Source organism: Stenotrophomonas sp. IS26, from assembly GCF_054188265.1.
Genome location: NZ_JBSZJV010000009.1, coordinates 1 through 57671, shown reverse-complemented (window position 1 = coordinate 57671; position 57671 = coordinate 1). Strand labels below are relative to the sequence as shown.

The following is a 57671-nucleotide window of genomic DNA, read 5'->3' as shown; positions in this document are numbered from 1 at the left end:
GCTGGCCAGCACCACTGTCAGCAGCAGGGGCTGGCCATCCTCGGCCTCGTCACCGGCTTGCAGGCTGGCCTGTTCGAGCTCGCCTATCAGCGCGTTGATGCGCGCCAACTGGGCAGCGTCGGCACGGAACGACAGATGGCGCACGGCACAGTTGCGCTGGCTGCCGTCGAAGCGCGCCGCCGCCTGCGTGGCGGCGGCCGAGAACGCGCGCAAACTGGCACCCACCGCACTGCTGGCCACTTTGATCAGGTTCCTGCGCCCGCCCGGCGTGCGCAGTGCGGCGGCCGAGGACAGCTGCCGCGATACCACGGCATAGACCGCTTCGGGCCGGCGACCGGTGCTGCGCCGTTCCACCACCTGCACCAGGCCCGCCTCTTCCAGCCGCTCGAGGTGGTGGTAGAGCGCGGTAACCGGGCGCCCCAGACGCTCGCCCAGCTCGCGCACGGTGGCGCGGCCGTCGATATCCAGCCGCTGCAGGATCGCCAGCCGCGGTGAGGACGCCATGGCGCCCAGCTGGTCGGGGGTCAGTTCCAGGGCTCGCGGTGCATGAGGGCTTGCTAGGGGTTGGCTCATAATTCAAACTATAGATCAAAATTGAATAATGGGTGATTCGTACATGCGTACTCGATACCTGCGGATCGTTGCCGGCGGCCTGGTCGCTGCCATTGCCATCTGCGGCGGCGCGTCGGCCTCATCCACGCTGCCGGCCCTGCAGAGCGGCGGCGGTGGCGGCAATGCCGCCGACCTCGACCCCGCTGTGACGCGGCGCATCGATGCCGATGTGCAGCAGGTCATGCAACGCTTCCAGGTGCCCGGCGCAGCCATCGCGGTGATCGTTGATGGCAAGCCTCTCTATTCCCGTGCTTACGGCCTGCGAGACCGTGAGCGCGCGCTGCCGGTGCGCACCGATACGCCGTTCGAGATCGGTTCGATCACCAAGCAATTCACCGCCGCCGCCATCGTGCAGCTGCAGGAAGCGGGCAAGGTGCAACTGGACGACCCATTGGCGCGCTACCTTCCGCATGCGCCTCACGCCAGCGAGGTGACCCTGCGCCACCTGCTGACCCATACCAGCGGCCTGCACGAGTACTTCGATGGGCCCGAAGCGGAGGTCGATGACCTGGTGACACGCCCCATCGATTTCGATGACCTGATCGCGCGCATTGCCGGCCAGCCGCTGGATTTCCCGCCAGGCACGCGCTGGTCGTATTCCAACACCGGCTACGCGCTGCTCGGCAAGGTGATCGAAACCGTCTCCGGCGAGCACTACCGCGACTACCTGCAGCAGCACATGCTGGCGCCGCTGGGCATGACCCACACCTTTACCCTGGCTGATAGCGACCGCTTGGCCGGCATGGCCGTTGGTTACCGGCATGAGCAGGGCGCGTTGCAGCGCTCGCCGTACTTCCACCCCGACTGGAGCGGTGCGGCCGGTTTCCTGGTCAGCACACTAGATGATCTGGCTCGGTGGGACGCCGCTCTGAGCGGTGGCAAGGTGGTATCCGCAGCCGGCTATGCGCAGATGAAGACCTCCTTCGCTACGGCCGATGGCAAGCCCGTGGGCTACGGCCTCGGCCTGTTCGTGGATGCCGTGTACGGGCAGGCGCGCGTCGGTCACACCGGCGGCGCGCAGGGCTTCACCACCGCCGATGAGTACTACCCTGATCATGGCCTGCGCATCCTGGCCTTTACCAACCTGGGCGACAAGAAGCCCGAGGCCGGCGTCACCATGACCAATCTGGTGTTCGCCGCCCTGCACCCGGACATCGTCGCGGCGTGGGAACGTCCGGTTGCCGGCGAGGTTGCCGCCGTCCGCGACAGCGCAAAGGCATCGTTCCGCCAGTTGCAGAACGGCACCGACTACAGCGCCTTCAGCGACGACCTGCGTGGCAAGCTGGCCGCTGGCATCGGTGCCGGCCTGATGAGTTCCGTGGGGCCTTACGGCGAACCGACCGACATGGTGTTCAAGGGCACGAGCCAAGGCGAAAAGGGCACGCTTTACAGCTATGTGGCCGAGTTTGGTCCGGGTGCGTTCGTCGGCTACACGGTCCGGCTTGACGAGACAGGCCATGTTGCCGGGTTCGCGATTGAATGACGGGAGGCCTGTGCACGCCTCAGGCACCAAGGCACGGCTGCGCGGCGCGCCCTTCGCCCTGCCCGCCCCCTCCCCTACAATGGCCGACCAGGCGGCCTTCCGGGCTGCCCCCGACTGTGATGGACCCCGCGTGACAGAGAAGCAGCCCGAACACACCCCGCTGATGAAGCACCATTGGCGTAGGAACATTATCGACCCTTAAACCCTTGCTCTGCAAGGGTTTTTTTATGCCTTACGGTGGACGCAACCCGTATGGACACAGCATGGACACAGGCTGTTACTCGTAGCGTCTCAGCCTGTCTCAGCGTGCGGGTGCGGCAAAGGGCAAGCAATGCAAGGGTCCGTGTCCACGGGACCAGGACGCCCTCGTCTGGACTTGACCAACCATCCGGAAAGAACAAATGCATTGGCGATCAATCAATGTATCGCAAGGCATAAGCTTGCCAAATGCGAAATCAACCGTAATGTAAAATCAATCGAGTTGATATGCAGGGGGAGCAATGCGTGAAAAAGGATTTAACTTATTTGAATTGACTTTGTGTATTGCCCTGATTGTGGGTCTCGGAGCAATGACTTACAAACTTTTCACGCCATCAGCTTCAATGGCTGCAATTCGTGTTGAACAAGAGCGCGCAGCTAAAATCGTCCAATCCGTCACAGACCTTTACGTCCTGCATCCATCTTACGATGGACTAAACACCGATACACTGCGCAACACGTTCAACTCCAACTTTGTCGTACAAAACGGCGCATTGCACCCGCCTTCCTCCGTTGCTGAAATGACAGTTGTTCAGCCGGGAAGCGCATTTGGCAACAACGACTCAATTGATCTTGTGTATTTGTCCGTGCCAAGCAAGACATGCGTAAAGCTTGCCAGCGCCATTGGCAAGTCAGCGGATTTCGTCCATGTCAATGGGTTTCAGCTGCAACGGCCATACAGCCGTATGCGTGAGGATCTTCTGGCAACCCAATGCTCAACCCGAAACAACAACGAAATTCTATTTCGGTACACGAACAAGCATACAGTGACAGCCGCAGAAGATATCAGCGCGTGCGAGTGCTCACCAACCATAGAAACACAGACACTTGCTTGCCCTGGAAATACGAGCGGATCAATTACGCAACGCCGCAATGGCACATGTCCATCGTCCACATGTCCCAAACTGCAATGGTCATCGTGGGCAACCATGTACAACACGTGTGCAGCGAACCCAACTCCAATTGTGCCAATAACACCGATACCGCCAAGTAGTCAGTGCATTGAGACAACCGAAACACAAATCGGCAACTGCCCGGCAACCCAAATTGGCTACGTGGTGAACACCCGAACAAAAGAATGTCCAAGCGGACAATGGGGCGCATGGACAACGACATTGCGCGCATGTAACAACCCGTTGCCCATTTCGCCATCCTGCGCATTTGATCCAATTACAGACAAGGAAACATCATCTATCGCGTGCCCGTCCGGACAAGGCGGAAGTATATCGCGAGAAAGATACCGCAACTGCAATGGCAGCGGCATAAAGGAATGGGGGGAATGGAAAACAGTTAACAACTCATGTGCTGCGACGTGCGTCACATTGGGCACATGCTGTACGCCACGACGTTTGGAACGACCTGCAAATGCGCCATGCCCAATCAATTCGTATGGCACTCGCACTGGTGTTGAACAACAATACTCTCGCTGTGCGAACGCAACTGAAACACCGGTTTGGAGTGGCATATGGGACATGAAAGGTAGTTCCATCGTTGGCGTATGTCACACTTGTCCCGCGAACTCATCAAGCACAATGGAACGCACGGAACCGAGAACGGGAGCGTGCCCTGCGGGAACGTTTGGCAATCAAACGTGGGAGGCAACCTTTAAACAGACTGTCAACATTTCCTATGCGTGCAATTCTTCTGCGAACCAAACAGACCCAGGACGCAGCGAGACGTATGGCAACTGGGTCGAAAGCGGAAGCCGCAATCACAATCAAAATTGCAGCACATGCCCCACACCGTATAATGAGACGGACGAACAATGGGTTCGCGTGGATTACGGATGCCCGGTTGGCTACTCGGGGCAAAACGGGTTTGATAAACAGCAACACCGTCAGCGCACGATAAGTTTTAGCTGCCCCAGTGGACAGACAACTCCTCCGTCGCCCAACGTCGGGGCATGGGGCGGATGGTACGACACGGGCGCGCAACGCAATCACGTGAACTCTTGTGCCGCCAGTTGCACGGTCGATAACCGTTCGTACCGCTTTGCGTGGCAGAACTCCTCCCCACTGAATGGGTTGAAGGATTGCAATGGATCAAATATCGGACAGAGGTCCTGGTCCAACTACATCAGTTGCAGTGCCATGGGTCCGTGCGGTGGAACCTTCCGCGCAGCAATATGTACTGCAAGCGGATGGCAGATCGTCGCCGGTGCTGGATCATCACCTTACGTTGGATGGGCCAGTGGCCGTCCAGCAGAGTGGGAAGCCCTATACATGCAGGGCTACAACGACGCCCCCGCCATTGGTGCGCAACAGGGCTCTGCTGGCGTGTCGAACTGGATCACATATCAATGCTTATGATGCGAACTTTTTTTGGGCCGTCTTGGTGCATCAAGCGGCCCTTGTCGGTGGCCATGTAGCCTGGACCGGCTTTGAGATCCTCATCCGAGAATACGTCCGTTTTGCCACGCTTCTCTTTTGCACCCAGCCGATAAAATGGACCACTCAAAAGTACAAGCTTGTCTGCCTCGTTGATGGCGTAACTTGCACCAGTTGGATGTGAGTGTATTCCCTCTCCTGTGGGCTTAGTGGTCCCAGGACACGCGGACGTAATGGGGCACAGCACGTGAGATTGAACCGTGGTGATAGACGCACCCCACGAACCATCGTCTGTTTTGCAGATTTGCGCGCAGGCTTCGTACTGCGTTCGTTTGGTGTACTCAGCCAAAGGCCGCGCAACCTTGGCGGCAAATTGATCTTTGCTTAATTCATTGCTTGCCGCAACATCCGCAAGCCTCAACGCCTTAACGGGCTGTTGATTGAGATTTATTGTTATGTCATCAGATAAGAACAACAACCTCTCCCACGTTCCGCCCTCAAGCAGAACATATTTTTCAGAGACAAGTTCAATTGGACCGCAAGAATTAAAAGATAGAGCATAGCGTTCGCCGCTTCTGCTAATCGTGCCACACTGGCTCGATAAATGTGTTCGGGCGGCCCGCTCTAGAAATACATGCACCGGCTCCCCAATTTGACTCACCATTTCAGCATCGCCTGAGGCATATGCGCCAACCGCAAATATGAGACCAAAGGCAAAAATGTATTTCTTAATTGTTTACACCCAACTGCACGCATTGAGTTCAAATTAAGATAAACATTTATTCTGTCAAGAGACTTGACGAATGCCCAACATTTGTTATGTTCAAAAAGCCAGAACAAAACTCCTTTTGGTCGGCAAGCCCCCTGAATTCCCCCAGGGGGCTTTTTTGTGCACTTGACAGTGCATTATATTTTGATTTGATGAATGCATATTCCAAATAAGGACTTATATGCACTTGTCGCCAACACAAACAATTTCCGCCATTGCCCTGTCAATTGCCCTGCTCATTCCGTCAACTAACGCAAAGGCAGAAGTTTCAACCTCGCTAACAGAAAGCCAAAAAGAATTTTTGACGAGTCGGCCGGAATGGGCAGATATGGAGCTAGATCCGAGCCTCGATGACGTCGTTTATTACAACCGGCTCGATATAGATGGGTTTAGTTATGTGGGAATACGCTACGGAAACCTATTATACCGAGCGGACAGTGATATGCAGGGTCAAACCTTGATGAAAGCAGGATCAGGCTTCCTTGGAATTGAGCAGGGAATGGGGGCTTATGCGCGTCCAGATGGCATAGCGACGGGTGTTGGATCGTATGCGGGAGAAAGAGCCACGAGCTATGGAACTCAGGGTTACGCGGCAGATAATGCAACTCAAGTAGGTTTTTTTGGATACGCTGGTAACGATGCCACCGCAATCGGGCAAGGTGCTTATGCATCAGGACCAATGTCAACTGCAATAGGCAACTTCTCAAGTGCAACTGCATTTGGCTGCATTGCAATCGGCAACGGGTCCAGTTGTCGAGAGGAAGATGTTTTGTCAATTGGCGACGATAGGTTGAAACGTCGATTGATCAATTTAAATCGCGGAATTAACCCGTCCGACGCGGTGAATGTTGAACAACTCAACGAAATCGCGACACTATTCGGCGGTGGTGCGGCAGTCCACCAATACGGCTTTACCCCGCCCACATACGACTTTATGAGCGGAGCAACCTATTACAACGTTGCCGATGCGGCCTACGATTTGGACCGCCGCGTTTGGACCTTGGAGCAAAACCCATCAACGGGTGGCGGGACCACTCCCGGACCACAAGGTCCTCAAGGTGAGCCTGGCGACAGCATAACGGGCGAAAAAGGCGACAAGGGTGAAAAAGGTGATCCCGGTCGCGACGGATCGGCAACAATTTCCGCAGGTAAAAACATCACTACCGAAACCGACAGCGAAGGCACAACGACCGTTTCGTTAAGCGACAACGTCGAGTTGTCGGCCCAAGGCCGCTTAGCGATTCAAGGTGGAGCGTCGATCTCTGGAAGTGGCGTAGACGCGGGCAATCAGCGTGTCACCAGTGTTTCTGACGGTCGCATTGAGCAAGGAAGCATGGACGCAATCAATGGTGGCCAAGCCTGGGCGATGGAACAACGGTTCAACGATCAGTGGACCGGAACCAACAACCGCATCGATGACTTAGAGCGCCGCTTTGACGACAAGTTGAACGCACTGGGCGCGAAGGCTGCTGCAATGAGCCAGGTCAACGTCGGAGGCTCTCCGCTTGAAGTTGGAGAAGGTGAGCTCGGCATTGCCGGTGGTGCTTCGTCCAATAAAACAGCGGTTGCCGTTGGGGCGAAGTTCCGTGTCAGCGAACGCTGGTCTGTCAGCGGTGCGTTTGCGGTCGGTGGCGGTTCGTCTGCCATGGGATCCATTGGCGCTCACTACAAGTTTGGGCGCTAACCGCGCCAAAACGAAAGGAGTTGACGGATGCGAACATATTTCCACGTCCCATTCAGTGACAACCAATGCGCCCGCGAGGCCGGATTGAAGTTTGATGGTGCATACAAAACACACTACACCGAAGAGACTAAGACAGCACTAACCGCAAAAACGTTGTGGGTGGAAGTGTCCAATCCTCAACCGATAAAAGAGTTAATTGGTGAAGATCGCGACTACGAAGGGAACACGCTGTTTGTGGATATCCTTCCGATGAAATGTTGGTTTGTGAACGCAAAGCACCTCATCGTTCCTGCCGATTGGAAACGCCTTTCAAAGGGTTTGCGCGAGCGTAGCAATTTTAGCTGCGAGTGCTGTGGAAAAAAGGAGTCGCTCCAAGAGGATTTCGGTGCACTTGAGGTGCACGAACGCTGGGATTACGACGAAACAACTCAGCGTCAAACACTCAAGCGGTTAATTTCACTGTGCCATATGTGCCACCGCACAACACATTGGGGATACGCCACACTAAACAATGAAGAAGCGGACGTGCGCACGCACTTCAGATCGGTCAATCAAGTCGATTATGCGGTGGTAGATCGGCATGTCAAGGACGCTTACGCATTATGGAATGATCGCAACACAGTTGAGTGGATCATCGACTACACCATCCTGACGCAAAGCGATCTTCGCTTGAAAGGTCCGCAATGAAATGGGGCCGCAGTCAAAAATACCAAAACCGTGACCGGCACATCTACGCGTTGTTGTTTAGCAACGGCTGCGTGTACGTAGGTCAGACGGTCAATTTAAAAGATCGCGAGCAACAGCACAGACGCAGCGGCGGATGGAAGCAAAGCTTCACCTTCCACTCGCTTGATACCGTGCACGGCACTCAGGCCCAGGCCGAAGATTATGAGTTCGCGTGGCGCAATGTCGCCAATCGGGCAGGCCATACGATTTATGGCCTTGCGCCCAACATCGTTGTCAGCGCCACGAAGAAGATGACGTTTGAACGCCAAAACATTGCGCGCGGCAAAGTCTGGCCGCTGAAGAAACGTTGGAAGCCTTGGCCCTGGGCGACGGCCGCGAGCGTTGCCCTTCCCCTCTTGTGGTGGATTGCTCAGTGAAATGGCGCTCGGCAGCGTCACGTCGGCGGCACATCTGCGCATTTTTACAAGGTCTGAGTTCGGACTCTCGACCGCTTTGACGGCTCCTGCGTGCGGCCAATCTTGGGCAATAGATCCTCAACGTCAATCTCAGGTTTGGGCTTTTTCAGCGCGTTGAAATGCGCGTTGATCTCCTGATCGGTGACACCGGATTGCAAAATATTTTCGGTAAAGCGTTCGCGCGCAAGGTTGTCGCGAATGCTGTCCCGTTCGTCGGTTGACATGTACCACTTGAAGTCACCACCCGTCATTCGGCTGAAAGCCACGCCTATGGAACTGACATCGCTCATTCCTCCATTGCCCCACAACCGCACCTTCGACATCCCCTGTCCCTGGGCGTCGTGCACCGTGCGGGCGTAGGCCAACTTAACGGCCTTCCACTCGTGGGTGTTGAAGACGATTTCTCTTCCGTCGTTTTCTGAGGTACACGTGATTGTGAAGCCACCTTTGCGTCGGTCCTCTTCAACACCGGTGACGACTGCCTTGGTCCCGTTGATCACACCCATCACCTTGTCGTTGGTGGTGAAGGAGATCAGATCACCTTGAGCCAACGAAATGTCAAAGAATTCCTCCTTGCCAATGGCCTTGAAGGTCGCTTCTTTGCCGGTCACTTCGCCTTTGAGCTTGCGCGCATCACGTATGCGGGTGTTCACCTCTTTAAGATCAGCCAGGGTGTGGGTCATGATCAAAAATTCACTGTGGGGGACGGTCCTGCTCATGTACTCCTCAACCAACAGGTGCATGCCGTCATCTCGGACTGAATACTCTTCGATACACCCACGGGCTTCGAGCTCGTCAAAAATATTATTGCTCTTCTCCCGCACCTCGTTGGTTGAGAGCACCGCACCACGCTTCTTGCGTTTGCCGTTCTCCACGTCGTAGAACATTGCAGCAATGCGGCGATCCTCTTCTTTTTTTTGACGGCGTATTTCGGTGAGTTCAGCGGTGGGTAAAATGTCTTCAAGCAACGACATGCCCATGCCCGCACCCACCGGCTGCAACTGTCGTGTGTCGCCCTGGACCAGTAGCTTTGCTCCACGGTCTTTGCAACGTTGGGCAAGCTCTTGGGACTGATGAATGTTGATCATGCCCGACTCATCGAGCACAACGACGGTCTTGTCGTTAAGTGTCAGCGCGCCCTTTTTGATCATCGACAGGGTCATACTCACTGAGCGGCACTCGATACCGGTTTCGCTGTTCAATTTTTCCGCAGCACCCGTGCTCACGGCGCAGCCGATCAACGTTCGTCCATCGGCCTCGAACACGGCCTTGATGAAGTCGCTGGTTGCCGTCTTACCAGTTCCCGCGAAGCCAGGCACAACGGCTATACCCTTGCTCTCCACTGTGGCGTGCATGATCGCGTTGTACTGCTCGGCCGACGGCCGAAAGCCTTTGATTTTGGCAACCCGATCCACGGCATCATCCGCCGTGCTCTTTGCCACCTGCAAGTGCACTTCCTGTTCGCGGGCTTTGGACTGCTCAACAAAACGAAGTTCGGTGTCCAGCATCCAACGCGCGGCGTAACGAAAATCGGTGTGGCGGGTGGAGAGTTTTTGTCCCAGGTCGTCTTCGTGCACGGCCATAGGGTTGACGCCAATGATGTTCTCGCTGCTCTTGAAACGCTCGAACTCTGCGAGCAACGCCCCACTGCTCATGAAGCCGATGTTCTCCATCCCAATGTGCTTAAGCAACGTGGGCTGGTCGATGATTGACATCTTTTCGTGCAGGAACTTCAGCAGATTCGCTTCATTGCGTGCTTCAATCTTGTGATCCGTCATGCCCTTGAGCTGTTCGAGGCTGGGCAAGTTGAAACGGGTACTGAGATCAGCCTTGAGGTTCTGGAAGTGATCCATTAGCTCGACGTGGCTGGGTTCGTCTTTGTGCTTGCGAGTCTTAGCCCACGCCTCAGCGTCGCTTGTCCCTTTCGCGCGTTCTTCCATAATTTCACGGTGGCGGCTGGATACCGACTCGATCAAATCCCGGTCGTGTAAGCCCTCAACCTCCCAGGACTTGCGGCCGCTGCGCTTCCCGTGCACGTCAATGTGCTCAATCTGACGGAACGAAATGCCGGTTCGCTCACGCATGATGGTTGCCAAGTGGTTCAGCGATACCATGTCGGTTGCATGCCGCCAGCGAAACAGTTGTTGGGCGTCGTAGGTGGACGGCTCTCCGTCTTCGCCCACGCACACGTTGAACCACAAATTGTGGACGTGGGGCATGGGCTCAAGATTTCTGCTGGCCTCATGGAAGTGCATCGAGCGGATGGTCTTGTCCACTTTAATGACATCAATACCGGCCGTCCCACGGCGCGTTTCAATCTGCTTCTCGGCAAACTGCGAGCCCACCTCTGCAGCTTCCATCATGCATTCTTGGATGGTTCGTCGCATGTCGTCGTCGCCCATCATGTACAAGATGCCCAGGCTCTTGGGCGCGGAAAACGTCATATCAAAGCCAACGCGGTGCCCTCCCCGCTCCAACGTCATCTCGGTGCCATCAGCGCGCAAGTAGGCTTCACCGTCCTTCTTTCGTTTGACCTCGATTGTCGGCTTGGCTCCTGCGTTTTTGCACAACGCTGTTCCATCCGGCGCAAAGCCTTGCGCAAGAGCCATCATGTTCTCGGTGTTGGGGGTTACACCAACAAGACCAAGTTCAGCGGCCATCGCCCCACTGAAGCGCGAGGTTGGTGTTCCAATGTTGTTGCCATCGGCATCGTAGTACTCAACGATATCGGTGTTGAGCAAGTACTCGACAACATCCTGCCCTGCTGCGTTCTGACCACGGGAGTTGAGGCGCTTGATCGTGAACATTACATCTTCCTCCGCAAGCGCTTGCGTTCGTGATCAACGTCGGACTCGCCATCGTCGGCCTCGCTGATCTCCAAACCTACAATCTTCGCCTTAATTTCTTGGATTTTTTCCAAGACCATATCAATGGTTTCGTTCTGAATGTCGTTTGATACGTGATCCAAAGGCAAAGCACCCGAAGAGTCTTTAAGATTGGGATCCGCTCCAGCGTCCAGAAGAACCCGCGCGCACGCGTTGCGGTCTTCTGGTGAGATCAGCGAACCATCCTTGCGTAAGATGTGGTGCAATGCCGATTGCCCCATACCATCCAAACGATTGACATCTGCACCAGCGGCGACAACGAGCTCAAGTGCCTCACTACTTGTGCATTGAGAAACAACACTTTCGCCCTCTCCGTTGACGTGATCAACGTTAGCGCCACACTTGATCAACAACGACATTGCCTGGGTGTTGTTCAATTTCGCGGCATGGCTGAGCAGTGTTTCGTTCACTCCTATGCTCAATCTATCTTCCGCGCCGGTCATGCTGAATGAACTCACATGAACAAGGTTGGGCGAACTGCTCAATAGTTTTTCCAACGAATTGACCTGATTGTCCTGCATGTATTCCAGTGCAAGGCCGTGAAGTTCAGCGAAGTGAATCGCATCGCCATGCGTCGCCTTCAATTCAGTCAGAAAATCGTCTGGTCCGAACATTCCAGCAACATCCAAAGGGGTCTCGTCAAACGCATTTTTCTGTTCAAATGCGTCGATCACATCAAATATTCGGTCAGAGGATTGAGAAAGATTTTCCAGGACCAAATCCAGCAGCCGGGTGTCGCCAACCTCTGCGAGCAAGTGAAGAGCGCTCTCGTTATTGTTATTGACGTGCGTAACATCAACCCCAGGGCTCTTCAAGATAGCTTCAACGACATCACGATTTCCGGCGTACACCGCTGATTGCAATGCGTTGTTGCCGATCTCATCCGTCCAATTGAGATCGGCACCACACTTAATCTCTCGAAGTGTGCCGACCAGATCTCCCTCATAAATTGTCCGCTGCAATATTTCGGTCGGCGATTCAAATCGGCTCAGTATGTGGGTTGCGGCTCGCAACTGACGATCCTCAGCCGCATTTGCAGAGATGACGGCTTGAACTTCACGATTGTGGTTGGCGTCCGACGCACGCTCACCTGCGTTGTTGACCACTGAGGTGTTCGCCCCAGCCGCGATCAGCGCCAGTGCAGCTTCAGCACTATCAACCACGTGCAATGGAGTGTTCCCCTCATTGTCAACTTCATTGACCAGTGCCCCCTTGCCCAGGAGGTATTGAATGACATCCGTGTCTGTTGCGTAAAACAATGGGCTGCGACCAAGTGAATCCCGTACAAGCACATCATTCATCCGCAAAATTGATCTGCTGTTCGTTTGAGCAGCGATATGCGCGGGCGTTTGTCCAAGCTCATTGGGCTGGGCGTACATCTCTTCGTAATCAAATATGGCAGCTAGATTTTTTTCCAGCGCCACTTGCCACAACGGCTTATCCCCGTCCCATTCAGCGCCAACATCGAGCATCTTCAAAATTCGAGGTTGATTGTTGGCATCCACTGCCTTTCTTAAGTGAGCGGACAAGCCAACATCCACTGGCGTGCGTCCAGAGTTGTCTGGCAGATCAGGATCAACCCCCAATGTAATCAGCGCACACGAGAGTTGATTGAATTGCTTGTCGGTGTGTGCGGCAAGCGCATGCAATGCATTTTGCCCTAAATCATCAACAGCGTTGAGATCCGCGCCGAATTTGTACAACATTTCCGCGACGTCAACGCTGCCCCACTCAAGGGCAAAATGCATTGCTGGGCGTCCATCTACAACCAAATCAGGATTGGCACCAGCAATCAGTGACGCCTGGACGCTGTCAATATTCTTCTCAATCAGGGCCTCGTAAAGGCCTGCGTCCTCTTTATTCATTATCGGGAACTCCATCTACAGATACCCCCATTAAAGCAACACATTTTTCACTGTCAACCAAACAATTGATCTATTTGAGCACTGCTTAAGCCCTTGGGTCTCGGCGCTATTGGCACGGCATTGATTTTCTCAAAAGCTTCGTACGCCGCAGTTGGGTCGGCCGCAGCACGCGTGGCCCAGTCCGCCAGCACTTGCCCAGGTCGTTTGGTTGGCAGGTCCAATCCGGGCCAGCGCAAGAGCATAGGGTCGGCTTTATTCATCCGTACGATAGCGCGTATCTCAAAGCCATCCGCACTCCCAAACGCTCCAAGGGCTTGGGTGAGTTGTTCCTCGTGAACTACCGCCTTACCTTCCGTGTGGACGTTTGAGGTTGGGTTGTGGTCCTTAGACGCCATGAGGTTGGTGGAGAAGAGTTCTGCTGCCGCCTTACGCTCCGGTCCTGCGCCCATCTGGCAGACAATATTTGTGCCGATCACTGTGGGCAGAGCTTTAATTTCGTTGGGGGGATAGTATTTTTCGAGAAACGACAGCAATTGCACTGCGCCAATGAAGCACACCCCTTTGCTGCGCCCCTGCAAGATCAAGGGCATGAAGTTGATGCGGCCTGCCGTCGATAATTCATCGAATATGAAATTGATGGAGCGCGGCTTTTTGCCCTTCTTCGTGAGCTCTTTATTTTCCGGGAACGACGGGGAAATGATCTCTTGCACGGCAATATTAACCATCGCGGAGATGTACGCCGCCGTCAGCGCTTCCAATCCACCACCTTGGACGATCACCAACTTGCGGCCCTTGTAGTCGTCTCTGATCCATTCGGTGACCGCAAACCGACGCTTCCCGACTTTCGGCCAAGCTGCGGCCATGTAGTCAATACTGGTCGTGAAGGCCATCACCGTCTGCATGACTGAGGACGTGGTGTTGCTATCAGCGTTCTCAACCAGGGGAAACGCTGCCCTGTAGCTCTTGTAGATCTCCGGGCCCATTTCCGCTGCCGTCTTGTTCTTTTGGTCTCGAAGTTCTGGGAAACCCCAGTTCTTGCCGTGCTTTGCGATCAGCACCCGCAGGGCACCTGAAAAGACCATCCGGGCTGCACTGGTGAAGAATTTATTGTTGCCGCCAGACTCATCGGGAATAAAGCACTTCACGAACTCGTCCACTTGAATGGGCGTGTGCACATCACAGCCAATGTCCCAGACGTACGAACGTTGATCGTACGGACTGACAATAATGGGGCGGGGATAGACCGTGTTCGTCCCTTTCGGATCCAACTCTGATGCACTGAAATCCTCGTACGCACAAAAGTCACCCTTTACGTCGTACAAGAACATTTTTTCATTCCGGCTGTGCACAATCTGGCGGATGATGTGGACCAAGATCTGGGTTTTGCCAACACCCACCGCACCTTGGATCAACACATGCCGAAACCACTGCTCGGTTGGGAGCATCAAATCCGGGTGAATGGTTCGGGATATCTCTTTCTTGCACAACTGCTTGCTGATCATCCGCGCATAGGACTGTGCATCTTCGACGTGCACGTGTCCTCCCTTGATAACCCAGGTGTTGGTCTTAGGCTTCAAGGAATAAACTGCCGTGGCACACGACAGGCTCAACGAACACATCCAGGTTAAAACCCAACGGCTTATTTGGGGCGCGGTGTTGGCAACGATCTCACGAAATACGTACGCCTCGTTGTGGAACAGGACTCCGATTGAAAGCAAATTGAGTCCCGCCCGAAACGACGTGTGAAGTTCGTACGCAAGTGTTTGAGCTGATGGAATAAGCACGTGACCAAGTGCCCCAAGAGTCACATACGTTGCGATAAACACTGCAACCGTAGCCAGACACGCTGTATTCCAGTACCGAACCGGAACTGTTGGAGCAATTGTATTGGGCACCTGCCCAAACAGGTGGTTGTAGACTTTCATTGATAACCCCAGTGTGCTTACAAAATTGGATCCCCTCTGTTGATATAGACATTGGACGATACTTTTTTAGCAGTTCGCTGCTGTCCACCGCGACGTAATTGAAGTTAAGCTCTTTTCGAGCTCGCACAGATGCGACACATTCATCGTGCATTTCTGCGTGGGGATAGTCCTTAAGTGTTTTCCATGCCCCACCCCACTCTAAACCAACCGCTTGAACAAGCTTTCCATACAGCATGTAGCCATCGCGCACATGGGCGTTGTTGAGGTCCCAGGATGGCTTGCCATCGACGTACACCACGCTGTCCACGGCTAAGCGGTAGTTGTGGCAACTGCGCCCTGCGCCTACGGTCGTCACGCCTGTATTGCTGGCCAGCAGTGCTGCTTGGCGCTTCTCAGATCTGTGCCCTTCCAACGCGCGCATGTCGTAACCATTGCTTTGCATGACTGCGTAGACTTCTTGCAATTTGTCGGATAGCGACGGGTGGACTGAACGCAGCACCTTCTGACTTTGCTGTTGGGATTGCCTAAATTGCTTGCCTTTTCCGCCGTGAACCGTCGCACAAGACGTAATCCCTAGCAACACCAAAATCAATAATACGTGCTTCATGTTATCCCCAGATTTGAAACCTCCATTCATTAAAGATGATTTATTGAAGCTGTCAATATAAGTAAGGCCACCGATGGGTGGCCTTACCTTCAAACTTACTGCCTGCGCGTTCTGCGCTCTGTATTTTTGTCAAACTCACTTTCGTGCTCACCGTTTGCATTGTTGTCAGCCGCCTTTTGGTTGTTTTCATACGCAATGACTTCGTTCTCGCGCGGCGGACGCCCCAACTCCATGGTCAACTGCTTTTGCACGCGCGCCAACTCTTGAAGCTCTGGGTCTAGGCCCATCAGCGTTTTACTTGCCCACTCGTTGTTCCCCATGCTGGTGCCGTCTTCCCTTTTCCCTTTGGCAAAGGCATCAGGATCATTGTCTTTTATGCGCCCTAACACTGAAAAAGGCGTGTCGTTTTGCTCCGCCTTGTCGGCGTTGTTTTGCAAGGATTTATTGATATCAGCCTCTTCACTGGGCAGCATCCCCAGTTCACGACGCTTGTTCAAAGCATCCTGCAATTGCTCATATTTTATTTCACGCAACGAACTTATGTTCTGTATTTCTTCCGGCGTGCATTTCGCCTCCCACTCTTCCAATTTGTCGTAACAATTGGACACGGCACGTTCATGGTTAAGAAACCCCTCCTTCCACCCCTTCACCCCAAACACAAACGGCTTGGATTTTGAGAATTCCTCTTTTTCTTTAAGTGCGTTTTCGTAATCCCTATTTAAATCGAACAACTTGCTTCCACTTTCGCGCTTGTGAATTTCCGTGTCGTACTTGAGTAGGCGTTGATCTATAGAAAGCGCTAGCTTATCCGCCTCCGCCCACTGTTGGTCTTCCGGCTTCTCAGAGTTGTACTTCTGTGTTCGATAAAAATCATCAGGTTCCGGCATTAAATCTTCAAATTTGTTTGAGTTCATTTATAGCTCCTTATTGTTGGTCAATTAGACTAGGAATGTCTTTGCTAAATACAGGCGATGTGTCAATGAAATCCACTCGCGGCGCGCCTGCTCGCTGCAACACAACAAACGCCTTTCGTCCCGCTGTGCCCTTGAGGACATCGTTAAGATGCTGAACCGTGATGACGTTCCCGTACGTAAAGCCGGGCGTTTCATTTGCGCGTATGAATGGCGTGGCTTCTTGTGAAACATAATCCACGTCACTGCCGGATAAGTGATTGTTTACTTTCGAAACACTGTACGCATTGTTCGCCGACATCTTGTTGACAGCCCCAGCCGACATGATTTTGCCAAACCCGTTGTGTTTCATTTTCAGCAATGCCGCACGTTGAGGATGATCATCGATGTTGATAATGTTATTTGTGTAATCCAACACGGAGCGGTCAAAATCAACGCCCATCTGGAACGGTTTGTGCTCCATGACAAGTGCAGCCCCGAGGCGCTTCTCAATGTAGCGATATGTTTCGGCACTTGATGGCAACAGCATAAAGCTATTGAATTGGTTGAGGAAGTTCTCAGCCTTATCGTGGTTTCCGCTGAAACGTGTGCGCACCCCTTCGATGTCCTGGGTTAAGAAGTACAACGAAACACCCCACCCACGACAGGTGGAAGCAATTTCATATGTTGTTTCATTGATGAGTAATTGGCATTCATCCATCATCAACATTAACTTAGTTTCATTCGGATCGTTGGCCCACGTGTCTGGATCACGCCGACGCATGTACGAATAGATCCGCTGCATCAGCAACACCGAGATTGCGCGAGCACCAACACCATATTTATCTACGTTCAAATCGATGCCTATGAATTTACCCCGGTAGACTTCTGTGATGTCCACACCGTGCTCTGTGGATTTCCAGTCGCCGCCCGGAGTGCAGTCGTTGAGGCCTTTAGCGTCCAACAGCTGATTGATGCGCGTATTGACGTTGCCCATGAACGATTGGCGAGCTTCGTCGTACTGATCGGTCCATTGATCCACAAAATAGCTTATAGCCGCCTTTAGTTGTGATCCCTCAATCAAAAGCTCAGGATGAACTGTGTAGACATCCCGATTCATCAATTGGCCCGGCACCTTGTAACCCAACAACGAAAGGATTGCCATTCCCTCAGCCGCCAACACATATGAGTCGTCTTTTTGCTTTTTAACCTTCCCAAGCTTAAGACGCATACTGTTTAACGAGACCAAATGCCAGAACCACGTTCTCCCTTGAGTGATGACCGACGTGTAAGCAACACGAAGGGACTGTAAGCGCGCCTTTTGCTTTTGGTAAGAAACAATCTCAGGAGAATTGTGATCCCAATCTTTGTTCTTCGAGCGCGCCGACTGTATGGAAGACAGATGCTTAATTTGAAGATCCAGACTCGTAATCTGTTCTGCGGCATTGGCAATATTTACTTTCTCAATATGAACGCAAGCATCCAGAATGACTGCGGCGCTGCGCAGATAATCGTCGGCACCTTTTGTCCAGTGGTCTTCTTTGTCCGTGGGATCCAGTGCCTTCAGCGCTAAGACGAATTCGTGCGGATCCAAACCTTCCATCGGCGCCAAACGGACACCCGGCTTTATGCAGTAATCCAACCCGTTGCTGACTTCTCCAGCTAACGCGCCTTTGCCGCAAACAACAAGCATGCCCATTTTGATCCCTGCCTTACGCGCTTCAATCATTTCTTTGACGCGGGGGCGGGCTGAGTTGGTTGTCTTTCCCTGCCCTGTCTCCGCAAGCGTCATGAAGTGCATTGTCATATCGTTCATGGTGAGGATCATGTCGATACCAGCAAGCGGCGAGCCCCAGTACTGGCGCTGCGCATGGACGAAGCCAGTGGATTTCCCAATCTTAAACTTGTGCGAACGGTCAGCGGCAGCGCGCTCGCGTTGGCCCTCCTTCTTCTCGTTGATCATCTTTCTGTTGGACTCATTAGCTGTACCAGTGACCGCCGAAGCCTGCAATTGAAGCTCCCAGGCACGGTTGGTTTGATTTTTGTTGGCGTAACTCATGGGATACGCACAAAAGAAGATCGCTACAGCCATCGGCTTAAGGTAGGTGGGAAGGAACGCAAGCAAAGCCAATGCAACCCATACTTGCAGAACAAAGACGGCTGCCTTACCCGCCGCCGCCAATGAACCACCAAATTGGCGTTTATCACCAAGCTCGTAACCGATCAATCCAAAACACGCGCCGACAAAGGCCGTTGCTCCAATAAAGAAAAACGAGCTCGTGAGATTGTCCTTGATCGCCTCAACGTTGCTCCAATCCAAACTGCTCAACGCCATCTTGACCTTTATAACGAAATTTCCTATTTCGTAGGGCAGCTTTTCGTAGACCCAGGAGTTTGACGTGAAGACACACACAGCAAGGATTGCGATGTACATGCCCAACCCTTTGAGCGCCTCGGAGCTTTTTTCAGACTGGTGCAATGCGTACATGTTTATAAGAGCAAAGACGGCGGGAATGAGCGCCAAGTACGAATTGATAAACAGACACAAGAACGTTGCACACGCGGCAACTGGAATGGCTGCGTATGCAATTAGTGTCGCTGTGCTGTCGCGGCCCTGACCTTGATCGTCGGGGTGTACGAACTTTTCCCAGGCCAATCCATCGGTCGTTTCACGTCCTGATATTGCGCCTGAGTCGTCAAGATCCTTCTCGACTTCAGCCATCCATGGTTCAAACATTTCTTTAAGTTTTTGCTTTGGGTAACAGGCCTTGAGCTCCTCGGAAATACTGAACTCACCCAACGGACCGGCTTCACTATCGAAATCACAACCTGCCTCGATTAAGAATTCGATATCCTCGTCTTTAACGCCACGAAGCTTGTCGGTATACACATAGCGGGAAGCGATATTAGCAATACGTTGATAACGCGCGTACGAAACCTCAGCCAGATCCTGCTCAATGCTTTTGTACGAAGACCCCTTGGTCAATCGACGAACTAAATTTTCGATGAAATAAATCACATGCCACCCCCTAATTTTTCATATAAATCCCCAGCATCTTCATTGCCAGCACTATCGTTCATTTGCGCAGCTTGTTTTTCTTTGCCGATATTTTGTATTGCATGATCTTTGCTTGACTGAACCCTTTCAATTCCACGCTTAACATTCCCATCAATTTCAGCGCTGTATTTTTCTAAACGCAATTCTTTTTCTTCCGGAGTGCCCTGCATTGAATTCAGTTGTTTTGCGTATTTCTCTTTAGCCTCGACGCCAGCTTCTTGCAGGAGAGCGATTTGGTTTTCAGCCACACGTTCGATTTGAGATTTCATTGAAGGCTGAATGACATAGATTGCTGTAAGCAACAGAAAACAGGTTAATGCCCCTGTGTAGAACACCGCTCTTGACGCGACGATCTCTTCTGAGTCTCGTATTTGCGCGGTCGCCAATGTACTTGCCTTCCATGACGTGATCCCGTCGCTGCGCACATCGTTGCCTGATCCACGATCTTCTTTTGTGTAGTAATACTGCTCACGCACCTTTTGATGCATGTCGGGCATGATATCCAGCGGGGATCTCAAGAACAGCTTTCCATACAAGTCATACAAGCGGGACGCGAAGCGTATTTGCCGTCCCTTCTGAAACATCATATATTTTAATCTGAGCATTTGCATTTCTCCTGGCGTTAGACCAGTCAATCATTTTGACCGGCACTGTCAATACCTACTTTATTGAATTAGACCATCTGTCCAAATCGTCACTCGCCTTTTCTTGCCATTTATTTTCCGGGTGCGCGGGCCCGGGTGTGGCTGTCGCTTTTTTTGCTGGACGTTCTTTTCGCCCGGCGATTTTTGGAGCTGCTATATTCGCCTTCTCGGGTGGTTGGTCCGCCACCTCTGGTTTAACTAATTGATCAACAGCCAGGACAGAGGGCGTGGTTTCTTTTTGCTGGGCAGGTTCCGCAACCTCAACAGTTGCTTCAACCACTGGCGTTTCGGTTTCGCCTAATGCATCCGAGATCGCTTCTGCGATTTGATGCTGTGGATCAGCCGGCGCTGCAATCGGAGACGGTGCGATGGGACTCGCTGCGTCTGATTTTGAAATGTTGAAATGCTTCCACCCATAAAAGCTGCCAGCACAAACAACCAGCAGCGCAGTACATACATATATATAATGAGTCCGGCCCGACCTCACTTTTTGCTCTTTCGCGGATTTCTTCAGCTTCGCGATGTCGCGATCAATTACCATTTTATTTATTGCAATCTTCTTTTCCTGTACAGCAACCTCTTCCGATAACTGCTCCTCTTCCTTTTCCAGTTCAGCGATACGCCGCAGCTCGAGCTCTTCCGCCGATGGATCTTGTGAAAGCGCATCGTCATCAGGCCGCTCCTGTTGTGTCATGACATTCGACGCGCACTGGAGCGACACGTGTGCGCTTGTCTGCTCAAGCAACGGACCTGTACTGGGTTCCGCCACAGGGATGGCGTCTTCGGTGATGTCTGCTCTTGGAGCTTCTACGTCAGCTGCGGCAGCTTTACTTTCGTTTCGGTCCTGTACCGCCTTGACACCTTTTTTAATCCCGCTGAGCAAACCGCTCCCAGCTTTCAAAGCTCCAGAGCGAACCAGCCCTGCCCCCTTCTGGATTGCCTGCGCGGTCAGTTCAACGCTGTCTGACTTTCTTTCCGGCCCGTGCGGTCGTTTGCGCGGGTCATTGACTTCGATACGCGAGTTGATGGGTTGCACCTTGCGTTGCGCCTGGATCGCTTCAACGCGTCGTTTTAACTTTTCTTTTTCTTTATCATCCATATTGTTCTCCTGTGGAAGGGGCGGCACCAGCCGCCCCTTTCCTGTTAGTGAATATCTGCAATGGGCGTGATGACCAACTTGCTGTCACCTGCCCCGCAGTTCAAATGGGTGATGTGCTGAACACCCTGACCGGCGTACGCGTTGCGTTTTCCCAACTCGACATATGGCACCTCACAAGCAACCGTTCCACTGAACGTGAAGGTCAACTGGTTTTTTGCTTTTTGAGATATTTCCGCAATCTTGTCGAAAACCTTTCCGGTTTGCGCCGACACAGCTTTCATGTCGTCTGGGTTGTATGCAATTTCCATAGAGCCCAGTTCATTGCTGACCGCTCCACTCTTTTCGGTGCTGCTGACAACCGCAACTTTGGTTTGCATTCCTGCGGCTTCGGCTTGCACTTGAGCTTCTTGGAATTCTTTCAATTGACGCGCCTTGCTCCATTTTTTTCCGACCACGTTGCCAGCTCCGCACCCAACTGCACCACCTGCGATACCACCGACAGCTTTGTTGTCCTTCAACAACTTCGTCCCAAGAAACCCACCCAGGACACCGCCGACCGCGCAGCCGATCTTTCCGGCCTTTGATGTGCGTTGTTCGCTTTCTGCTTGATCTTGCGCGTAGACCAACGTGGAACTTGACATGAGGGCGGCGCACACCGCCACTGAGATTACAATTTGTTTCATGAGTTACTCCTTTGATAAGTTATTAGTATTTGATATTTCCATCTGCATCCACATAAGGCGACTGTATTCCCGACATACCAGCGGGATTATTTTGCACGGGCTCATACCCCGAAAACATTTCGTTGACCTGGGCGCTTAAAGCCTTGAGGTACTTGACCAACAATTCGCGGTTCTGTTCGTGCTGCCCTTTGAATTCCATCTTCATTTGTTCAAGAGCGATTTTCGTGTCAGCGAGAGATTGCAAACGCATCTCAGCAACTGTGCGCCTGAACTCAAAATGCAACGCGTCGATTTCTTTTTTATGTTTTTCAATGACACAATCTGTTTTGCTGCGGTCCAACCGGTCGCTCACTGACGCTCGCACATAGTCGGCAAACGAAACACCGATGAGACCCGCACTGCGATCAATGGCCGCGATTTCGTTTTCTGTAAATCTGATATTTTTCTGTTTTGTCATAATGTTTATTCTTTCAGCAACCTTTATTCATCAAAACAGATTTGCTATTACTGTCAATGTGCAAGAAACACCTTATTTTTATTGGATATCGCTGAAATGAAATAGCGCCCACGGCTATACGAGCTGATACCGCCCTTATGGCTTACGGCTCAACGGCTTGCTTATGCTTTGGTGAGCGCTTTGGTATCGGCGTTACAAACACTTTAGTGCGTAATGTGCATAGTCTTTACCAGTCAGTAGGTCACACGCCTTTCATCCTCTCCCCCCGGCTGTTGCTTTTCGCTTTTCCGAACGCGACATATATTTTTTGGCTTTAAGTCGATCCGCACGCCCCGCTTTACCGCCCAGCCATCGCTCGCAATACGCCTCTCAAATATATCGACAAGCTCATCGCCCCTCTCACAGCTTGCTCCATCTCTGAACATCCTCCGATCTAGCTCTCCGCCAGCCTCGTTGCCTCGCCACGCAGGCCGTACGCTCCAACCAGACTCTGTACGCACCTCCGCCCTCACTTAGCTTTGGCCTGGCCATATCAACCGCTTGCTTGTTGTCCCCGTCCTCTGCCTTGCTTTGCCGCACACCGACGAACTCTGTTGACCACCATTTTGTTTTTACTTCCAAAAATTTCTTGCTGACATCGATATTTTGGATTTACGGACACAAAAAAAAGGACCCGGCTTATCGGGTCCTTTGGTTCCACTTAGTACACGGCGATTTAGTCAGTCACAACATTGTAGACATCAACACTCTCGCGCTGAACCGACATCAGCGCCGCATGATCGGTTGTGTCCGTTAAATCTGAGTACACCACAAGGGCGCAAGTGGTGAGCACAAATGCCAGACTGGCATGGAACAGTACGCGCATTCGCCTTTGATATAATTCGTAGTTCATCTGCATTCCCCTAGTGAGAGTGTGAGTTGTTTGTACTGCGTCAGCAATTACTTGTTGGTGGCCGGCTGCGACGCTGCGATGACCGCCTGGGCTTGATCGTACGCGTTGGGCTGATACATCACCGCGTCAAAGAAGCCGTTGATAGCGTTGAATGCCATCACCGCGATCACAACCGCTGCCACAAGCAAGCAAGCTGCTTTAATGGCAAAACCTTTAAAATATACGTCCATATGCGCCCCCCTTTGTTGAGTTTGATTAGAGCGCCAGATCTTCAATGCGCCGTGTAATAACGAAATATAAAATGACTGCGACCGTTAATGCTGCAATTGTAAACATAGTAAATTCCCCTTTGTGATTGCCTATATCTTAATCTTATGAGAGATATTTTAATTGTCAACCCAATTTACCAACAATTAAAACCAATATTAAAAAGTGTGAGGCAGTCGGCAGTTTTTATTTGGCGCAAAAAGAAAGAGCCTACTGAGCGGCTCCTTTCTTACTGCAACATTTCCCCCTACAGATCAAAAGCCCATATAACCAATCGACTGACAGCGGCGCTTCCCATCGCCGTTGCGCCACCGGTGATCCAAGCACTGGCAAAACCAACATCTAGTACGATGTTGTAGAACATTGCTGTGCACAACATCATTGCGACAACCGACATCCTGTAAACATTTTTACTTACAAAAATATCACCAAACATACGCACACCCCTCATCGAACAGATACCTTCATTAGATTGGAAATAATTTACCTGTCAACCCCGTTGACCAACATTTAATCATCAATATTATTGACAGCCCCAGGTCTTTTGCCATTGTGGAGAAAACAGGAGGCGACATGGAACCATTAAATCATTTTGAAAACGCAACGAAGGTTCGGCAGATACGCACGCCGAAATATCTTAAACATATTGTTTTCAGTACTCACAACGGCCAGTGCCTGTACTGCGCATGCGCATTGCAATCAAAGTTATGGGGTACAGTTCAGCTCATCCCAAGATCAATGGGAGGTATGAAAAGCAGCGACAACCTCGCTCCTGCGTGCCGCTCCTGTATTGCCAAACACGCCAACTCTGACGTGATAGGGGTTCTTCGTTCCAACCCTGCTCTTCCGAAGTCACACATCGACAAGGTGCTGGCCTTGCGCAGTTCTGTGCTGACCAATTCCAGCAATCACCTCACCCAATTGTCTAAAACCACGCCAGTGGCCGCTGTTCGCGACCAGATCAACCTCCGTGGCCAACAGGAGCGCGCGGTGGTTTTCGTACATCACGGCGCGTCGGTGCTGATGTGTCTGTGCAAGAAGTCGGGTTCAACGCAGCGCGTCGCCGAGCTTGCTGTGCTCTTCCGCATGCTGAAGGGCGTGGTTGTGGCGGAAAAAACCAGCACCGGCATGATCGTCTTTTCACTGGACCACACCCAGTTCAACCGGGTGGTGTGGGCATTGATCGAAAACAACGTGCTCTTGCGGGAGGTGTCAAGCCATGTCTCGGTACCGTGCAACGATCCAGCCAACTGGCGCACATACTGGAACAGAACCTACATCAACCCCCAGGACAACGCCCGACGCCGTGGTCGTGGCGAACGACCTGCGCCCAACCCTGTGAAGCGTGCGTACTCAGCAAAGCCAGGAGCCGTGCGGGCCCGCCGTCACTACAGGAAACGCTGTATTGCCGAACGCGAAAGAAAACTTCAAACAGCGAGAGACATCGATCTCAAATATCTTGCGGGCCTGTCGATCAACTTGGAACAACGCAATGAAATTGTGATGTCCGCTCTGAAAGACTTCCTGAAAGAACAAGGGCCGCTGAGCGGCCCTTGAGGCGAAGATCTGATCATTCTTGTGAGTCCAGTAGCTCTTTGAGTTGAACATACAGTTGCGACAGCGTTTGCACGTCCTCCCAGGTAAGGGTGTCTAAGATATCGCCCCTGAGCCGTTGCAAGTCCTCGCTGAGTCCTTTCGTGCGTTCCAAAACATCCTCAACGCACGGCATTTGATTATTCATCAGCGCCTCCAATTTTATAGAAGCGGTAACGCTCTTTCATTTCTTCTTCCATCTCGCTCATGCGCTGCTTAACGGCGGGCGGGAGGTTGTCTTTGTAGCGCATCAGCAGGGTTTCACCCGTGCCTTTCAAAAAACCACGTGGTGTTTGCAACCCCACATCCGAACTGAGCATTCGATTGAACTCAATTCCCAGTCCAGCGCCTGCATCAATCAAGCACTGGCAGATTTGATTGAACTGCTCTGCGTGACCTGGATCTTTGACGTAACCCTCGCACGCAAGAGCTACAGGAATGACATCGCGTGATGGATGCCGCGAATTGCTTAAGCGAGTCTCCATCACAATGCTTATGCCTCTTGCATCGCTTATATAACGCTGGACTTTTTCAACATCCGCCCGCTCAATTGCTTTGTACAAGCTTTTAACTATGGAATATTTATCAACTTTCCTCATACACATTTCCTCAATAAATTATTGTGTTGTAGGTGTAATCCACACCCATAACGTCGATCAAAACCAGCTTTGCAACAGGATTAGACATGCCCCGAGCGCATCGAAGTATCTGGCTTTCCGCTATCACACAACTTGCAACAACGGACGCCGAGAGGGTAAAGCGAGACTGAGAGCTTTCGGCCTTTACTCCAAAACACAACAACAGCGGCAACAGCAAAAGATATCTCATATATTCCCCTACACTTACATCTGACACTGAGTAAAACAAATGAATTGGATATGTCAAGCTTGTGCTGGTATAAAAAAAGCCCCAATTAGGGGCTTCTTTATTTCTTACAGTTTCCGCCGTGGCCTTTGCCGCTCATCTTCAACCTCCTGAAGCTCCGAGACCAACACTGTGCGTTGCTCGCGGTTTCGGTAACCTTGAAATATTTCGTGAGTATTGGCACCGCCCACGTCCTCGGGAGTCATTCCTTGATTGTTCCTGAGATCCTGTGAGGCCCCAAGTTCAATCAACCGCACAATGGCGTCTTCGCTGGCCTGCTTGGAAGATGCACAGTAGTGAAGCGCGGTATTTCCGTGCCGATCCGTCATGTTGATGTCAGCACCTGCCGCATGAAATACATCAATCATGTCCGTCTTTTGATCTCGTGCTGCGAACATCAACGGCGTGCGCATGTCGTGATCCGTTTGCTCCACATCGACTCCGTGACGGATCAACTCAACGACAACGTCCATCCTCCCGGCCAGGACGTTGTAGTGAAGGGTTCCCATCCCATTGAATGAATTCTTTTCGTGGATATCAACGTTTCCCGTTTCAACAGCCCATATCACGTCTTCCGCCGTATTGATCATAAACACCCCGTATTTAAAGTATTCCCCAGTTAAGCACGTTCGGCTTCACTGTCAATTACCCCTCAATTTTCTCCTCGGGGGAAGAGCGCCGGGGCAATGAGCAAGATAGATCGCGTTGGCTTGATCGACCAAATCTTGTCGCTTGAATACGATATGGGCTGTGTTCGCTCCGGGATAGAACGCAAACTCCATGTAGGGGCGAACATTGTCAATACTCAACTTATGCCGCCCTGGGTACTCAACTCCATCCAGCACAAAGAACGAACGAACCAGATCAATCATGACATCCCTTGTCAACACATTCGAAGGTGAGGCATGGTCAACAATCACCTTATTGCCCAACATATGATGTTGGTTTGTTCGCCAATCCCCGCACAGCGCATCAATAGATTCAACCAACCCCCTTTCCAACTCTTTCTGGCTCAAGGCGCGGATTTGATTAAAAATCCTTAGAGCATTGTCGGCGGTGAACGCCATGAAATCGTTGTTCTGGATTTGCGAGTTAAGCGTACGCTCTTCCTTGACCCTCATACAGTCGTACAGCTTGAAGTGATTGAGATATTGAAACCACGCTGTCTTCGTTGCTGTACGTGACAACTCTTCAGATGCATTGTCTTCGTTGTGATTTATGCGATATAAGGTCTCTGTAAGCAGACAGTAACACCCTGCCGCCCCCATGTCGGCTTGCAAGCTCTTCCACTCGGCGAAAAAGGAGTTGAACCGCGCCTGCATTTGTTCGTGTTTGCCGAATATATTTTTCGCATACGCTGCTGGCAATTCGTCCATAATATCTCCATTATTTGTTTGGAGATGGATTAAAGCAGCTTAATTGCATTTGTCAACACCAACACAAAAAGCCCGTAAATGCTTTAAGTTTGTACGCTCAGGCGCTATTGTTACGTTTTGCGCAAACGCGGCCTCGAGATCTTCGAATCGGAATCCGCGTGATCGGCCAACATGTTTTGAACTGTATTTGGATCATGGATAGCCACGCCCTTTGCTTGTGCGTATTCAATGGCCGATTGACCTTCGTTGTTCTTATGCAAGGGGTCAGCACCCGCATCTATAAGCAACGAGATCCGATCTTTTACAGACCAATTGTTGTTCTCAACTGCGTACATCAAGGGTGTTTCGCCGTTGTCGTCCCGACAGTTGGGATCAGCCCCAGCCTCCAAAAGAACCTTCAGCGTTTCAGCGCTCCCGTCGCGCGCGATAAAGTGGATTGGCTGGCATCGATTGTGGTTCTCAGCATCAATGAGAGCACCTGCGGCAATCAACGTGGTCGCAACCGCTGGGCTTTGAAGACTGAAGTGCAGCGCGGTATTCCCCGCCGATGATTGCGCATCAACGTCCGCCCCCAGTGCTATGAGCCTGGCCACACCCTTGCTGTCGTCGTGGCCAGCGCGCAGTTGCAAAATCGTTTGACCGTTTTTGTCGCGCACATCGATATCGGCACCTGCCTCCACCAGCCGCTCAGCTAACGACCAACGAGGGTGCTGATCAAAGCCCACCCGCTGCAATGGTGTCTTTCCCTCTCGGTCGGTTGCGTTCGCGTCTGCACCATGGGCTAAGCAAACCTCAACAGCGTTCGCGCTTTTTAGATCACAAGCCACATGCAACAAAGTGTCGCCATACTGGGTTGTCGCGTGGATGATTTTGTCCCGGCCAAACTCTTGGATCATCGCTTCGATGCGTCCTGGACCACTTCCGAGACACAGACCAACCGCAAAATCATGGTTCATATGCGTGCCTTTTTTAAGTGTGGGTACCGGCTCAGCAGACTGCTTTTCCTTGTCAACGGCTTCTTTGTTCAACAAACGGAAATGTTCCTCTACTTTTTCAGGGTTGTGCTCAACGTCAATCAACTGATCGAGCGAGTGAACTGCCGCAACTTGCTTATCTTTGACGATATACAAATGCGACTGTGCTTGAGGGGTGAGGCTATGCTTTTGCACACTGGCGTGTGTCATCAAGCAGTATCCGTTGATTTCCACCACACCTTGCTGTGCTGTTTCACGCTCGCGCTGCCGCCCCAATTGCTCTTGATCTGCTCTGTTCATGCAACCTCCTTCCGAACGAAGACGGCGGCAATGGCTTGGCTGATCAATTGTTTTTCCTTACCATCAAAATCAAGATCAAGCCCATCCTTGCCCATATCAACGGCAATGTCCTGCGCAATCATCTGAATGTACTGACTGAATTTTTGCCGCTCAAATGGTCCCTCTTTGCTCACCACTGCACGCACACGGTTGTCCGTGATGTACAGCACGTACTGGCGACTGAAGCCTGTACGAACCACTTTTTCAACGAACAAATCGTTTTTGTGCTTGTAGACTTCGCCGGTTTCGTCACAGCGCAATATATTCCCTTCACAGGTGCAAGAACCATCAACCAACGTTGGGTATTTGTTCCTTTCGTTCATCACGTCCGCAAATGTTCCTGACGTCACGAGAGGTGCTTTCTTTAGTCCCTCCAACTGCATCACTTGCAGGTAAGGAAGGCGCGCTCCATCTGCGATCAGATCAAACGCGTAGAAATCCAGCGCACCGTATTCCGCATTGTCTTGGACTTTCAGATTGCCGTTTACACCAGCGAGTTCTCCAAAGACACGCAGCACCTGCCCAGGACGAATAACTCCTTGGCTGGTTAATCTGCCATGGTTGGCGACAACAATGTCTTTGTAGCGTTCAAAAACAATGCTGTGTCCGAAGAACTCTTCATCGGTCAGTAAGCGGTTGCGTGAGGCCACACGCACATCCAGGCCATTCGTGATGAACTGGTAGTTTGCTCCGTGGATCTTCTCAACAGCGTACCAGTGGCCCGTGCTGCGCAAACAGCGCATTTTAATGTTTTCACTCAATGTATCGATTGTTGGATATCGCTCAAATTCTATCACTTGCATATCAACTCCAATTTGTTTTGTGCATTTCACAAATAACAAAGGAATTGATACTGTCAAGCTCGTCGTGATTTCTGAGCCGCTGGGGCACACGCAAGTTCGCTCAGTTCAAATCAAAATACTTTCCAACGACCGCTCCAGATTTGATTGCGGCTTTCAGTTGCTCTTTAGCAAAAGGACCATATGCGATCAGAAGCGAACCTGCAGGCGGTGCCTCCGCAGTCGCGCCGTCGGCGGTGCAATACTTGATCCTTCCACGGTGAACCAGCATTGCGCTGGCGTTTGGGTGGTTCAGCACGCTGTCGTGCATCCAGGCAACTTCCATGCGAGCCATAACCAGTGCGATGCCATGGCCGTGCCCGGCCATTTTGCTCATCCACTGCGCCTGGCCCTTACCAAATGGTGGATTCATGAAGACGTACGCACCACTCCCCCAAGGTGTTTTCAACCCATCGTCACTGGGCTTGAGCATGGTGCGTGCGGTCTGCCACGGCATGCCCTGCTGTGGGGTAGCGGGGTCCAGATCGAACGGCCCTAAGGCGTCAACTATGGCTCGTGGTGTAAGCCAAGTGGTGGTTGTGTTTTCTGATCGTTGGAATGCCACGCCCATAGATGTCTCTTGCTGTAGGTAATTTCCTAGCAAAACAGATAGCGGCGCGCAGTCAAGCTAACCTCAGACAAGGAAAGGCCCGCAATTGCGGGCCTTTTGTATTTGTGCAAGCGCGATCACTGCGCAATTACGTTGTCGCAGCTTTGTCGCCCTGCTGCTTGAATGTGATGAAAAGCGGATTGGTCATCGATCAACGCGGTGTATTCCAGCGCTTTCGCGAACACACCAGCGGTTTCCGCAATCAATGCCATATCGGCGTCGCTCTTGAATTGAAGAAACGCATGAACTTGCGCGATCTTCCGCGCGGTGTTGCGGGGCGGTGCATCGTCAAATTGCTGATAGGTCAACGTGCCTAAACACTGAGCAGCGTCGATTTGTTCCGCAGCAAAAGCGCTTCCTGAAACTGCCATCAATGACACAGCGAGAAACGATGTAATTTTGGTCGAAATCATAGAATTCCTTTATGAGTTAGCAGAAGCTCAGCTAATCAGGTAATTTTATGATGTCAAGCTCAAGGCATATGATCGCCCGCGCAGTGTGCGCCAACATGCGTAGGGCATACTTTATTCAGCAGTTGCTTCGCGGGTTAAATCCTACGCCTATTGGCTGGCGAAACGCTGTCTGTATTGATGGCAGCACGCAGCAGGCCATTCTGTTGCTTACACATTTTCTCCTCAAATATTTGAGCAAAAACCTTAATTGCATACGGAATGGGAAATGCTCACATTCCGGCAGCCTGCTGCGGGACCCTATCAACACTTGCCACGCACCCTTGATAATTATAACAACGGTGTCAAAATAGCCCTGCAATCTCACCCGCAGCAAGGAAGAAATGCACCATAAATCTATTTAAGGAACAATTATGGACACTAATACAGCAATAATTTTAGGTATCGCGCTAATCATGAATACACCGAATGACAAGCTAAGGCTCATATTGAAGCTTGCGAGGGAAGTCATCAACAGGTTTAAATGAGAAAACCGGCGAAAGCCGGTTTTTCGTTGTTTAGGCTTGTGGAACTACACGCAGGATTGACGTACGCACACCCACCACCGTTACATGGTACGAGTAAACTTGCTTATACCATCCGCATTGACGAAGTACAGAGTGTCTGTTCCGAACAAAGCGACCTGCTGATCAACGAATTGGTCGGGCGTTCCGCCCATATGATTGAGCATGATGCAGGAACCCTTGGCATTAACGCTTTGTGTGCTGAATCCAACGATGGCTTCCCCACTGTGAGTTGTCACCCAACGTTCAAACCCACTGTCGCGCATCGCATATCTCACGCGGATGTAAGCGTTGACCGTAGCTAATTCCTCACCTTTAAATTCTAACGACGCCATCTTCAAAGCCAAATCGGTAAACTGTTCAAGTTGATCGCGTGGTGCACCTGCCATAATTTTTATGTTATGAGCAACGATTTTTAGGTGTTCGTGATCGTGGCCGTTAATCAGCTCTACTAAGTGCGGGAACCTTCTTTCCACATCACTGACAGGGGTAACTGCACGCAATTCTTCAGGCTCATTGGGCGTTGCGGTCAATTCCTCCTGATCTACGGAATGCTCCCGCAATTCCTCGGCAACATCGACAATTTGTCGTGTGCGCACATCGATGTAAAAAGCCGTATCGAAATCCACATCGCCCACAATCTGGAATGCATTGCCATCAACCAACGGCTCTTCACCAAAGAAGATGTAATTTTTTCCGAGATGGAAAGCTTGTATAATCTTGTCATCACCCGTGTTGGCTTTCAGATTTGAAAATGGGTTGCTTTCGTTGAAATTCACTCCGGCGATTTCATGCAAGTGCCGAGTGGCGATCAGAAGCGAGGCGATGGCACAATGGCGAAGGTTGTTGTCGTCAACATCATCCGTTCCACGCAGGTACAAGCCCTTTATGACACCCTCTAAAATATTATCCGAATTGTTTCTGAAGATAGACGCCGCTTGTTGTCTGGCTTCGCGGATTGTGGTGGGTGCTTTGTACTGATTTGCGAATTGGGCGAGTTGATCAAAACGTGAACCCAGGACTTCGCCGGAATTTTCATTGGCATCAATTGGAATTTGACTCATGATTGCCCGCATCATTCCATCCATATCCCCAGCCGCTGATGTTTCATGTAGAGACTTGATCAAGTCTTCCGTCTCTTCCGCATCATTGTCAACGTCTGGGGGAGAAATAGTTTCAAATGTCTCCACCCACTTTGCTTGATATGCATCGAAACTATCAAAGACGCAAACCATCAAATCCGCGTATGAAATTACAGCATATCGACCACTTAGCAAACCCACGTCAACATCAGCTCTGTCAGAAAGTTTTGCAGTGAACGCGACAATGTTTCCTGTCTTAGAGTCCACCATACCTACGACACTACGATCTTCATCTCTGACCGGGTGCAGCTCTGCTGATGGGTCCCACATGCTTAGCAACTTTTGCGCTTCGATGGTCATCCATACGTGTTTGGAGATCAGGTCTCCATTGCGCAATAGGCTGTCCCTGGACACTTCTGCAGTTTGTTGTTCGCGCAGCGCAGAAGCGACGCGATCCCGGACTTGCTCGTCATCGCTCGTGATGACCTCACGAAAAGCGCTGTCAATTTTCTTCCATCCTGCCTGGCTCATTTTTTCTCCTCGGTGTGAATCACGGCGAGGACCTCACCCGTCCTCCCATCAACTATGCCGACAGCGACAAGGTCAGCGAGGACAACCGATTTCTCAACAGCAAAACTGACCGGGCTGTCCATAGTTGCTGCGTGGACATCCGTTCCCTTGGCCACCAAGGGGCTTCGTAAGCGGTACTGGTAGACAATCGCGGCGTGGGGCTTCACCTCACGGGCAACACTGGTCTCCATAGGCATGGAGAACGCCTTGGACGGGAATGCGCTCTTAAAACGATGGTATTGCAGCTGCTGATGGAACGCGCCCATCTGGGTCGTGGTGAAGCCAACCGACGCGGTCTTGCTGGTGGAACTGATCCCATCGACGCTGACGCCTAGGGCGTTTGTCAGCACTCTATCGGCAAGCACGGTGTCCCATTCGTCCGACACAACATCACGCACGGTTATTTTGCCAGTAGATGAGCGGAACGCACGGGTGCCGGACGCTGCCTCCACGTTCACCCATAGCAGTTGCTTGTCAGCGTCGTAGTCAAAAATTGCTTGATCCGCGATTGGGGACACGCACAACTGCCCTTCCCTCGCAGGCGCGGGGAGGGAGGCAACGAACGCATCGATCTGCGCTGAGTGTTGATCGGTGCTGAGGAATTCGTCCTTCACCGGAGCGTCTCCGAGCACCTTTGCCAGTTCACGCGTTGCATGGGTTCCAACCGTTGAGCCAACCTCCAAGATGCACGGCTGAGACAGCGGTACCGTGGCGGCATCGGGACTCCCTGCTCCCAGTGCGGCAAGTACAAGCCATTTCATTGTTGGACATCCTTTTCATTTGGTGGATCAAGCCACTTAGGCCGTGTGGCAAAGCTACCGCGTTCAACAATTTCGGCAAGGTGCACGATTTTCTCATGGCGAGCTTGTCGCGGAGCACGGGATGTAAACCCCTCTAAAGCCGCTTTCGCCGCTGGTATATCACCCCGGCCTACGTACCACTCAACGATGTATGCGATAAACGAGGGGCTAAGAGGTGTGTACGCGTCCATTGCTTTGAGTACCTCGCCAAAGCGCCCAGTCTCGGTTCTATGGGGATCAAGCGCGTACTGCATCGCAAGAGCTTGCTGAGCCGTTTCGAAGATCTGACGTGCGGGCTTCTTATGGCGGACCATTCGATAGAAAGGACGGATCGCCTCCTTCTTTGCGCGCTCTTCTTCAAGTGCGGCGTAGTCCATACCACGATGAAAGCTGCTTTGATTGAGGAGCTTGGTGTTGTACATCTCAAGCATCTGTTCAAAAATGGCTTGGGCGTGGGCGTCGGTCATGCCGACAGCCAATATAGCAACACGGTAATCTCCACCAAGTTGCTCTCGGACGAACCACTCCCAGGCATAACCTCCGTTCTTCTGCCACGCACGCGCGCCACGGCCATATCCAGCGTAGAAGGGAATGCCCTCAGCATCCACGTGCAGCCATGCGTAGTTCTTGTTGCAGTGCGGGCTTCCCATCCACTGCGTTTGCGTAATGCATGCTTCTTCTGAGTATGTCGCAAGCAACGTCACATCCACCTCAATTCTGGATGCGCCAGAGGCCTTCGCTTGTGACACCAATGCCTCAACGTCAACAATTTTGAACATCACCGTACGCGTAGCTTTGCATAGGCGATCAGCGTGGTTTCGGTATCCTGCAAGCGTACGCGGTACTTGCTTCGCACCTGGGCAATTTCTTGCGGTGTTATATGCGCGGTCGCTTGCTCAATTCGTACGTTAATCTTTGCCATTTCCTGTTCAAAAACATCAGCGTCAATTCGTCCGTTCATGACATCAAGATAGACTTTGGACCGGTCGTCAAAAAACGCCCGCACCTCAACTGCACGGGTTGCCAAGCCCGACAGCATGACGTTGGACGTACCTGCGACCTTCAAGACCCATTGCATGTCGCTCTTGCTTTTGACAGCAGGGATTAGCTTCGTATCGACGTGGGCTGACATACCCAAGCCCAACGACACCAGCACAATCTGCTGTTCAAGGGTCGGCAGTTCCTTCACCCAAGCCGAAGTCACGGCCCAATTCTCTGAGTTCTCTGGTTCATCAGAGCCCTTGGCTGTGGGCACGAGCGCCAGCAACAAAAAGACAAGGACCATACAATTGCGTTGAACAGCGTACACGGCAAATCCTTTTTTGAACGTTATCTATTAGGTTTAGAACAACCGCGCTGAACCCAGGTGATGATTCGCGCATCACACAACTCATCTTCCCGCCCTTCAACCATCGTCATCCCATCTGGTGGTGAGCTCCACATGCGCTGAAGAACGTACCTTGGATCAACACCCATCTCAGTCGTGTAGTCGAAGATCGCACGATATATTGGGTGATCCAGCGGCACAGCATTTCTTTTTTCATCTGCAACTTGATGAAAGCCCAAGTCTCCGTATGGCGACCAGTTGAGTCGCTCCACACCGCTCATGAAGACCAATGGGCATGCGGAATAGCAGTTGTTCCACAATGATGTCTCCAAGCCCTTGTTGCGAATGTATCGGCCAGCCGCGATTGCTTCAACCACATACCCGCCGCCACTTCCCAATGCAACCTGCTCGACCTTCGGATTAGCTTCAACTGCATCAATAACTTTTTGCGCAAAGCCCTTCTCGATATCTCCTAAAACTTGCAGAACCCTGCCCTCGCCTCTAATTACATAGAACGACGACTGCCCTGTTTGGGCGATTACGGCATCGCTCGAAATACCAAATTGCCCAACGCAATCCAAGTTCCATTCGATGACGCGCTCGTCGTGAGCTTGGCCGATAATGCCGGTCGCTACACTTTCAAAGTTGCCCAACGAAACGGCAATTACGCGCAGATCCTGAGCGTTATCGGTCGTGGCGGTGACGTAGTCGGGGTCGTACGTCATCACGGTGCCAGCGATATATTTGTCTTGCTTTAGCAGCCGCCCAAGCACGTAACATGAGTGTTCGGGTATGTGGTATTCGTTGTAGTACGTACCGACATGGTTGTAGTCGTTGATTGCCACTGCGGCCGCCCACAACTTGTCATGCAGTACCTTATTGTCTTTCATCTGCCGGCGCAGATCCTTGACCACGTCGGACACGTCAGCAGAAGCCGACTCTTCGGGCGCTGGCTCCTCCGCTGGCTCTTCTTCGGGCACAGGAGCAGGCTCAAGCACCGCTGGCGGGGCAACCGGAGGCGTTGGCGGCGGGGCCGACTGATCGCAAGCTCCCAAAATGGAAATGATGGCAAGCCCGAAAATCCGTTTCATCTTGTGCCCTTTGGTCCAGTGGTCTAACCCACTTTAAGGATCTCATTCCGTTTAGTGGTGTAGGCAAGCGCCAAGTGCTCCTGACGCATGGCCCATGCTGCCTCATCGGCCTGCGATTGAATAGCTGAAGAGGCCATTCGCATGCTTCAACGGCCGAATTTTCGGCTGGATCCGCCTGGCACAGCAAACTGGTCTCCGTTCATGGGGATGTGCTCTTTGGCGGCGGATGAGCGCGGTGCGTTCGGTTCGCTGCAGGAGTAAGGAGGCAAGGGGCGCGTTGGGATTAGACGCATTGGATCATTAGTTCACTTTCAAAACTTCATCCCAACGCGTTGTGTGGGCAGTTAAAAAATACTCTTGACGCATGGCCCAGGCTGGGTTGCTCTATGGCGCACTGCTGGACGATCCGAAGGACATGCTGCCCAGCTTCGAGCGGCTCTGGCATCGTCACTTGGAACAAGTCCTCAGACATCATCCTCCGAGACGCTAGCGCCGGACGCCATGTCCGCTTCCGGCCAGAGGCGGACGCTCCAGGCCTGCGCAACTGCTCTTGCAATACCCTTCCGCAACAGGTGAAGGCAGCGGCGATGACTAGGAGCCGTCATGAGGAGCCCTCATGCGAGGCGATACGCGCGCTTCGCCTCTGCAGCAGTCGCCCGATACTCATACTTGAACTCAACGCTTCCCAAGCAATCGCTTCTAGGAGCTCTGTCGATAACATCGATGGTCACTTGAGAATTCTCATGAAAGGCGTGCCTCCGCTGCCCTTCGGCCTTCCATACCGTAGTTGGTTCTGGCGGTTGCGCAAATGGACAACGTGGATCACTGCCCATCGCCCGCCGTCAGTTCTTCAAGGCATTATCCAACGCCTTATCCAGCGCCCCGAGCTCCTGTCCATTTGTATGCGCAACGGCGCAAGTGCGCTACAAGCACCTGTCGTAATGCCAAGCCGCCCGAGGGCTAGCTAACCAAGGCGCACGACGCAGCTACCATACTTTGCAGACTGGACGTCTCAACACCAGAGGCACCGTTGGGCCAGGAGCTGAAAGTGACAACCAACATAGGGATCGCCCCCGAAGCGACGTTTGAAGATTTGAACTCGCAAATCAGAAAACATCCGCGTAGTCCACTTCTGAGTGCATTCTCGCGGCCTTGCCAATCTGGACAATGGGGCACTGTCTCAGCCGAGCGAAGCCGATACCCACCAAATTCCGAGTGAATTTTCTATAGACGACGTCTCGCGCCCTCAGATTGAGGTGACTATTGTCTTAGAGCCTCACCTCGAGAAATTGCCCCACCTACGAAGTGCAGCGTACCGTGCAGGATAAGTTGGCTCTCGGCATCTTCCGTGAGTCCTGACAACTGATCAAGTCCGCATGTGTTATCTGAGCCATCACAGTAGCTCAAGGATCGGCGACGTCCGTACGCTCGTTGAAGTCCTAAGACCAAGCAATGCAAAGGTGCGGAAACCAAGAAGCATTACCGAGATTCACGCGCGTCACGTATCGTGACGAAGTTCACAAAGCTTCGCATCATCTCGATCCTCCAATTGCGCCCTGTCAGACGTTTCCTCAAACGCATGATGAGCAATTGGTCAATTCACGGATCTGACGTTACGCGAAAGCCTGCACCTGCGTGCGAGCGGTTACAAGGCAAGGATCGCTGCCACCTCCAAAGGACGTGTCTTGACCTTCTCAGTCGTATGCATCCATGATGGAGGCATTCAGGATGAACCGCGTATGCACGGGCCTGCCCCGACGAATTCGCTAGGACGGGGTCGGTGAACGCTCTCACGTCGTTGCTAGCTGCCTCCGTTGGGCAGCTTCAAGATGGAGCTACAGCAATGAAGAAGCGCATTGGGACGTTGATGTTGTCACTAACGATGCTTGCTCACTCAGCGTTCGCTACAGAGCCAGAGCAGGTGGCCGCCCGCTTGCTCGACCACATCGAGGCTAAGCGCATCGCTGAAGCCGAAGCAATGTTCACTCCACAACTGGCCCAAGCGGTGCCGGCGGAATCTCTCAGAACATTGTGGAGTTCATTGGGAGCACTGGAGAGTCGCGGCCAGCCAGTGACCAGCTCTCATGAAGACATGCAGCTGGTGCTAATGCCATTGCAGTTCAGCAATGGTCGATTTGTTGCACAAGTGGTGGTCGACAAACAGGAAAAAATCGCCGGGCTGATGCTGCAGCCCGCCGCGCCAGAAAGAGCCGCGCCGCCCCCGGTCGACGCCAGCTACCACGACATCGATTTTGTTGTTCCACAGGCGCGCGGCGCGCTTCCGGGCACGTTATCACTGCCAAACGGAGAAGGTCCGTTTCCCGCCATTCTGCTGGTCCATGGCTCAGGACCGCAGGACCGTGACGAAACCGTTGGACCAAATCGGCCTTTCTTGGACATCGCGCGCGGTCTTGCCGCGCAGGGAATCGCTGTGCTTCGATACGACAAACGAAGCTATGCACGCCCTCAAGATCTAGGTGGCGACTTCAGCATTGATGATGAAACCACTGACGATGCAGTTGCCGCGCTCGCAGCATTGAGCGCTGATCGACGCATAGATAGAAGTCGCCTTTTTGTACTGGGCCATAGTCAAGGCGCGATGCTAACGCCGCGCATCGCCCAGCGATCACACGACGTAAGAGGTGCAATCCTGTGGGCCGCGCCCGCGCGGAGCTTGCTGCAGATTATTCCAGAACAGACCCGCCGCCTCCTTCAAATCGAAGGACAGCTTGGGCCGAAGGAGGAAGAGCAGCTGGCCATGCTGGATACACAAATCGCGGCTGCTTTAAGTGATCAGGAAATAGAGGCCAGCAAGCTCCCCTTGGGGGTACCCCAATCCTTTTGGAAGAGCATCGAATCGGTGGACGCGCGGAGCGACGCGAGAACGCTCCAAAAACCGTTACTGCTGCTGCATGGTGGCCGCGACTTTCAGATAACAGCTACTGACTGGCGTATGTGGAACGAATCGCTGGAGGGGCAGCGGGACGTGGAATTAAAGGAGTACCCCGCACTCAACCACCTCGGCATTGCGGGCGATGGCCCCGCCTCCGCCCAGGACTACATGCAATCAGGACACGTGGACCCGATACTGATCAACGATGTCGCACGTTGGCTTAATGCGCAACAGTGAGAACGCTGTCGGGCGTGGAACGTCCGCCGGGTTTCACCGGGGAAAAGATGTGTTCGAAGATTTTCGGGGTTTCAATCTTCCGAAGTATTTCTTATGGTAGTTCTGCTGTTTGGACCCGCCGTGGTGTCCACAGGCGGCCCGGATTGGCCCTTGCCAGTAACATGGAGAAGCAAAAATGGATTTATGCGCTACCCAGGTGCTATCGCCCAGGACGCTGACGTTTATCACAACCTATCGTTGTACGGCGGCATGCATCCAGTGCTGTTTTGAGTCGAGCCCGACAGTTAGAGGAAGGCTCAGTCGCGATGAGATGATCACAGCACTTCACGATGCCAAGAGCTCTTTTCCCTCACTATCCGTCATCGTCTTCACGGGCGGCGAGGCTACACTTCTCAAAGATGATCTGATAAGTGTGATATCCGAAGCGACGTCGCTTGGGCTCGGCACGCGAATGGTATCGAATGGGTCCTGGGCGAAGACACGGTCCACCGCGAAGCGCTGGGCGGAAAAGCTTTCTATCGCGGGATTGAAAGAGCTCAATATCAGCTCCGGCAAAGATCACCAGGAGTGGGTGCCTCATTCTTCCGTGGTCAATGCTGCCGAAGCCGGCCTTACTGCAGGGATTCGCGTCCTCGTGACGGTCGAGGCTGACACGGAAGACGGCCGAACAATGACGACCTTTGCCGAGGATCCGACGGTGCGGATGCTCCTGAAGAAGGGTTTGCAACTTCAGTCAAACAGCTGGATGGAGTTCAAGAACGATCAAGCCAAGCGCGAGAATGCGGTTCCACAGCATTTGCGCGTGGCCCCGTGCCAACAGATCCATGACAACATCGTGGTCACGCCCTACAAGGAAGTGGCTGCCTGCTGCGGACTGACACTTGAGCACATTCCAGAAATGAAAGTTGGCCGTCTCGATGATGGTGTCAGCAACGCCTATCTTTCTCAAGCGGACGATTTCCTCAAGTACTGGATCAAGGTCGACGGCCCCGCTGAGATCATCAGGCGCGTGATGGGTGAAGAGAAAGCCGATGAACTGCTGAAAGGATCGGTGCACATGTGCCATGACTGCGCGGTTCTCCACAAAAATAGTGAAGTTCGCGCAAGACTTGAATCGGGTTACGAGGCGTTCATTCCAGAGGTAATGAGTCGCCACGCACTAGGCAAGGCAGTAGACACCCTTTCCCGGCAACAAGGAGCGTTCAAATGAAGCGGCGTAAGTTCATCCAGTCCACTCTCGCAGTCAGTGCTGTTGCATCAATTTCCGGGACGGCGGTTGCCGCAGCCGACACGCGGGTATTTGGCACACCCACAAGCCTCACTGGCGGCACAGATGTCAATGCGACACGCATGCTTCTTCCGCTTTCGCGTAGCGGCATGCCTGCTGCCGGCTGGGATCACTGGTCCAAGTTGAGCGCAGCTGCGGTCGATATGTTTTCCGACGAGAAGAAGCGCTCGCTCTTCAACACCAACCCTAGCCGATATCTTTCCACGCTTGGATTCGACACCAGCAAAGAAACGCTGGACGCGCCATCTCTGGCTCTGCTCGTCGCCCTGTCGGACAGAGATGTACAGGATGCAGCCAAACGTGGTGACTATACGCAAATGTTGAGCTATCTCCAGGCATCTGGCTCGTTGGCGCGTCCAAAAGAGGACGTGCTCACCATGAAGATGCAGCAGGCACTCCAGAGTAATAAAGACATGATCCGCAGCGTGATGGACCTTGCTGGGGACGAGTATCCCGATGCCGAAACTGTACTTGCTTTCATCAAGGCTACTGACAAGCCTCCTACAACAGCAGACCTCGCGGCTCTTGCCAGTGTGGCGGAGCTTCTGCGGACAGCCCCAGGCCAGGCAGTTGTTGGCGCGGCTGTGATTGTGATTGCGGCTGTGGACGCCGTTGTCGGTGTGACCGTCGCTGTGGCCGCATTCACCATGGTTGCCGTTGCGAATAAGGTGCTTGTTGCCGGCAATCAGCTGCCAGCATACAACCATGTGTTCAACGGTCAGCTAAGTCGACTGGACGGTGACATTTGCGATAGTTGCGACGTTGCACATCGTGCCGCTTCAATCTTGGGAGCACCCGGCCTTTACGACGAGCATGCAAAGCTCGTGATAAAGAACGAGGTCCGCTCGTTCCTGCGCGCGATGCGAAACGTCGGCCTTGTCACCTATGACGAAGATGCATTCGAGACGATTGTCGAGGCGACCTACATTTACGGCATGCGATCAATCTCTGCGGAGTAGTGCCCGATGATGTGCCGATCCACGCTGGACGTATCTATGATTCATGCCTATGCGGTTCCTCTCGGCATATGCATGGCAGCAGCCGTGGCTCTGATCGCAGCATGGCTGGTGCTCCGCCAGAGCAGAGCGCCAGCCAAACATGTCGCACTGGGCTCTGCGCTTGCCGTTGTTGTCGCCGTCGCCTTTGGCCTCGTGTACCAAGCACGGACAGCGTACCTGGCCGTCACAGATGGCCAGCTGATTGCTTCCGCAGCGTTTGTCCGACTGCAGCTTCCGCTTTCCAGTGTGTCGTGGCAGGACGCTACCGATGCTTCAGACATTACGCTGCCTAACCGGAGGCTTGGAACCAGCACAGGGGGCGTTGAGCTTGGCAAGTTCCGCATGCACGGCGGTCGCCACGTCTTCGTGCTGCGCACGGATCGTAGCTCTCTTCTCGTCAGAGCCAGAGGGGACACTGATTTGGTTCTGGACCGACGGCTTTACGACCAGCTCAAAGCCTGCTTGGATCAGATGCATGAAACCCGCGGCCATCAAGGAAAACATGAATGATCAGTAAGAAGTACTGGTTCACCAGGAAAAAGTACGGATGGGGCTGGGGGATGCCCTGCGCATGGCAGGGCTGGCTTGTGTACACAGTCGCATTCGGGCTTCTACTGGCGGGTCCGTTTCTGTTCTCTCCATTTCGAGAGCCCATCGCCTTTCAGCTCTACACTTGGGCGATTGTGTTGGCCCTTGTTCTCATCTGCTGGATGAAAGGCGCCCCGCCCGGCTGGCGATGGGGAGAGTAGAAGGGCTGGTATCGCTGTTGTCTGCGTGTGCGACTCGCTCGGTATGGCATGGAAGTATTGCTAAAGAGCGCTGGAAACTGACGCTTGCCCTTGCACCGACGATGTGCAGGCTGCAGGTGCCCTTGCAGTTCGGAGCGAACTGGGAGTGTCAGGAATTTTGTGTTCGGGCATAACATGTTGAAAAGGAACATGTATGCCAACCAAGAAGAAGATGCCCCGGCAAGCTCCGCGTGACCTGCCGACCCTGCCCAAGGAGCTGTGGCGACAGGGACGATGAGTGCCGGGGAGATTGAGGACATCTCCGCAGCGCTGAAGAAGGCCCTGATTGAGCGAGCGCTGGGCGCCGAGCTTGGCCATCACCTGGGCTACGCAACGGGTGCAGAGCGGCCGGCGGAGGCCGGCAACCAGCGCAACGGGAAGGGCAGCAAGACCGTGCTGACCGGCGATTGTCCGCTGCGGCTGGACGTCCCGCGTGACCGGGACGGCAGCTTCCAGCCGATCCTGATTCCCAAGCACGAGCGGCGTTTCACCGGCTTTGACGACAAGATCATTGCCATGTATGCCCGCGGGATGAGCGTGCGCGACATTCGCGCATTCCTTGCCGAGCAATACGGGACCGAGGTCTCTGCCGACTTCATCAGCTCGGTGACCGACGGGGTTCTGGAAGAGGTTGGCCTTTGGCAGCAGCGGCTGTTGGAGCCGATGTATCCAGTGGTGTTCTTCGACGCGCTAAGGGTGAAGATCCGCGACGAAGGCCTGGTGCGCAACAAGGCGATTGGGGGTGCTGCCCGATGGCACCCGGGACATCCTGGGCATCTGGATTGAGAACACCGAAGGCGCCAAGTTCTGGATGAAGGTGTTCAACGACCTCAAAACCCGAGGCTTGGAAGACGTCCTGATCGCGGTGACCGATGGGCTTAAGGGAATGCCGGAGGCACTGGCGGCGGTGTACCCGGCCACGACCCTGCAAACCTGCATCGTGCATTTGATCCCAACAGCCTGGATTTTGCGGGCTGGAAAGACCGCAAGCCACTTGCTGCAGCGCTCAGGCCGATCTACCAGGCCGTCAATGCCGAGGCTGCAGAACGTGCGCTGGCGGCGCTCGAAGCCGCGACTTTCGGCGTGCGCTACCCGACAGTGACTACCCCTTGGAGACGGGCGTGGGACAGGGTAATTCCGTTCTTCGTGTTTCCGCCTGGAATCCGCAAGGTCATCTACACAACCAACGCCATCGAGAGCGTCAACGCGCAGTTGCGCAAAGTGATCAAGACCAGAGGTCACCTTCCCAATGATGAGGCCGCCACCAAGCTGATCTGGCTTGGTTTACGTAACATCACTGCCAAGTGGGGCGGTACCAGCCGCGGGTGGAAGGAGGCGATGAGCCAGTTTGCCGTGCTCTACGGCGACAGGTTCATCCGCTCACCTTATTGAGAAGCCGGGCCACCTGACGGCAGCCGCATAATGTGGGATGGGTGGTAATGAGGAACGACCTTAAAACGGTTTGCATGGAAAAACAGCCATACGCCTCCGGCCTGCAGCTCTGCACCAGTTCGTAAGAGCGTAGCCACGGCAACGGCTATCGCTCGTTACAATTAGTTTCCGCGATCATGACCACGAACCTAGTGCCTTAGTCAAGACACTCTTCAGAGCTTCTGCAGTGAGTTCGAGCAACTCGATGTAGGAGATTACGGCGTCGACTGCAAAGCCAGTCGCCCCGCTCAATGAATGCACAGTCTCATTGCGGCGGTCGTAGAACTCATCCCACTTTGCAATCAGCTTGCTCGAGCACTCGGCTTTAGTGCTAACTCCAAAATAACCCTTGAGCTTCCCATATTCGGCGAGCTGCCCAGTCAGGTCCTTGATCGCAAATCGCCCGAAGATTTCCCTAACCGTTCCGGGCCTAAAGTTATTTGAATGATGCCCGAAAGTCTGGCTATCCAGCTTGCCAGCATCATCATCAACAACGAAGCCCTGCATTGCTCCAAGGGTTACTTTTACCTTGGCGAGCAAGAGCGGCTCCGGAGCGTCGCCCACCAAAATCGATCTTGTGAATTTAAATCTATCCCGAGAGACGGACCAGTATGAGTCTCTAATTGCGTTCCTGCTCTTGGCAGGCATGGTTGAATAATTTTCCATAAGTTGGTTGCCGCACTGGATCGCTTCCTCACGGACGAATTCCTCGAAAGCAGAGGCTAAAAATATCAAGGCCATTGAATTCGCTGTGTTGCTCGTGCTTGCGGCAATCTTGTTGAGATCAATACCAGCTCGTGGGGTAGTTAAAGCCGCAGGGGATCGGCCTGCGGACTCTACGACCGCCATGATCTGGCGTATCTGCTTAGTGCGCTCTTTAAAATCCGCCAAAGCAAACTCGAGATCAGCTGCTGGCATCAGATGAACCGTGCAAACAGTTCGCGGAAGATGGCAATCCGCTTTCGAATGTCCGCCGAAGTGTTAGCCGCGCCAGTCAGCTCGCCACCTTCCCGACGGGCCGTGACCAAACTGCTGTACGCAACTTGAATATCGTTTTTTCGTGTTAGCAGCGTCTCACGCATTTCCCACAACTCGTCAATAGCGACCATCACGCCATCGTAGATTCCAGCGACCGGGCGGTACGCGTGCGACGCACCTGGAGCCGACATTGAGAATGGTTGCCCGTCGAAAAGCTCATCAGCCAACTTCAGCCGTGAAAGGAATTGCGTCCTCATCGCCTCCTTCATCGCGGGTGTGCAATCCGCATTTCTCTCCATACAACGGTCAAGAATGGCCTTCATCGAGCCTTGAATGTGAGAGTCCTCGTTTAATGCAAAGAATCGGAGGACTAGTTGGCAATCACCCATCGTCTTGTAAAGAGTGTTCTTCTGACGCTCCGGCTCCTCATAGTATTCGCTGGGGTCGGACTTTGTATAAGGAGGGATATCCCAAATGCGCGTGAAGGTAGGGTCGCGAGACAGTTCCACGATAAGTGAATTGAAATGCCCCGCATAAATAGCATTACGAATCTCTTGCGCACTTAGGCGCTTTCCTCCAGTGTTAAGCCGCTCAAATACAAATCTTCTCAGCTCGTAGAACCTAGCTGATCCTGACTTCTGAATTCGGCTCTTTGACTCTTGTAGTAAGACGATTGCGGAAATAGACGATCGATCCAGGCCTCGCTTGACCTTCGGCGGAAGTTGAGCATAGGAACGACCGTTGAGGGCCGGAATTATCTGCAATCCGCGAAGGACGAGTCCATTACTCAGGAATTCCTTGATTGCATTCAATCGTTGCTGTCCATCCATCACCTCATAACGCGCCAGATCATTCTCGTAAAAGAATACTGGGGGCACCGGCACGTTAAGTAGCAGGGACTCTATCAGTAGGGATTTCTGAGTGGTCGACCACCTCAACCGTCGCTGGTACTCCGGCCGTAGGTTAACGTCGTCACCGTCCACAATCAGATCTCGGATTTGCGGGAGGAGGAAATTATTAGTTTGGTAGACGACTCGGAACGGCTGGCTTCCGAGCTGGTTATCTACGTCTTCGTCGCTCGCCACGGGATAGTCCGAGGCCGCGGCCTCGGGCGACTCTTCTGAAGCTTCAATGTCTTCCGCTACATCGCGAGGATTGCTCATTTCAAAATTCCGACTCTGCGTGGTTATCGCCATGCTACATCCCTCACGTCGTGAATGGCAGGCTAGATTTACTTCCCCAGGCGTCTAGTGCCCCTGTTGTCGGCAGGCGGCACATTTGGAGGCAGGTTGCTCACCGTTGCCTATGGTTTATTTGTTGTGAAGAACCAGCGTCGGGGCCGAAGGCGAGAATGGGCTTACATCTTGCGCGACCTACCCTGATGGCCGCCAGAACCTCGCAACGCCCGTTCAAGCAGGATCCGCTGACGCTGCTCAGGTGTGGTGCTGGCCAAGGCTTTCAGGTACGGCAGCAGCACGCGTACGGGCAAAACGTAGGTGTCCAACGGTCGTTCGCAGTCACCCATGCCAGCGAGTAGATAGCAGGACCGTGCTATTGCATTGGAAAGGTCATCGAGCGTCTTGGCATTGTCATCGGGAGCTACACCGACGTCTCCGTTGGCACTATCTTGCAGGTATCGCCCTACTTCATAGAAATACATTGGATCAAAGGAAAACACTCTATCCCAAATTGCATCAGTGCATTCCGCCACCGATTTCAATGCATGCTGTTCATCGCACATAAAACCCCATATTTAAAATGTGTACAACCACTTAAACATAGGCATCAGCTCTGTCAAGGTTACGATAATACAATCTGTATGCGTGTCATTTGACCACAAATGGCTTCTTGATTAAAGACGGTCCAATGTTCTTGAGGTCTTCATTATTCGTGTGGGAACTGGTGGACGCCGACGGCTCCTGCCCAGTCAAATCGAAGACTTTCAAAATCAGGCCAGAGCGAACATTGATGACAGCCAGCTTTTTAAGAGATGCCGTTACTAGAGTTTGTTTTTCTTCCGACTCGAAGGGCCAATCAATTTTCGGGAACTCGTAGTCAGTGTGCCTCCCCACATACGGACTCACGGCACCGTACAGGTAAACCACATCAATATCGTCCTTCTGGGCACGCGCATCGGCACCACTCATTTCAACATCCGCACTCAGCGAAAGCGTTTCATACGAAAGCCCTGGCAGCCCCCCAGCTTCTACCACTGCTTTCTTATCGAAAGCAACGTAGTACGCGTCGCGCTTAGTTTTTGTGACCGTCAAGGACACCCCATAAGCATTGCTTGCGTCATAGACGCTTTTGCGAACGTTTCGCTCGCCCCCATAGACCTTTGCAATTTCGTGGTGTTTCTCACCATCGAACCAACGCCCACTGTAGGTACTAAGTGCGCGCACCCGCAGAACTTGAGCATCCGCATTGAAGTCATCAGCTAAACGTGCGCCTGCGCCGATCACACATAACGCACCGTCTCGCAGAGCAGATGGCTTGCTGCTCAGCACGTTCGCCGTACGCATCTTGAATTCATCGTGGGTTTCGTACTGATCTTTAGGCGATATGTTCCCTATCGCTGCAACCACGGCCACGACCGAATGCCCTTTGAACTTGGGACCGAGACTCAGCCCCTCTTCCAATACGCAGCCTTGCGTCAAAGGCATGTAGCCTCCGGCTGGCTCCTGACTACTGGACTTTGGCGCACCAGCGGCAGCCGGAATTACAGCCATGCCGATGCACAACAGCAGCAAACGTTTGAACACTGATGACTCCTGAAGTAGCGGGCGCACCAACACGTGCTGGCACGGCCTCGCTGATAAAATAAATTAAGGCACCGAAACCATCGGAGTTCGGCGAGAACTTCCCGATTGCCACCGTGTTGCAATGGTGCTGGTGTCGTTACGACTTCCCGGACTTGGCCCGCTGGCGATCTTTTCCTTCTTGAATCATCCGCGCCACGGTGCTGTCCAGAGCCGCCTGTTGTTCCGTAAGCCTCATCTGACGCGCGTGCATTTCCGCCGCACCCTTGGGATCAAACCGGCCATCAACAAAGTTCGCCGGATTTTCCTCGGGGAAATCCTCAAAATAGTCAGACCACTCGCCCATGTCCTGCACTCCCGATTGATTTGATTAGAGAGAACGCTTCAATTATTTTAGAACGGGTTGGATGTCTTCTGCACGTAGTTGATGCTGAGACCATTCAAGGTCGTCCGGCGTTGGCTGTAGCGGCGTCCCAGGCAACCGTCAATCACGTAACTTGAAATATTCGTCCGAACTTCACGGTTGTCCACGTCCTGGCTCCATGAGTATTCGTAGGTCCCGTTCTTCACCTCAACAACTCCACCCCCAGCCGACGGGCAGCGTTCGGTGGTCGTTCGATCCGCAATCTTCGCAGGGCCGTACTTCTCAGCCACTTGATTGGCAATGGGCTCAAGCGCTGGACCGTCGTCATGCCAACTGACGTACACGCCCTGCAGCTTCCCCAGACGGAAGGTCAGCACCGCCTTGAGTGGCGTACCGCTCCAGGGCGTATGAAGCAGAGTGTCAAATTTCTCCTCGCCCATCTTGATGATCGCAGGCGCGTTGCCGGGAGGCCGGTAGGTTGTCAGCGGGGCGGCGATGCGCACGCCACCCTCCGGAAGCACCTCAACCTCTTCTTTGCTCATGCCCAACTTCAAAGGGCCAATCCCCAAAGGCCCATCCGCGAAGCATGGCACGGACAACGCCAGCAGGGAGGACATCAAGACGGTACGGAGAGAGACAAGGTGCCGAGATCGTTTCAGTGCTGAAGATGGCATGTTCACAACGTCCTTATTCGATGGCCGCATCATAGCCCCAAGACCAGCGGTTTCACATCGCGGCGATTACTGCATCTGGTGTCAGGAACCTTATGGCGCACGCACGTTGCATGCCCAATCCAGCTGCAAAGGGCCTCCGCGTTTCGCTGGCCAGCCGCGACACCTCATAATCGATTACGGTCCACTCGATTTCTTGCTCGTCAAGTCCAAGATGGTCAGTACATGACTTGCACGTACGCTTACGTTGCTAATGCGGTCCAATATGTCTGGGAGATTTGTTCGATAGAACGCAGGCGACCCACTGCGCTCAATGGCCGGTATTGAGTTAAGAAATCGATCTAGATCCATCAACTCAAACGCCAGTTCGCGTACATCCGGCGCGAGCGGCCCTAAGTCACTCAGCACCAATGAGATATTGGACAGCACTGAGGAAATCAGCGGCTGGAAATTCCCATCGGACGGATCGATGTTGATCACGGGATCGTCATAGTCGTAGTCAGGGGAACTGGTCAGCACGTGCCAATCCATCGAAGTATGTAGCGCAGATAGCGGACCAGTAAGCCTGAGGGCCCCGTTGAGCATGCGCTCTCGCTGCTCAGCTTTAGCTTTACGGGATTTCAACCATTCGATGAACAGTGGTACAAATACGGCGATCAGGATGGCTCCAACAGAACCTACTGCTTGAACCAGAGCCGCCTGCTCAGACACCTCCAGAGCGCACCATGAGGCCAACTTACACATTCACTTACTCCGGCAGGCGCGCGTTGTGAGGCGCAAACTTCACAAAACCATCTTGATTCAAGCCCACAATCTTGGATGTGAGCGCGTACTGGTTCACATATATTTTGACGGGCCTGTCGTTCTCAATAGTTGCCCATTGACGCGCGAAGCCGTGAGCAACCGCATCTTTTTCGCCGTCCGAGCGGAACTCCAGGCGGTCGTGGCGGTAGTGCAGCCCGACGACCTCGGCATCGTCACTGCCACCGAGCGCCACAATCAATTCACGCTCGGAGCCCGAAGAAAGGGTCTTCAGGTCGTCCAACGCGATTGGAGGAAGTTCATCAAACCACTTCACCCGTCGTTGGTCGCGGGTCAGAAGAACACGGTCTGCAATTGCATCGGTGAGCTCACGCAAAGCTGCGATGTCCCTACCCTGCTGACTGGCTCGCTCCCGAAGTTCCAAAATAATGCGGTCGCGAGCTGCAACCACCTGGAACAGCACAAGTACAACAAGCACAAGAATCACTACGCCGACGAACTCCGTCATTGCGCCCCCCCTCCGTTTTGCTGAGTCTAGCGCAGGCAAGGTGTAAGTCCACACCCATGATTTGACATGAAGCCGCACCCCGCAAAGGGGTCGGCAGACACCCAATCAAAGAGCAGGGTTGCGAGCTCTCAAGCGACTGCAACGCGGCCCCATACCCGCGCAGGAGCAGAAGCACTCACGCGCGGATCCTCAAGTTCAAGACCATGCGGCCGATAGTGTTTCCGCTAAAGGGAAGCATCGCGCTGCCCTGAACTCATTGCCAGCGTGACTGGCCCAATCAGGTGATCCAGGATGGAATCGACCCCCGTGTTGCGCTTCATGCGCAAAATAACCCCATACATCACTGCAGTCTTTGCAATGGTGGCGTTGGGCACAACTGCCCACGCGGCAAGTTTTGATTGCGCGAAAGCATCGACGCCTGTCGAAAAAATGGTGTGCGGCAGCGAGCTCCTTTCGCAACTCGATTCAGCATTGGCCGATGCGTACGCAATGGCACGCGGACGCGTCATGGACGATGGATCACTGCTCAGAGCAGAACAACGCCAATGGATCGCCAGCCGCCGGAACAGTTGTGACTCAGAAGCTTGTCTTGAGGCCGTGTATCGGGCACGAGTCATCGAGCTGCGTCTTGTGGGCGGCTACGAGGACGAAGCGCAGATCGCCGCGTCGCTTCCAGGCGCAATCCAGATTGCCGCTGAGCCAGTGGAACCAGTGGCAGAACCAGAACCAGAGCATCGGCATGTTGCTGAGACATCAGATGATCTGAACACGTCAGGCGAAGGCATCAGTGAAAACGACCTGATATCAGATCCCGTTGCAGCGGATGAAAGTACTGCGACGACGATGGAACAGAACAGGCAACCCCAAAATAAAAGCACGCACTGGAGCACCTACGCAATCGGCGCGATCCTTGTCCTGGGCGTCGGCTTTCGCGCGGTTGGCTTCTATCGCCGAGACATCAAAAAGCAGTGCCCAAAGTGCAAGGAAGCGGGCGCGCTGGAAAAACTCGGCTCGCGTATCGTGAACAGAAGGCGTAAGTCACGCTCAACCTCAACGGGCGACCGGCTGACCACAACAACGGAATACTGGCGCGCAAAATATAAATGCCAAGCCTGCGCTCATCACTTTGAGCACGCTTACACTGAGTCGTATCGAAACAACTAACATAGAGGCGCGGAGCCTGAGGCTTTGCGGGTTAGCGCCCTCGAAGGACCATTGCTTAGGAATGCGTGCGTGCCTATCAACACAGACGAACTCACCGACAGGCAGCTTCTAGAACTCCACTGCTCAGTGATGGAAGCACTGCGCCAAAGGGGCGTGGTGCGCTCATCCAACAACCCTGTGGCGGACTACACAGAGATGTTGGTTGCCCGTGCACTCAACGCTGCATTGTCCGTCGGCTCACAGGCGGGTTACGACGCAGTGGGCCAGGACGGGACCCGCTACCAAGTCAAGGCGCGCAGATTGACAGCCGCCAACAAGAGCACCCAGTTGAGTGCGATCCGAAACCTTGGCGGCGACCCTTTTGACCAACTGGCGGCTGTGGTCTACGACAGCAACCTCGTCGTGCAGTACGCCGCACTTATCCCCTTAGACGTGGTCAAGCAGTTGGGACGCTTCACGGCTCACACCAACTCGCACACGCTGCTTTTTCGGCGTTCCGTGTTGGACGAACCCGGCGTCGTGGACATCACCAGCCCAGTGGTGGAGGCAATGGACGCATGAAAACACAGTTGGAACACAACGCGCGTTGCTGACGCCAGCGCCTATCAACCCAAAAGAAAAAAGCCTGCGCCGACGATGCACGCACCCGCCAAAACGTATGGCCAAACGCTGACCTTGGGTTTGAGCTGCTGCTCGGCAACCAGTTGACTGAAAATCGTTCTACGAAATGCGTGCATCGAGTGGGCAATCATCAGGATGGTCGTCAGATATTCCTGATCGCTGTCGAAGCTTGATTTGTACTTCATGTCTCTGAGAAGCAAGTTGACTACAGCACCCGAAATCGCTGCGGACTTTGAGTCATTGCCTTGCTGCATCGACAACATGGTAAACGCCTGCGCGGCGTCAGCGGCGTCCCTGAACGAATAGTTGAACTCGCCACGGTTGAAGGTCAGCGCCACACCGTTCAAGCGACCGGCAAAATACTCGGCAAATTGCTGGTTGTGGGCTCGTACGACCACCTGGCCTGCCGCAAAAGCCGCCGCCACTGTCTGAGCGTCAGCCCCAGGATCATTAGCCTTGTCCATCAGCGGTTGCAGCCGCACAAGGTCAAGAGCAAGTTCGGGCGTCATCTTCAATTCGTTCGTCCATGAGATAGGCTGATTCAATCATAGCCGAAGTTGCGGAGCACGAACGCACGAAATTACATTCTGCGACGCATTGGCCTGCCGCAACCGGCATTGATGGATGTCAGTATCTTTCGCTTCTGCAACATGCAGGCGATGGCGTCCAGATGGTCACGCATTTCCTCGGAATGACAGGGCATTTCCGCGCAGTCGGCTATGGGCCGGCTGTTTAGATCCGCCCCCAGGGCGACCAGCGCACTGACGCCAGCAAAGTCATCTCGCCATGCTGCCCTGTGAAGCATCTGGTTGAGATCCTGCTGCGTCAACTTTGGCGTCGTGCTAAGAACAGTCTGGAACAGCGGATCGGTGAATCCTACACCTGCGCGGCACAGCAATTCCCAGCATTCTCGCGAGCCAATGGCTCCCTTACGAAGAAGAACATAAGCGTAATCCCAAGCCCTCCACTGGCACGCCACTTCAAGTTCGCAAGTCATCATTGACGGGTTGTCGGCATCAAACCAAAAGTTGAAGTATTCCACGATGAACCGGTCTTGGAGAAGCTCAAGGAGGGCTGCTTTATTGCGCAATCGAGGTGAACACCAGTGCACTTCGAGCTCACGCTCAAAGACTTTCATCTCCATAACGTCAGCGAACTCAGTGTCACGCTCTTGCATGGTGTCGTACTGAAGTACATCTCGTTGAAATGATCCGGAGACAATGCGCACAACTTCACCTCACATTCGGCGAGGCTGAGGTGCGGGAACAACGTTACCGTCAGTATCCGCATCAGGCGTTCCCAACAGACTATTGCGTTGGCGAATTGACGGCGCACGCTCGATCAGATCGACCCAGAGAAACGCGCCAATCTTACGCTCAGTGAAGTAGTCATCCGCAGTCTTGCCGTGTCGTTTAACCGTGGGATCCGCCCCATGGATGACAAGCAACTCCTGCATGTCTTTTGAGCACACGCGAAACAATAGGTTGTGATCGATTTTGACCCGCTTGTCATCCAAAAGCGCCTTGACGTAGGGAATGGCGTCATCTCGAACCGCGCACTCAAGAAGAGTCAATTCAACTTCATTGACAAGTTGCCCTGGGTTACGAGCCAGAGGAAGCAAGGCGTTAAAAGCATATAAATTATTGGCGTAGTAAGCAGCAAACAGCGGATTGCGGCAAGGACTGGCATTGCGATAATAAGCGCTCAATTCGAAAACAGCGTTGAAAACATGAGTATTGAAATTGCGAATTGCCACGTTTAGAACCGTTTCGCCGTTTTGCAAACTTCTAGAAATATCGACGCCCGAGCTCCGCAGTACCTCGCACATCATTGGAGAACGCGCACCACCTAAAACAGACATTTCATTGAAGGAATAATTTACATCCGCTCCACCCTTTATAAGGGCTTCCACAAGCGCCTTATTATCCATTTCAACAGCGATCATGAGTGGCGTTTTCATTTCCAAGTCAACTGCATTCACTTCCGCGCCAGCACCCAACAGCATCTCAACGAGCGCCAGATTCTGCTGCGATACCGCACTGAGCAACGGTGTCGCGTTCCGGATTGCGAACACATCCGTTTTGTATGCGCAAGAAACATCCAAAGACACATTGACTTGTGCCCCCGCATCAATCAAAGCACGCGCAAGCGGCTCATTGGCTGTGGCGACGAAGTAATGTAAAAGTGTCATATTGTGGTCCAAATCATTCCCGCCTTTGAAGGTCCGCCACTTGCGAGTATCAGGGTCCTCAAGTGCGAAGATAAGTTCCTGAGCGCGCTGAATATCCGAATCGCTTACAGCGTCCATGACTTTGCAAACTCGACTGAAGTCACTCTCGTTGTCTGGAATCTCATCATCTTGCTGGCCACCAACCACTTCAGGCTGCCAGTCCTCCTGCACGCTTTTCAGCGCTCTTTTACCAAAACACGCATCAACCTTGCTTAAGATATTTCGCTCAAAGAACAGGTTGGAATGGGCACCGAGCCAAGTGAGACCCAGCGTGATCTGATTGATAACACACAATGCGATAAATGCCAATGCGGCAATTGTCCATACAGACGATAAATCAATTTCCATACATACTCCAAAATGCTTAGTTACCCCAGCTAAACAAATTGGCCGCAACTGTCAAGCTCCAAAATTATTTTGCAATTGTACGACCAAAAAAAGCCCGCAATGCGGGCTTATGCTTTTGATGACAGACTTCCTCTAGTAGCTCGAACGCCACCGCTGCTCCTTTTGATACTTGTCGATGCTGCGGATCATGCTGCGCATACCGAAGAAGAACGGGATTCCGCCGCAGATCACAAAGCCGAGCAGCCCGGCCAGCGGGCCCAACTCCATGCTGCCCCAGAGTAAACCGCCGCCCAGGAAGCCCAGAATTCCCGAATAAAAGCAGATCCAACCGGTCCCAATCAATGCGTTAATGAACACCTTCATTGCTTTACCTCCATTTTTAGATGACTTCAAAAAAACAGTATTTTGAACACTGTCAACCCCTGACAGCGATCTAGCTCTCAATTAAACCAAGAGTCAAGCTCTTTGACTGGACGTATTACATACGGCTCTTTGCACGCTCAACCGAGCTGTGTGTTTCATCAAGCTCCGCGCCAATTGCCTGCTTAGACCGCATAGCGGCGCGTATTGCGGCATAGCTTTCCAATTGAGCGATAGTTGCACTAAAGAGACCAAATGTTTGGGCTACGGCTGCTGCGTCGTACGGGGTGATCTTCAGACCATTGTTGAGCTCAGCAACAAATGGCGCGCAATCACTTCGCCAAAATGGCAGACAAGAGATGTCGGGAGCGTATTGGTCCAGTGCCTCCAAAACAGCCGCGATCATGCTCCCATCCAGCAGCGGGTCAGTGGCAGGGTCATAGTCATGAGCCAGACAGTGCAAAAGGGTTTCTTTTGATTTCGTAGCAACACATTGAACCTTGCCTTTCATACGCACACCCCGATAAATAACAATTTATTGAGCTAATCAAATATTCTTCAACTGTCAAGCTAGCGCCCACATTTGAAAGCAGCTTGACAGCGTCGAAGGAATTGTTATTTCTTGAGTTCACACATGGCGCGCGAAGCTGGTGTAAGCTCGCGAAAAATGACAGGGAGGTATGCACATGAACTTGCTCGACAGCACCGGCCGTACAATCATTAGCAGCGGCCAGGACACGTCCAATTTAATCAACGAAGCAACCCAGCGCGCTGGAGGCGCAAACGAACTTAAAAAGATCAAGCTTGACCAACAAGAGGAACGGTTGAGCAAACTTGAACAACGCAACGCGATGGAGAACGTGCGGACGATCCAAGAGCAAGCGCGTCTCATTGAAGAGCTGCAAAGCAAGCTGCGCCGCGCAGAACGCGCGAGGGACGTGCTGCGCGATTTGGCGGCAGATATCGTCGTGGACCGCGCAACCATTATGCGGACACTGGATTTCCTAAAAAACAAGTGGCAGGACCTACTGGCGAGAAAGAATTTGACAGCGACTTTGTGAGGGTTCAAAAAGAAGAGGAGGATAAAATTAACTCGGACGTTGAACGACAAAACAAGGCCTACAAATTGGTGGACAATGTAAGTGCAAGCTGGTCCAATCCTGAGTCAGTGCGCCGCCGCCGCCAGCCCAAACCGCTATCTTCGGCTACCACCCCACCCATCCCGATCTCCAACACCTAGAACAGCACACGGGTAGCAGTAATCGAAAAATCGTGAAAAGTGACAGGGAGGTATGCACATGAACTTACTCGACAGCACCGGTCGCACAATCATTAGCAGCGGCCAAGAAACGTCCAATTTAATCAAGGACGCAACCCAGCGCGCTGAAGGCGCAAACGAACTTAAGAAGATCAAGCTTGACCAACAAGAGGAACGGTTGAGCAAACTTGAACACCGCAACGCGATGGAGAACGTGCGGAAGATCCAGGAGCAAGCGCGTCTTATCGAAGAGCTGCAAAGCAAGCTGCGTCGCTCCGAGTCCAAACGGGAAGTTCTTCGTGATTTGGCGGCTGACATCGTCTTGGACCGCGCTTCCATTTCGCAAAGCATTCAGACTTTGAAGCTGAAATGGGCGCAGCCTGAGCAACAGGAGCAATTTCAACAAGACTACGTGTCCGCGCGCGCTGAAGAGAAAGTTCAGATTGAGGGCGACGCGTTGCGCCAACACGAAGCCTATGACCTCGTTGATACGGTTGCCGCATCCTGGTCCAATCCTGAGTCAACGCGCCGCCGCCGCCAGCCCAAGGTTCAATCTTCGGCCACGCCTCCACCCATCCCGACCTCCAACACTTAGAGTGGTAAGCCAGAAAAAAATGAGCCCCGATATCGGGGCTTTTTTGTCTGTATTTACGAAAGACTTAGTAAACAAAAGGCCAGCATTTGCGCTGGCCATATTGTTGCGACGTTTACATCTTGCGTTGTCGAGTGGGTCTTTCAACAGAAGTCGTCAATTCGCCCGACTCACCCAGCGATTTCATTATCGTTGACCGTTCCATAAGCGCCACGACATCGTTTTTTTCATACTCCCTAGCACGCTCCAGGGGTGTTTTACCACGATTATTGGCAGCGGAAGGATCCGCACCACTGTCCAAAAGCAGCTGAACCAAAGGCGCAGAGCTAGAGACTGCATAGTGCAGAGGTGTGTTTCCACGATGATCTTGAATCGTAACGTCTGCCCCGCTCTTAATCAAGGACTCAACAACCGCACATTTTCGATCATTGATCACTGATGCATCCTCATTTTGCGAAGCAGGATCCATTGGTCGAGCAATCTCCTGCTTCCAAGTCCCCGCTATCACCAACGCCAACGCATTTTTTTGTGAGAACATCCCATATTCTTTCTCGGACTCAATGTTAGGATCAGCCCCAGCATCTAGCAAGATATTGATGCGCTCTTCATACACGCCTTCCGCGTCAATAATATGCGCGGCGGCCCGTGCCAAGTGCGCCCCAGTTGTCATGTCGGTGCCGAAACGAACCAGTGACTTCAAGTAGTCAACATTGGAATTTGCAACTGCAAGGTCCGCGAGAGTACGGCCATCGGAATCTTTTACAGCAGTGTCGAGCCCAGCCGCCAGCAGGATGTCAAGGCACTCCGGAGAACTCTTTAAAACGATTTTACCATGCGCCAGCGGTGTCGATCCATTTCTATCTTCATTGGGATCCGCGCCCTGGGCTATGAGCGCTTTCAATGTGTACGGGTTGGAAGTCTGGTTAAGGTCTTTCGATGAAAAGCTCACTCCAGTCTGAGCCATGTGCTCAACCAACTCCGTTGTATCGCCTTCATATCTCCACATGTTGACGCGAACCTTTCCTGTAGCGTCTCCTCCAGCCTTCACCAGCGTCATCGCCTTTTCAGCCGATGACGCCGCTTCAGTAATACTGGTTGATGCATCAAAGTCAGATTCGCCGTACAGTCCTGATGTCGAGACTTCATGATTCAATTCCGCACCGAGATCCAGAAGCACGCGCATATTATCGCTGGACACCTCTGGATCTTTAGACGCCAAGCCCAAGGCGGTGCTCCTGATATTGCTAATGTCGTTGATGCTTGTTGAGGCACTCAAGCTGTATTGCTGGTCAATTGGCAGACCAACAAAGAAAGCTTTTACGTCATCGGGCGTGCCAGTCTTTAGCACGGCCATAACGTCCTCAGCGGTCGCTTCGCGCTGAACAGTTGTATTTATGGTGTCGCCGTGGGCGGTGTTCGTGATGTCTTTCATGGGG

The 57671-nt window shown here is 52.9% G+C and carries 54 protein-coding genes and 1 pseudogene (1 of these 55 running past the window's edge); 15 read left to right on the top strand and 40 right to left on the bottom strand.

Annotated features, from left to right (window positions below):
* Positions 1-573, bottom strand: the 5' portion of a protein-coding gene (locus tag ACW6W5_RS09990; RefSeq protein ID WP_152154042.1) for an ArsR/SmtB family transcription factor. 24 nt of this gene lie to the left of the window's left edge; the window shows 573 of its 597 coding nt (coding positions 1-573); it begins with the start codon at positions 571-573; the stop codon falls past the left edge of the window.
* Positions 574-616: 43 nt separating this feature from the next.
* Here ACW6W5_RS09990 and ACW6W5_RS09985 point away from each other — a divergent pair, with 43 nt between their 5' ends.
* Positions 617-2095, top strand: a complete 1479-nt coding sequence (locus ACW6W5_RS09985) for a serine hydrolase domain-containing protein (RefSeq protein WP_121043502.1) — start codon at positions 617-619, stop codon at positions 2093-2095.
* Positions 2096-2595: 500 nt separating this feature from the next.
* The gene (locus tag ACW6W5_RS09980) at positions 2596-4662 is read left to right on the top strand and encodes a type 4 pilus major pilin (protein WP_152154038.1); all 2067 of its coding nucleotides are present in this window, start codon (positions 2596-2598) and stop codon (positions 4660-4662) included.
* Here the strand turns inward: ACW6W5_RS09980 and ACW6W5_RS09975 are convergent.
* On the bottom strand, positions 4643-5344 hold the full coding sequence (locus ACW6W5_RS09975; protein WP_152154035.1) for a hypothetical protein: 702 nt from the start codon (positions 5342-5344) through the stop codon (positions 4643-4645). The two genes, ACW6W5_RS09980 and ACW6W5_RS09975, sit on opposite strands and share 20 nt — an antisense overlap.
* Before the next feature lie 286 nt (positions 5345-5630).
* On the opposite strand from ACW6W5_RS09975, the gene ACW6W5_RS09970 reads away from it, so the two are divergent.
* Genes ACW6W5_RS09970 through ACW6W5_RS09960 form a run of 3 tightly spaced genes read left to right on the top strand, consistent with a single transcriptional unit; the run spans position 5631 to position 8236 of the window.
* On the top strand, positions 5631-7133 hold the full coding sequence (locus ACW6W5_RS09970) for a YadA-like family protein (RefSeq protein WP_152154033.1): 1503 nt from the start codon (positions 5631-5633) through the stop codon (positions 7131-7133).
* A gap of 27 nt (positions 7134-7160) precedes the next feature.
* Positions 7161-7820: a hypothetical protein gene (locus ACW6W5_RS09965; RefSeq protein WP_152154031.1), complete on the top strand. Its 660-nt coding sequence runs from the start codon at positions 7161-7163 to the stop codon at positions 7818-7820.
* On the top strand, positions 7817-8236 hold the full coding sequence (locus ACW6W5_RS09960; RefSeq protein ID WP_152154029.1) for a GIY-YIG nuclease family protein: 420 nt from the start codon (positions 7817-7819) through the stop codon (positions 8234-8236). The genes ACW6W5_RS09965 and ACW6W5_RS09960 overlap by 4 nt, the downstream gene beginning before the upstream one ends.
* 44 nt (positions 8237-8280) lie before the next feature.
* On the opposite strand, the gene mobF is transcribed toward ACW6W5_RS09960, so the two are convergent.
* The 12 genes from mobF to ACW6W5_RS09900 all read right to left on the bottom strand — a co-directional run bounded on the left by mobF (position 8281) and on the right by ACW6W5_RS09900 (position 23983).
* Positions 8281-11082 (bottom strand): MobF family relaxase, encoded by a 2802-nt coding sequence (mobF, locus tag ACW6W5_RS09955; protein WP_152154027.1) that lies wholly within the window; start codon positions 11080-11082, stop codon positions 8281-8283.
* Positions 11082-13025 (bottom strand): ankyrin repeat domain-containing protein, encoded by a 1944-nt coding sequence (locus ACW6W5_RS09950; RefSeq protein WP_193222860.1) that lies wholly within the window; start codon positions 13023-13025, stop codon positions 11082-11084. Before ACW6W5_RS09950 ends, mobF begins: the two co-directional genes overlap by 1 nt.
* A gap of 53 nt (positions 13026-13078) precedes the next feature.
* Positions 13079-14602: a type IV secretion system DNA-binding domain-containing protein gene (locus tag ACW6W5_RS09945; protein ID WP_458233642.1), complete on the bottom strand. Its 1524-nt coding sequence runs from the start codon at positions 14600-14602 to the stop codon at positions 13079-13081.
* A gap of 91 nt (positions 14603-14693) precedes the next feature.
* Positions 14694-15557, bottom strand: a complete 864-nt coding sequence (locus tag ACW6W5_RS09940) for a M15 family metallopeptidase (RefSeq protein WP_193222858.1) — start codon at positions 15555-15557, stop codon at positions 14694-14696.
* Between the two features lie 95 nt (positions 15558-15652).
* Positions 15653-16471, bottom strand: coding sequence for a hypothetical protein (locus ACW6W5_RS09935; RefSeq protein ID WP_152154018.1), 819 nt, complete (start codon positions 16469-16471; stop codon positions 15653-15655).
* 10 nt (positions 16472-16481) lie between these two features.
* On the bottom strand, positions 16482-19466 hold the full coding sequence (locus tag ACW6W5_RS09930; protein WP_152154016.1) for a type IV secretory system conjugative DNA transfer family protein: 2985 nt from the start codon (positions 19464-19466) through the stop codon (positions 16482-16484).
* Complete coding sequence (locus tag ACW6W5_RS09925) at positions 19463-20002, bottom strand: hypothetical protein (RefSeq protein ID WP_152154014.1); 540 nt, start codon at positions 20000-20002, stop codon at positions 19463-19465. Before ACW6W5_RS09925 ends, ACW6W5_RS09930 begins: the two co-directional genes overlap by 4 nt.
* A gap of 163 nt (positions 20003-20165) precedes the next feature.
* Positions 20166-21248: a hypothetical protein gene (locus ACW6W5_RS09920; RefSeq protein WP_152154012.1), complete on the bottom strand. Its 1083-nt coding sequence runs from the start codon at positions 21246-21248 to the stop codon at positions 20166-20168.
* A 44-nt stretch (positions 21249-21292) separates the two neighbouring features.
* Entirely contained in the window at positions 21293-21931 is a 639-nt protein-coding gene (locus ACW6W5_RS09915) for a hypothetical protein (protein ID WP_152154010.1), read from the bottom strand.
* 22 nt (positions 21932-21953) lie between these two features.
* Positions 21954-22388, bottom strand: coding sequence for a hypothetical protein (locus ACW6W5_RS09910; protein ID WP_152154008.1), 435 nt, complete (start codon positions 22386-22388; stop codon positions 21954-21956).
* 939 nt (positions 22389-23327) lie between these two features.
* Positions 23328-23510 (bottom strand): hypothetical protein, encoded by a 183-nt coding sequence (locus ACW6W5_RS09905; protein ID WP_152154006.1) that lies wholly within the window; start codon positions 23508-23510, stop codon positions 23328-23330.
* A gap of 284 nt (positions 23511-23794) precedes the next feature.
* Positions 23795-23983 carry a hypothetical protein gene (locus ACW6W5_RS09900; RefSeq protein WP_152154004.1) on the bottom strand — a complete coding sequence of 63 codons (189 nt, stop codon included), beginning with the start codon at positions 23981-23983 and terminating at the stop codon, positions 23795-23797.
* Positions 23984-24120: 137 nt separating this feature from the next.
* On the opposite strand from ACW6W5_RS09900, the gene ACW6W5_RS09895 reads away from it, so the two are divergent.
* On the top strand, positions 24121-25104 hold the full coding sequence (locus tag ACW6W5_RS09895; RefSeq protein WP_152154002.1) for an HNH endonuclease: 984 nt from the start codon (positions 24121-24123) through the stop codon (positions 25102-25104).
* 176 nt (positions 25105-25280) lie between these two features.
* Here the strand turns inward: ACW6W5_RS09895 and ACW6W5_RS09890 are convergent, their stop codons facing one another.
* The 13 genes from ACW6W5_RS09890 to ACW6W5_RS09830 all read right to left on the bottom strand — a co-directional run bounded on the left by ACW6W5_RS09890 (position 25281) and on the right by ACW6W5_RS09830 (position 36122).
* Entirely contained in the window at positions 25281-25739 is a 459-nt protein-coding gene (locus ACW6W5_RS09890; protein WP_152154000.1) for a hypothetical protein, read from the bottom strand.
* 333 nt (positions 25740-26072) lie between these two features.
* A complete protein-coding gene (locus ACW6W5_RS09885) occupies positions 26073-26594 on the bottom strand; it encodes an ankyrin repeat domain-containing protein (RefSeq protein ID WP_226956699.1) in 522 nt (173 codons plus the stop codon).
* A 51-nt stretch (positions 26595-26645) separates the two neighbouring features.
* Positions 26646-27380 (bottom strand): DUF4942 domain-containing protein, encoded by a 735-nt coding sequence (locus ACW6W5_RS09880; RefSeq protein ID WP_152153996.1) that lies wholly within the window; start codon positions 27378-27380, stop codon positions 26646-26648.
* 110 nt (positions 27381-27490) lie between these two features.
* Positions 27491-28654, bottom strand: a complete 1164-nt coding sequence (locus ACW6W5_RS09875) for an ankyrin repeat domain-containing protein (RefSeq protein WP_152153994.1) — start codon at positions 28652-28654, stop codon at positions 27491-27493.
* Complete coding sequence (locus ACW6W5_RS09870) at positions 28651-29496, bottom strand: RNA ligase family protein (protein ID WP_152153992.1); 846 nt, start codon at positions 29494-29496, stop codon at positions 28651-28653. The genes ACW6W5_RS09875 and ACW6W5_RS09870 overlap by 4 nt, the downstream gene beginning before the upstream one ends.
* 100 nt (positions 29497-29596) lie before the next feature.
* Positions 29597-30103 (bottom strand): DNA N-6-adenine-methyltransferase, encoded by a 507-nt coding sequence (locus ACW6W5_RS09865; protein WP_152153991.1) that lies wholly within the window; start codon positions 30101-30103, stop codon positions 29597-29599.
* A gap of 116 nt (positions 30104-30219) precedes the next feature.
* Positions 30220-30555: a hypothetical protein gene (locus ACW6W5_RS09860; protein WP_152153988.1), complete on the bottom strand. Its 336-nt coding sequence runs from the start codon at positions 30553-30555 to the stop codon at positions 30220-30222.
* Between the two features lie 604 nt (positions 30556-31159).
* Complete coding sequence (locus tag ACW6W5_RS09855; protein WP_152153987.1) at positions 31160-32728, bottom strand: hypothetical protein; 1569 nt, start codon at positions 32726-32728, stop codon at positions 31160-31162.
* The gene (locus tag ACW6W5_RS09850; RefSeq protein WP_152153985.1) at positions 32725-33528 is read right to left on the bottom strand and encodes a hypothetical protein; all 804 of its coding nucleotides are present in this window, start codon (positions 33526-33528) and stop codon (positions 32725-32727) included. Before ACW6W5_RS09850 ends, ACW6W5_RS09855 begins: the two co-directional genes overlap by 4 nt.
* On the bottom strand, positions 33525-34346 hold the full coding sequence (locus ACW6W5_RS09845) for a hypothetical protein (protein WP_226956697.1): 822 nt from the start codon (positions 34344-34346) through the stop codon (positions 33525-33527). The genes ACW6W5_RS09850 and ACW6W5_RS09845 overlap by 4 nt, the downstream gene beginning before the upstream one ends.
* Positions 34346-34876: a hypothetical protein gene (locus tag ACW6W5_RS09840; protein WP_152153981.1), complete on the bottom strand. Its 531-nt coding sequence runs from the start codon at positions 34874-34876 to the stop codon at positions 34346-34348. The genes ACW6W5_RS09845 and ACW6W5_RS09840 overlap by 1 nt, the downstream gene beginning before the upstream one ends.
* A gap of 20 nt (positions 34877-34896) precedes the next feature.
* The gene (locus ACW6W5_RS09835) at positions 34897-35985 is read right to left on the bottom strand and encodes a COG3904 family protein (protein ID WP_152153978.1); all 1089 of its coding nucleotides are present in this window, start codon (positions 35983-35985) and stop codon (positions 34897-34899) included.
* Positions 35986-36008: 23 nt separating this feature from the next.
* Positions 36009-36122 (bottom strand): DUF4113 domain-containing protein, encoded by a 114-nt coding sequence (locus ACW6W5_RS09830; protein WP_193222857.1) that lies wholly within the window; start codon positions 36120-36122, stop codon positions 36009-36011.
* Between the two features lie 1706 nt (positions 36123-37828).
* Between ACW6W5_RS09830 and ACW6W5_RS09825 the strand changes: the two genes are divergently transcribed.
* The 5 genes and pseudogenes from ACW6W5_RS09825 (at position 37829) to ACW6W5_RS09805 (ending at position 43581) form a co-directional block, all read left to right on the top strand.
* Entirely contained in the window at positions 37829-39115 is a 1287-nt protein-coding gene (locus tag ACW6W5_RS09825; protein ID WP_226956696.1) for an alpha/beta hydrolase, read from the top strand.
* 175 nt (positions 39116-39290) lie between these two features.
* Complete coding sequence (locus ACW6W5_RS09820) at positions 39291-40325, top strand: radical SAM protein (protein WP_343199406.1); 1035 nt, start codon at positions 39291-39293, stop codon at positions 40323-40325.
* On the top strand, positions 40322-41362 hold the full coding sequence (locus ACW6W5_RS09815; protein WP_152153972.1) for a hypothetical protein: 1041 nt from the start codon (positions 40322-40324) through the stop codon (positions 41360-41362). Before ACW6W5_RS09820 ends, ACW6W5_RS09815 begins: the two co-directional genes overlap by 4 nt.
* 36 nt (positions 41363-41398) lie before the next feature.
* Positions 41399-41911, top strand: a complete 513-nt coding sequence (locus tag ACW6W5_RS09810) for a hypothetical protein (RefSeq protein WP_193222856.1) — start codon at positions 41399-41401, stop codon at positions 41909-41911.
* Positions 41912-42343: 432 nt separating this feature from the next.
* A pseudogene (locus ACW6W5_RS09805) lies at positions 42344-43581 on the top strand (IS256 family transposase).
* 174 nt (positions 43582-43755) lie between these two features.
* Here ACW6W5_RS09805 and ACW6W5_RS09800 read toward each other — a convergent pair.
* The 7 genes from ACW6W5_RS09800 to ACW6W5_RS09770 all read right to left on the bottom strand — a co-directional run bounded on the left by ACW6W5_RS09800 (position 43756) and on the right by ACW6W5_RS09770 (position 49662).
* On the bottom strand, positions 43756-44538 hold the full coding sequence (locus tag ACW6W5_RS09800) for a hypothetical protein (RefSeq protein ID WP_152153969.1): 783 nt from the start codon (positions 44536-44538) through the stop codon (positions 43756-43758).
* The gene (locus tag ACW6W5_RS09795; protein ID WP_193222855.1) at positions 44538-45761 is read right to left on the bottom strand and encodes a DUF262 domain-containing protein; all 1224 of its coding nucleotides are present in this window, start codon (positions 45759-45761) and stop codon (positions 44538-44540) included. The genes ACW6W5_RS09800 and ACW6W5_RS09795 overlap by 1 nt, the downstream gene beginning before the upstream one ends.
* A gap of 663 nt (positions 45762-46424) precedes the next feature.
* Positions 46425-47360 (bottom strand): hypothetical protein, encoded by a 936-nt coding sequence (locus ACW6W5_RS09790; protein WP_152153965.1) that lies wholly within the window; start codon positions 47358-47360, stop codon positions 46425-46427.
* Between the two features lie 136 nt (positions 47361-47496).
* Entirely contained in the window at positions 47497-47703 is a 207-nt protein-coding gene (locus tag ACW6W5_RS09785) for a hypothetical protein (RefSeq protein ID WP_152153963.1), read from the bottom strand.
* 47 nt (positions 47704-47750) lie between these two features.
* Positions 47751-48263 (bottom strand): hypothetical protein, encoded by a 513-nt coding sequence (locus tag ACW6W5_RS09780; RefSeq protein WP_152153961.1) that lies wholly within the window; start codon positions 48261-48263, stop codon positions 47751-47753.
* Positions 48264-48569: 306 nt separating this feature from the next.
* Entirely contained in the window at positions 48570-49136 is a 567-nt protein-coding gene (locus tag ACW6W5_RS09775) for a hypothetical protein (protein ID WP_152153959.1), read from the bottom strand.
* 4 nt (positions 49137-49140) lie between these two features.
* A complete protein-coding gene (locus ACW6W5_RS09770; RefSeq protein WP_152153957.1) occupies positions 49141-49662 on the bottom strand; it encodes a hypothetical protein in 522 nt (173 codons plus the stop codon).
* Between the two features lie 291 nt (positions 49663-49953).
* Between ACW6W5_RS09770 and ACW6W5_RS09765 the strand changes: the two genes are divergently transcribed.
* Together ACW6W5_RS09765 and ACW6W5_RS09760 are read left to right on the top strand one after the other, a co-directional pair.
* Positions 49954-50826: a lysozyme inhibitor LprI family protein gene (locus ACW6W5_RS09765; RefSeq protein ID WP_152153955.1), complete on the top strand. Its 873-nt coding sequence runs from the start codon at positions 49954-49956 to the stop codon at positions 50824-50826.
* Positions 50827-50895: 69 nt separating this feature from the next.
* Positions 50896-51387 carry a hypothetical protein gene (locus ACW6W5_RS09760; protein WP_152153953.1) on the top strand — a complete coding sequence of 164 codons (492 nt, stop codon included), beginning with the start codon at positions 50896-50898 and terminating at the stop codon, positions 51385-51387.
* 44 nt (positions 51388-51431) lie between these two features.
* Here the strand turns inward: ACW6W5_RS09760 and ACW6W5_RS09755 are convergent, their stop codons facing one another.
* The 5 genes from ACW6W5_RS09755 to ACW6W5_RS09735 all read right to left on the bottom strand — a co-directional run bounded on the left by ACW6W5_RS09755 (position 51432) and on the right by ACW6W5_RS09735 (position 54896).
* Positions 51432-51956: a hypothetical protein gene (locus ACW6W5_RS09755; RefSeq protein ID WP_152153951.1), complete on the bottom strand. Its 525-nt coding sequence runs from the start codon at positions 51954-51956 to the stop codon at positions 51432-51434.
* A 71-nt stretch (positions 51957-52027) separates the two neighbouring features.
* Positions 52028-52675, bottom strand: coding sequence for a hypothetical protein (locus tag ACW6W5_RS09750; protein ID WP_152153950.1), 648 nt, complete (start codon positions 52673-52675; stop codon positions 52028-52030).
* A gap of 9 nt (positions 52676-52684) precedes the next feature.
* A complete protein-coding gene (locus ACW6W5_RS09745) occupies positions 52685-54025 on the bottom strand; it encodes an ankyrin repeat domain-containing protein (protein WP_152153948.1) in 1341 nt (446 codons plus the stop codon).
* A gap of 132 nt (positions 54026-54157) precedes the next feature.
* Complete coding sequence (locus ACW6W5_RS09740) at positions 54158-54388, bottom strand: hypothetical protein (RefSeq protein WP_152153946.1); 231 nt, start codon at positions 54386-54388, stop codon at positions 54158-54160.
* Positions 54389-54503: 115 nt separating this feature from the next.
* Positions 54504-54896: a hypothetical protein gene (locus ACW6W5_RS09735; RefSeq protein ID WP_152153944.1), complete on the bottom strand. Its 393-nt coding sequence runs from the start codon at positions 54894-54896 to the stop codon at positions 54504-54506.
* Between the two features lie 175 nt (positions 54897-55071).
* Between ACW6W5_RS09735 and ACW6W5_RS09730 the strand changes: the two genes are divergently transcribed.
* Positions 55072-55446 (top strand): hypothetical protein, encoded by a 375-nt coding sequence (locus ACW6W5_RS09730; protein ID WP_152153942.1) that lies wholly within the window; start codon positions 55072-55074, stop codon positions 55444-55446.
* Between the two features lie 237 nt (positions 55447-55683).
* Positions 55684-56238 carry a hypothetical protein gene (locus ACW6W5_RS09725; RefSeq protein WP_152153940.1) on the top strand — a complete coding sequence of 185 codons (555 nt, stop codon included), beginning with the start codon at positions 55684-55686 and terminating at the stop codon, positions 56236-56238.
* 112 nt (positions 56239-56350) lie between these two features.
* On the opposite strand, the gene ACW6W5_RS09720 is transcribed toward ACW6W5_RS09725, so the two are convergent.
* Positions 56351-57671: ankyrin repeat domain-containing protein (locus tag ACW6W5_RS09720; RefSeq protein ID WP_458233641.1), on the bottom strand; the 1321-nt coding region annotated here is incomplete at its 5' end.

Bases quoted from the DNA above. Each gene is read 5' to 3' on its own strand.
- ACW6W5_RS09985 (WP_121043502.1), top strand. From the start codon at position 617: ATGCGTACTCGATACCTGCGGATCGTTGCCGGCGGCCTGGTCGCTGCC.
- ACW6W5_RS09980 (WP_152154038.1), top strand. From the start codon at position 2,596: ATGCGTGAAAAAGGATTTAACTTATTTGAATTGACTTTGTGTATTGCC.
- ACW6W5_RS09975 (WP_152154035.1), bottom strand. From the start codon at position 5,344: ATGGTGAGTCAAATTGGGGAGCCGGTGCATGTATTTCTAGAGCGGGCC.
- ACW6W5_RS09970 (WP_152154033.1), top strand. From the start codon at position 5,631: ATGCACTTGTCGCCAACACAAACAATTTCCGCCATTGCCCTGTCAATT.
- ACW6W5_RS09965 (WP_152154031.1), top strand. From the start codon at position 7,161: ATGCGAACATATTTCCACGTCCCATTCAGTGACAACCAATGCGCCCGC.
- ACW6W5_RS09960 (WP_152154029.1), top strand. From the start codon at position 7,817: ATGAAATGGGGCCGCAGTCAAAAATACCAAAACCGTGACCGGCACATC.
- mobF (WP_152154027.1), bottom strand. From the start codon at position 11,082: ATGTTCACGATCAAGCGCCTCAACTCCCGTGGTCAGAACGCAGCAGGG.
- ACW6W5_RS09950 (WP_193222860.1), bottom strand. From the start codon at position 13,025: ATGAATAAAGAGGACGCAGGCCTTTACGAGGCCCTGATTGAGAAGAAT.
- ACW6W5_RS09940 (WP_193222858.1), bottom strand. From the start codon at position 15,557: ATGAAGCACGTATTATTGATTTTGGTGTTGCTAGGGATTACGTCTTGT.
- ACW6W5_RS09935 (WP_152154018.1), bottom strand. From the start codon at position 16,471: ATGAACTCAAACAAATTTGAAGATTTAATGCCGGAACCTGATGATTTT.
- ACW6W5_RS09925 (WP_152154014.1), bottom strand. From the start codon at position 20,002: ATGCCCGACATGCATCAAAAGGTGCGTGAGCAGTATTACTACACAAAA.
- ACW6W5_RS09920 (WP_152154012.1), bottom strand. From the start codon at position 21,248: ATGGATGATAAAGAAAAAGAAAAGTTAAAACGACGCGTTGAAGCGATC.
- ACW6W5_RS09915 (WP_152154010.1), bottom strand. From the start codon at position 21,931: ATGAAACAAATTGTAATCTCAGTGGCGGTGTGCGCCGCCCTCATGTCA.
- ACW6W5_RS09910 (WP_152154008.1), bottom strand. From the start codon at position 22,388: ATGACAAAACAGAAAAATATCAGATTTACAGAAAACGAAATCGCGGCC.
- ACW6W5_RS09905 (WP_152154006.1), bottom strand. From the start codon at position 23,510: ATGGACGTATATTTTAAAGGTTTTGCCATTAAAGCAGCTTGCTTGCTT.
- ACW6W5_RS09900 (WP_152154004.1), bottom strand. From the start codon at position 23,983: ATGTTTGGTGATATTTTTGTAAGTAAAAATGTTTACAGGATGTCGGTT.
- ACW6W5_RS09895 (WP_152154002.1), top strand. From the start codon at position 24,121: ATGGAACCATTAAATCATTTTGAAAACGCAACGAAGGTTCGGCAGATA.
- ACW6W5_RS09890 (WP_152154000.1), bottom strand. From the start codon at position 25,739: ATGAGGAAAGTTGATAAATATTCCATAGTTAAAAGCTTGTACAAAGCA.
- ACW6W5_RS09885 (WP_226956699.1), bottom strand. From the start codon at position 26,594: ATGATCAATACGGCGGAAGACGTGATATGGGCTGTTGAAACGGGAAAC.
- ACW6W5_RS09880 (WP_152153996.1), bottom strand. From the start codon at position 27,380: ATGGACGAATTGCCAGCAGCGTATGCGAAAAATATATTCGGCAAACAC.
- ACW6W5_RS09875 (WP_152153994.1), bottom strand. From the start codon at position 28,654: ATGAACAGAGCAGATCAAGAGCAATTGGGGCGGCAGCGCGAGCGTGAA.
- ACW6W5_RS09870 (WP_152153992.1), bottom strand. From the start codon at position 29,496: ATGCAAGTGATAGAATTTGAGCGATATCCAACAATCGATACATTGAGT.
- ACW6W5_RS09865 (WP_152153991.1), bottom strand. From the start codon at position 30,103: ATGGGCGTGGCATTCCAACGATCAGAAAACACAACCACCACTTGGCTT.
- ACW6W5_RS09860 (WP_152153988.1), bottom strand. From the start codon at position 30,555: ATGATTTCGACCAAAATTACATCGTTTCTCGCTGTGTCATTGATGGCA.
- ACW6W5_RS09855 (WP_152153987.1), bottom strand. From the start codon at position 32,728: ATGAGCCAGGCAGGATGGAAGAAAATTGACAGCGCTTTTCGTGAGGTC.
- ACW6W5_RS09850 (WP_152153985.1), bottom strand. From the start codon at position 33,528: ATGAAATGGCTTGTACTTGCCGCACTGGGAGCAGGGAGTCCCGATGCC.
- ACW6W5_RS09845 (WP_226956697.1), bottom strand. From the start codon at position 34,346: ATGTTCAAAATTGTTGACGTTGAGGCATTGGTGTCACAAGCGAAGGCC.
- ACW6W5_RS09835 (WP_152153978.1), bottom strand. From the start codon at position 35,985: ATGAAACGGATTTTCGGGCTTGCCATCATTTCCATTTTGGGAGCTTGC.
- ACW6W5_RS09830 (WP_193222857.1), bottom strand. From the start codon at position 36,122: ATGGCCTCTTCAGCTATTCAATCGCAGGCCGATGAGGCAGCATGGGCC.
- ACW6W5_RS09825 (WP_226956696.1), top strand. From the start codon at position 37,829: ATGAAGAAGCGCATTGGGACGTTGATGTTGTCACTAACGATGCTTGCT.
- ACW6W5_RS09820 (WP_343199406.1), top strand. From the start codon at position 39,291: ATGGATTTATGCGCTACCCAGGTGCTATCGCCCAGGACGCTGACGTTT.
- ACW6W5_RS09815 (WP_152153972.1), top strand. From the start codon at position 40,322: ATGAAGCGGCGTAAGTTCATCCAGTCCACTCTCGCAGTCAGTGCTGTT.
- ACW6W5_RS09810 (WP_193222856.1), top strand. From the start codon at position 41,399: ATGATTCATGCCTATGCGGTTCCTCTCGGCATATGCATGGCAGCAGCC.
- ACW6W5_RS09800 (WP_152153969.1), bottom strand. From the start codon at position 44,538: ATGCCAGCAGCTGATCTCGAGTTTGCTTTGGCGGATTTTAAAGAGCGC.
- ACW6W5_RS09795 (WP_193222855.1), bottom strand. From the start codon at position 45,761: ATGAGCAATCCTCGCGATGTAGCGGAAGACATTGAAGCTTCAGAAGAG.
- ACW6W5_RS09785 (WP_152153963.1), bottom strand. From the start codon at position 47,703: ATGGGCGAGTGGTCTGACTATTTTGAGGATTTCCCCGAGGAAAATCCG.
- ACW6W5_RS09780 (WP_152153961.1), bottom strand. From the start codon at position 48,263: ATGAGCAAAGAAGAGGTTGAGGTGCTTCCGGAGGGTGGCGTGCGCATC.
- ACW6W5_RS09775 (WP_152153959.1), bottom strand. From the start codon at position 49,136: ATGTGTAAGTTGGCCTCATGGTGCGCTCTGGAGGTGTCTGAGCAGGCG.
- ACW6W5_RS09770 (WP_152153957.1), bottom strand. From the start codon at position 49,662: ATGACGGAGTTCGTCGGCGTAGTGATTCTTGTGCTTGTTGTACTTGTG.
- ACW6W5_RS09765 (WP_152153955.1), top strand. From the start codon at position 49,954: ATGGAATCGACCCCCGTGTTGCGCTTCATGCGCAAAATAACCCCATAC.
- ACW6W5_RS09755 (WP_152153951.1), bottom strand. From the start codon at position 51,956: ATGACGCCCGAACTTGCTCTTGACCTTGTGCGGCTGCAACCGCTGATG.
- ACW6W5_RS09745 (WP_152153948.1), bottom strand. From the start codon at position 54,025: ATGGAAATTGATTTATCGTCTGTATGGACAATTGCCGCATTGGCATTT.
- ACW6W5_RS09740 (WP_152153946.1), bottom strand. From the start codon at position 54,388: ATGAAGGTGTTCATTAACGCATTGATTGGGACCGGTTGGATCTGCTTT.
- ACW6W5_RS09735 (WP_152153944.1), bottom strand. From the start codon at position 54,896: ATGAAAGGCAAGGTTCAATGTGTTGCTACGAAATCAAAAGAAACCCTT.
- ACW6W5_RS09730 (WP_152153942.1), top strand. From the start codon at position 55,072: ATGAACTTGCTCGACAGCACCGGCCGTACAATCATTAGCAGCGGCCAG.
- ACW6W5_RS09725 (WP_152153940.1), top strand. From the start codon at position 55,684: ATGAACTTACTCGACAGCACCGGTCGCACAATCATTAGCAGCGGCCAA.